This is a genomic window from Corynebacterium hylobatis, assembly GCF_003955685.1.
Classification (GTDB): Bacteria; Actinomycetota; Actinomycetes; order Mycobacteriales; family Mycobacteriaceae; genus Corynebacterium; species Corynebacterium hylobatis.
Window position 1 is genome coordinate 1 of record NZ_RXHJ01000021.1, and the last position, 45865, is coordinate 45865.

A 45865-nucleotide genomic window follows, 5' to 3' on the forward strand; every position below is an offset into this window, starting at 1 on the left:
CGTGGTCTTCTTCACCCCGCCACGCACTCCAAAACCGGAAGAGCCAGTTTCTTGTCGGTCATGTCCTTGATAATTGTCAGCATGATGTTCCCGAGTTCTCGAATTGGAGTTCGATCATGCTCAACATAACATGCGCCCCCGACATGAACTTCTTGGAATCATATCTGCAGTTCAGGCCGAAATTGCGTGCGCAGCTGCGCATGTGCGGCCCGCTTCTCCGGCGACCGCAAAATTGCCCCCGGGGGTATGTTGGCACAAACACTCCGGGCGAACTTGCTAGCCTGTGTTTCGCATATACCCCCCAGGGTATGCAAGACCTCTGAAAGGTGCTCACGTGATCCGCAACCTCGGCGAGAAGTACTCGCCCCTCTATTTCCTCGCCGCCCTCGGCTTCGGCGGCATGTCCGTCTTCTTCTTCATGGCCTTCATGCACATCACCCCGCATCCGGAGACCCCCATGCCGACCTTTGAATCCATCACCGCGGCCTACGCGGATGGTGACGGATTCATGCGGGCAGTCATCGTCATCGGCTACGTCGGCATGATCGCCGCCCTGATCATGCACCTCACCCTGCTGGCGTGGAACTTCCGGGAATTCGGCCTCTTCCGCCGGGCCGATGCCTACCGGACCCTGAAGTCCACCAACGCCGAGGTCACCCTCATGGCCATCCCGCTGACGCTGGGCATGACCATCAACGGTGCCTTCGTCGCCTCCCTGGCGCTGATTCCGGGGCTGTGGGGCATCATCCAGTCCCTCATGCCCTTCGCGCTGCTGGCCTACGGCACCGTCGGCCTCGTCGCCCTGGTCATCATGACCAACTACCTGCGCCGTATCATCGCTGGCGGCTTCAGCTTCGAGGCCAACGGTGGCCTCAACCAGCTCATCGCGGCCTTCGCCTTCTCCATGGTCGCCGTCGGCTTCGCCGCCCCCGCGGCCATGGGCACCGACAGCCTGGTTGTCCTCACCGGTGTCTGGGGTTCCATCCTCTTCGGCATCATCTCGCTTATTCTCTTCGGCATCTTCCTCGTCGCCGGCATCCTGAGCATCATGCGCTACGGACTGGCCCTGCCGAACTCCGCCACCCTGTGGCTCGCGGTCCCGGTCCTCACCCTCTGGGCCATCACCGTCCTGCGTGACCGCCACGGCATGCAGACGCTCATCGACGCCGGCCCCGCCGGCCCGCAGGACCACCCCGGCTCCTCGGTCGGCCTGATGCTGTTCCTGTCCTTCATCATCCTCACCCAGGTCGCCTTCCTGGGTCTCGGCTTCGTCGTCATGCGCGCCAACGGCTTCTTCCGCAAGTTCGTCCTGGGCCGTGAGGTCACCTCCCCCGTCGCCTTCACCCTGGTCTGCCCGGGCGTCGGCCTGGCTGTCCTGTCGATGTTCTTCATCAATGTCGGCCTGATCCAGAACGGGCTCGTCGAGAAGTTCTCCGCCACCTACTACGGGCTGCTGCTCGTCCCGGCCGCCATCGCCGCCGCCACCCTGTGGCTCGCGGTCACACTCTTCCGCAATCAGTTGTCCACCGCCAGCCGCTTCGGGCGGGAACAGGCCGCGGCCGCCCGCGAGGGTGCCTTGGCCGAGGTCTGAGCCCCCGCTTATCGACGCCCCGCAAGTGACGCGTGTCACTGCAGTTCCGGGTAGCCTGGGGTCAGCCACGAACGAACAAGGGAGGACACCATGTCCATCGTCGATGATAAGGCCCGTCAGCTGCTCGAGGAGGCCTGCGCCTCGGAACACGGGCGCGCAGCGAAGATGCTGGTCAATGACGGACCGCTGCGCCAGACCGTCATCGCCATGCGGGAGGGCACGATGCTGCAGGAACATAATTCCCCGCCGGCGGCCTCGATCTTCCTCTTCAGCGGACAGGTGACCGTGAAGGGGCAGGCGGAGGAGACCATCGGCGAGGGGCAGCTGGTGACGCTGACCCACCAGCGCCACTCCGTTTCCGCGATCAAGAACTCCGTCTTTCTGCTGACCACCGTCACCAATGTGGAGGGTCAGGGCTCCCACGACGGGGAGTAGACCTACCCCTGCTCATCCTCCGGTTCGCAGAGGGACACCTGGCTGATGAGTTCCTCCGGTGCCCCCGTGGCCCGGAGTTTTTCCTCGTCGTAGCAGGGGTACTGCGTGAACACATCACGACCGTCATGCGGATGGCTCAGCCACCGCCCGTCCCGGTAGCGGAAGACCAGGACATGGTCGGTCTGGGCCTGCCCTGCCCGCGCCCAGGCGCCGTCGCAGAACAGCACCACGGGGCTGGTGAATTCATCGAGGAAGAAAGCCGGCTCACAGCCGCCGAACCGGTCTGGCATGGTCGGCGGGGTCACCTGGGTTGTGGTGGTGACCAGGGTGGGGGAGTTCGTGTCCGTGGCGGGGGTGGCGGTGGTCGTCGTCGGTGTTGTGATCCCGGGCGTCACTGTCATTGTCTCGGTCACCGTTCCCGCAGCCGAGTCGCCGTCAGCGGCGCAGGCGCCGAGGAACAGGGCGGCTCCGAGGGTGAGCAGGACGGTCAGCGGCCGGGGGTGGTGGAGGATCACGGTGGACTCCCTGGATTGGCGGTGATGTACATCACTCAATCTACTCGTCCGGTCGGCTGGCGGCGGGGGAAGCCGGCGGCGATCAGTCATACTGGGGGCCATGACCACACTGTCAGAGCTGCGTGCCCGGAGGATCATCGCCCAGGGGCTGGTGGGGGCGTCGAGAAGCGCGGTCGAGGCTGCCCGCTGGATGCTGGCGCTGCAGGGGCAGACATATCCGGCCGGGATCCGTGCGCTGGCGCTGCGCGGCCCGGGTGACGACGTCGCCGTTCTCGCCGCCGTCGACCGCCTCGAGGTCGTGCGAGCCTGGCCACAGCGGGGGACGCTGCACTTTCTGGCCGCGGAGGACGCGCGTTGGCTCATGCGCCTGTGCAACCCCCGGGTGGCGCGCGCCCAGGCGGGCAGGCGGCCCGGGCTGGGGTTGACCGAAGAGGATGTGGCGGTCGCCCGCCAAGCCTTCCATGCTGAACTCCTGGCCCGGGGAGCGCAGGATCCGCTGCCGCGGCCGCAGGCCTACGAGGTTTTTGCGGCGGCCGGGATTGATCCGGGGGACAACCGGGGCCCGCACCTGCTGCGCGCCTTCGGCGGTGAGGGCGATGTGGTGCAGGGGCCCAGGATCGGGGCGGTGGAGACCTTCGTGCACGTGGACAACCTCCCGGTGCCCCAGCGTGAACTGGTCGGGGAGGAGGCCCTGGCGGAACTGGGTACCCGCTACCTGCACTCCCACGGTCCGGCCTCCGTGAAGGATCTCGTCTGGTGGGCGGGCCTGACCGTCACGCAGGCGAAGAAGGCGGTGGCGCTGGCCCGGGATGTCGTGCCGCTGACTGTCGACGGCGAGGAGTACTGGATGGGGCAGTGGCAGGGGGACCTCACTGCGCAGGAGCTGCAGGAGGTTCTGGCGGCGACCTTCGAGCTGCCCGCCTTCGACGAGATCCTCCTCGGCTACGGCGATAAATCCCTCATCCTGACCGACGAACTGCGCCCGCAGGTGCTGACCAGGAACGGGCTGAGCTGGCCCTTCCTGATGGCGGAGGGTGTGGTTACAGGGCCGGTGAATCGCAGAGCAGGGTCTGCCCGATGAGCGCCTCAGGCGCACCATCGGCACGCAGGGCCGCCTCGTTGTGGCAGGGGTAGTTGGAGGGCCAGCTGTTTCCGTCGGCCTGGCGTATCTGCCATCCACCGTCCCGGAACTGGAAGAGCAGGATCGCATCGGTCTGCTGTTGGCCGGCCTCGGCCCAGGCGCCGTCGCAGAAGAGCACCACGGGTGCGTCGAAGACATCGAGGAAGGCCGACTCCTCGCAGCTGCCGGCGATGACGGTCGTCGTGGTGTTCGCCGCGGGTACGACGCTGAGGACCGCGGGGTCGGTGCTCGTCGGGGAGGCGGAGTCTGTGCTGGCGGCGCAACCGCTCAGGAGTAGGGCGGCGCTGATGACGATGGCGGTTCGAATGGGGACCATAGGACGCTCCTGGGGTGCCGGTATTGTGGTCCCAATTATAGTTGATGCGTTATGTGATTATCGGTTTATTGTGCAGGGGCGGAGTGGTCCCGGTGGCGGCGCCCCTGGAGACTGTCACAGTTGTGCCCATGTCCGGAAGAATATGAGATTAATGGGATAGCTGATCTGGCAATCGGCAGAAAGACAACGCGCCGGGAAGAGCAGCAGCTGCTCTTCCCGGCGCGTTGTCAGGACGGACTACTTGTTCCAGTTGGCGTAGGTGGTGTCCACCTTCTCCACGAGGGTGAGCACGTCATAGGAGGCGACGAGCTCGTCGTTCTGGTTGAACAGGGCGGCGTCCCAGCAGACCTCGCCGTAGTCGTCGGTGACGCGCGGGGTGATGCGCTTGGCGGTCAACTCGATGCGCACGGAGTCGTCGTAGGTGACCGGGGTGATGAAGCGCAGGTTCTCCAGGCCGTAGTTGGCCAGGACCGGGCCCGGGGCGGGCTCGACGAACAGTCCGGCGGCCCAGGAGACCAGCAGGTAACCGTGGGCGACGCGACGCGGGAAGAAGGGGTTGGCGGTGGCGGCCTCCTCGTCGACGTGGGCGTAGAAGGTGTCGCCGGTTTCCTCCGCGAAGGCGAGGATCTCCTCGAGGGAGACGTGGCGCAGCTCGGAGGCGAACTGATCGCCGATGCGCAGGGTGGCCAGGTCCTTTCGGAAGGGGTGGGTGGCGGTGCCGGCGTCGACGTCCGCGCGGGTGACCTTGTTGACCTTCGCGCCACGGACCCATTCGCCGGTGATGGCGGTGAGGTGCTCCGGGCTGCCCTGGATGGCGGTGCGCTGCATGTAGTGTTTGACGCCGCGGATGCCGCCGAGCTCCTCGCCGCCGCCGGCGCGTCCCGGGCCGCCGTGGACGAGGTGGGGGAGCGGGGAGCCGTGGCCGGTGGAGGTCTTCGCGTCGTCGCGGTCGAGGAAGTGCAGGCGGCCGTGGAACGCACCGATGTTGTGGGCGTAGGTGGCGGCGAGCTCGGGGGAGTGGGTGATCACGGAGGCGACCAGGGAGCCCCTGCCCCGCTCGGCGAGGCGGAGGGCGTCGGCGGTGTCGGTGTAGCCGATGATGGACACGACCGGACCGAATGCCTCGACGTCGTGGACGGCGTCGGTGTCGGCGTCGGCGAAGGTGAGGATGGTGGGGGCGAAGAAGGCGCCGTCCAGCTGGTCCGGGCCGCCGGTGACCAGCTGTCCACCGGCGGCGATGAGCTTCTCGACGGCCGCGGCGACGTCATCACGCTGTTCCTGGGAGACCAGGGGGCCCATGGTGGCGTCCGGGTCGCGCGGGTCACCGGGGACGATCTTCGCGTTGAGGCGCTCGGTCAGGGCGGTGGCGACGGTGTCGATGAGCGGGGTGGGGACGATGGCGCGGCGGATGGCGGTGCACTTCTGTCCGGCCTTGGAGGTCATCTCCACGAACAGGGCCTTGATGTAGGCCTCGAACTCGGGGGAGTCGACGGTGACGTCCTCGCCGAGGATCGCGGCGTTGAGGGAATCAGCCTCCGCGGTGAAACGCACGCCGTTGACCTGGACGTTCTCGTGGGAACGCAGGGTGGCGGCGGTGGCGGCGGAACCGGTGAAGGCGACGTGGTCACGGTGGTCGAGGTGGTCGAGCAGGTCCCGGGCGGAACCGGAGATCAGCTGGATGGAGCCCTCCGGGAGGATGCCGGACTCGACCATGAGGCGCACGCAGGCGGCGGTGACGTAGCCGGTGGGGGTCGCCGGCTTCACCAGGGTGGGCATACCCGCGATGAAGGAGGGGGCGAACTTCTCCAGCATGCCCCAGACGGGGAAGTTGAAGGCGTTGATCTGCACCGCCACGCCCGGCAGGGTGGTGTAGATGTGGGTGCCCAGGAAGCTGTTGTCCCGGGAGAGGACCTCGGTGGGGCCGTCGACGATGATGTGGCCGTTGGGCAGTTCGCGACGTCCCTTGGAGGAGAAGGTGAACAGGGTGGAGATGCCGCCGTCGATGTCGACGCCGTTGTCGCGGCGGTTTGCGCCGGTGCGGTAGGCCAGCTCGTAGAGCTCGTCCTTGTGCTCACCGAGGTAGAGGGCGAGCTCCTTGAGCTTGAGGGAGCGCTCGTGGATGGTCAGGTCGCGGAGGTTGCGCTGGCCGGTGGTGCGGGCGTGGTCGATGGCGCCGGCCAGGTCGAGGCCGTCGGTGGAGACGGTGGCGACGATCTCTCCGGTGGAGGCATCGGCGACCTCGGTGACGCGGGAGGGGTTCTGGGGTGTGACCCAGGTGCCGGAGAGGTAGCTGGGGACGAGGGTGTCGGTGAGAGTGGGCATCGTGGGGGAGCCTTCCTGAGATAATTAGTGACCGAACGAACGGTCAGTATTTCTGGCCAGTATAATCAAAATCACATTTCATGCCACCCCCTGAAGGAGAAACTGTGGAGCCCTGGACGATCGAACTCGGAGAACTGGACCGGAAAATGGGGGTTGAGGTGCTCGAACAGTCCCCGGAACGGGTGGTGGCGACCATGCCGGTCGACGGGAACCGCCAGTCACTGGGACTCCTGCACGGCGGAGCCATGGTGGCCATCGCCGAGGCGGTGGGCTCATGGGCGGCGGTCATCCACGCCTCGACCATGGGGAAGGTCGCCGTCGGCGTGGACATCAACGCCACCCACCACGTCTCCGGGCTATCGGGCCTGGTCACCGCCACCGCCACGGCCATCCGGCTCGGACGGACGCTGACCAGTCACGAGGTGGTGCTCACGGATGAGGAGGGCCGCAGGCTGTGCACGGCGCGGATCACCAACGCGATCGTGGACAAGCGTCAGGCGTAGCTGTAGAAACCCTTGCCGGACTTCCGGCCCAGCTCACCGCGCGCGACCATGTCGCGCATGAGCTGCGGGGGAGCGAAATTCTGCCCGAGGGTGGACTCGAGGTACTCGGCGATGCCCAGGCGCACGTCCAGGCCGACGATGTCGGTCAGTGCCAGCGGACCAACCGGGAATTTGTAGCCCAGCACCATGGCGTTGTCGATGTCCTCCGGGCTGGCCACCCCCTCCTCGACCATGCGGATCGCCTCCAGGGCGATGACCACACCGAGGCGGGAGGAAGCGAAACCAGGGGCGTCCTTGACCACGATCGGGGTCTTGCCCAGACCCTCCACCCAGCCACGGGCCTCCCCGACGAGGGCCTCCGGGGTGGAGTCCGCGACGACGATCTCCACCAGCTTCGAGGCCGGCACCGGGTTGAAGAAGTGCAGGCCGATGACGTCATTGTCCACGGTGACGGCCAGGTCAGAGACCGACAGGGAGGACGTGTTGGTCGCGATGACGGCCGCCGGGGCGTGCTCCGCGATCTTCCGGAAGGAGGAGACCTTCAGCTCCATCGACTCCGGCACAGCCTCCACCACCAACGGCAGGCCGGCGAAGGCGGCGGCGTCGGTGGTGACGGTCAGACGCGCCAGCCATTCCTCGGCCGTGCCCGTCGCGCCGCGTTTGAGGGATCCTGCGACGTCGTTGGCGATGCGCTCACGGGCGGCGGCCACGGCCTCGTCGTTGACGTCGACAACCGTCACCTCCGCTCCGGCGGCGAGGAAGGAGTGGGCGATTCCGGCGCCCATGCGGCCACCGCCGAGGACACCGACTTTCTGGGGGATGTTCATGGTGGGAAGCTCCTTAGTTCTTCTTGCGGTCGAGGAAGGCCTGCATGCGGTCGAACTTGGCGTCCGATTCGAAGAGGATGGCCTGCGCGATGTTGTCGACGGCCGGGTGGGCCGCCGCCGGCATCGCCATGACCTGCTTGCTGATACGCACCGCCAGAGGATCAAGCGCGGCGATGCGGTCGGCGTAAGCATGTGCGGCATCGAGAAGCTCAGCGGGTTCCGCGAGCTCGGTGACCAGGTGCACGTCATGGGCCTCGGTGCCGTTGAGGATGCGGCCGGCCAGGAGGATCTCCTTGGCGATCGCCTCCCCGACCAGCGCCTTGATGCGCCACAGCCCACCGGCGGCGGCGATGATGCCGAGGTTGGCCTCCGGCTGCCCGAATTTCGCGCCGGGGGTGGCGATACGGAAGTCCGCGGCCAGCGCGAGTTCCAGACCACCACCGAGGGCGTAGCCGTCCACCGCGGCGATGACCGGCATCGGCAGCTGGGAGATGCGGTGGAAGATGGTGTTGTTGATACCGCGCAACGCGTCCTCGCGGCGGCGTTCCCGCAGCTGCGCGATGTCCGCGCCCGAGGCGAAGATGCCCTTCCCGCCGGCCTCGCAGCCAGTGATGATGAGGATCTTCGGCTCACGTTCGAGGTGGGCGCACACGGCGTGCAGCTCCTCCACCATCTGGTCGTCGATGGCGTTGCGCACCTCCGGGCGGGTCAGTTCCACCAGCAGGCGGTCCCCGGCATCGGTGACGGTCAGTGCCTGAAAATCAGGGGACATGGCTTCAGACCCTCTCGATCGCGATGGCGGAACCCTGGCCGACACCGATGCACAGGGTGGCGATGCCGCGCTGGCCGCCCTCCTGCTCCAGCCGGTTCAGCAGGGTGATGGTGATGCGGGAACCGGAGGAACCCAGCGGATGCCCCAGGGCGATCGCCCCGCCCCACGCATTGACCTTCGTGGGATCCAGATCCAGCTGGCGGATACACGCCAGCGACTGGGTGGCGAAGGCCTCGTTGAGCTCGACGGCATCAACACCGCCGATGTTCCAGCCCGCCCGCTGCAGCACCTTCTGCGTCGCCGGAACCGGGCCCAGGCCCATGACCTCGGGAGCCAGGCCGGCGTTGGCGTTGGCGACGACCTTCGCCCGGGCCTTCAGCCCGTACTTCTCGACGGCCGCCTCCGACACCACGAGGATCGCCGAGGCACCGTCATTGAGCGAGGAGGAGTTGCCCGCCGTGACCACCTCGCCGCCGGCCACAACCGGCCGCAGCTTCGCCAGCACCTCCGTGGTGGTGCCCGCCCGCGGGCCCTCATCGGTGTCGACGACCGTGACGTTGCCCTTCCGGTCGGTGATCTCCACGGGGACGATCTCCGGGGTGAAGTTGCCGGCCTCGATGGCGGCCGCGGCACGGCGCTGGGACTCGGCGGCGAAGGCGTCGGCGTCGGCACGCGAGACACCGCACACCCGGGCGACCTCCTCCGCGGTCTCCGGCATGGAGAACGTCGTCTTCTCCTGCGCGGCAAAGACCGGGTTGACGAAACGCCAGCCGATGGAGGTGTCGAAGACCTCACCCGGACGGGCGAAGGCCGAGGCCGGCTTCTCCATCACCCACGGCGCCCGCGACATGGACTCAACACCACCGGCCACGACGATATCGGCCTGGCCGGATTCGACCATCGCGGTGGCCAGGGCGATCGCGGACATACCCGAGGCACACAGGCGGTTGACGGTGATACCCGGCACGGTGTCCGCGTAGCCGGCCAGCAGCCACGCCAGCCGGGCGACGTTGCGGTTCTCCTCGCCCGCACCGTTGGCGTTGCCGAGGATCACCTCGTCCACGGCCTCCGGGTCGATGCCGGCATCCTCGATGACCGCCCTGATCGTCAGTGCGGCGAGATCATCGGGTCGGACGGATGAGAGTGCGCCGCCGTAACGGCCGACCGGGGTACGCCGGCCCGATACCAGGTACGCAGTGGTCACTGGCTGCTCCTTAAATCTGTTGGGGGTGTGGGTCAGCTGCCCTGGAAGACAGGGACACGCTTCTCGTTGAATGCGGCGAAGCCCTCCGCGTAGTCCCGGCTCGAGCACAGCTCGCCCTGGGCGATGTTCTCCTCCGTGACGGACTCCCACAGGCCACGGCGGTTATCGCGGATGTCCTGGACCAGGGCCCGGCTGGTGAGGAAGGCACGGGTCGCCCCGAGGGCGGCGCGCCGGGCCTTCTCGCGGCTGAAGTCCAGCAGTTCCCCGGCGGGCAGGGCACGGGAGAACAGTCCCGCCTGCACCGCTTCAGCGCCGCTGATCATGTCGCCGGTGACGATGAGGTCCATCGTCCGGTGGGCGCCCAGCCGCTCGACGAACAGGGAGTGCCCGCCGGAGTCGAGGGTGGCCCCCAGGTTGGCGAAGGGGGAACCGAAGGTGGCGTCCTCGGCGACGTAGACGATGTCGGTGGCGATGGCCAGGCCCAGGCCCACACCCAGGCACACGCCGTGGACGGCGGCGAAGGTGGGGGCGGGGAAGCTGCTCATCTGGCGCAGCACCGGGGTGACCTTGTTTGCCAGGTAGTCGGTGGCGTCATCCTCGGCCGGGTCGAGGCCCTTGATGTTGCGGCCGGCGGAGAAACCCCGCCCCTCGCCGCGCAGCAGGAGGGCGCGCACGCCCCGCTCCGCTGCCTCGGTGTAGGCGTCGGAGAGTTCCTGCAGGTCGGCCTCAGTGAGGGAGTTCATGGCCCGCGGGTTGTTGAGCACAACCTCGGCGACGTTGTCCCCGATGTGGAGATCAATCATGGGTGGTGCTCCTCTCAGGCGTCGTAGTCCACGGTGATGGAGTCACCGGTGGCGCGGGTCTGGCAGGTGAGCACGTAACCGGCGGCGACCTCATCGGCCTCCAGGGCGTAGTTCTCATCCATCTCGTAGTCACCTTCGACGACCTTGGCGCGGCAGGTGCCGCACACGCCGCCGGCGCAGGCGAAGGGGACGTCCGGGCGGGCACGCAGGGCGGCGTTGAGGATGGTCTCCTTCGCGGACTGCGGGGACTCGATGGAACCGGACAGGCCGTCCAGCTGGAAGGAGACGGTGATGTTCCTGCCCGCCGGATCCGCCACGACCGGGCGGCCGGTGTTGCCCTGCTGCGGGCCATCAGAGGGTTTGCCCGTGGAGAAGAGTTCGAAACGGACGTTGTCGCTGTCGACGCCACGTCCGGAGAGCTCGTCGCGCACCAGCTGGACCATCTCGAAGGGGCCGCACAGGAACCACTCGTCGGTGTCGCCGGTGCGGATGACCTTGTCCAGGAGCAGGGCGAGCTTCTCGTCATCGATGCGTCCGGAGAACAGCGGGTTGACGCGCTGCTCCCGGGAGAGGACATGGTGGACGGCGAAGCGGGTGGGGTACTTGTCCTTGAGGTCGCCGATCTCCTCGGCGAACATCACATCCGAGCCGCCCTTGTTGGCGTAGACGATCTCGAAGGTCGCCTTCGGCAGGGAGGCCAGCAGCGTCTGGGCGATGGACATGATCGGGGTGATGCCGGAGCCGGCGGCGATGGCCACCAGGTGGGGGGCGTCGCCACCCTCGGCGAAGCCCTTGTCGATCAGGGCCTGCGCGTCATTGAGGGAGGTGACATTCACCCGGGAGGTGAATGCGCCCTGCGGGTTCATCACGTCGATGACGGTGCCGGGGCTCAGCTCATCGTTGGCCCAGGTGGAGAAGACACCGCCGAGGTCGCGCTTGATGGCCACACGGATGACACCGGGGCGGGGGATGTCGCAGATGGAGTAGGAGCGGCGCACCTCCTGGCCGTTGATGTCGGCACGCAGTGCGACGTACTGGCCCGGGACGTAGTCGTAGTCCGCGCGCAGTTCCTCGGGGACCTCGAAGCTGACCTCGACGGCGTTGTCGGTCAGACGACGGACCTCGGAGACCTGCAGGGAGTTGAACCTGGCCTTTTTCTTGGTGGGGGCAGTCATGGAAGCAGTCATCAGTGCACCTTGAAGTAGTCGAAGGGCTCGAGGCACTCCTCGCAGGAGTACAGCGCCTTGCAGGATGTCGAGCCGAATTGGGCGATGTTTCGGGTCCGGGTCGAGCCGCAGCGCGGGCACGCCACCGGCGGTGGGGGAGCAAGAGTCAGGGGGATGGGACCCGGGCGGGTCGGGGTGGAGGAGTGCGTCGGCGGGGCGATACCGTACTCCCGCAGCTGGTCGCGGCCGAGTTCGGTGATCCAGTCGGTGGTCCACGCCGGCTGCAGCACCAGGTCGACGCGGGAGTCCGCGTAACCGGCGGCGGACAGCGCCTCCTTCACCTCCCGGGTGATGTGGTCCATCGCCGGGCATCCGGAGTAGGTCGGGGTGATCGTCACCACCGCGGTGCCGTCGATGAGGGCGGCGTCGCGAAGAATCCCCAGGTCAGCGATGGAGATGACGGGGATCTCCGGGTCGGGGACGGTGGCCGCGGTGTCCCAGACCGACGCAGCTTCAGCGTCGGCGGGGCGCAGAGGGTGGGTGTTCACTGAGGTGACCTCCTTCGGATGGGGCGGGACAGTTACCAGGTGGCGCCGGGATGCTTGCGGGCGAAGGACTGCATCTCGGCGAGGATGTAACCGCGCTGCTCGGAGAACTGACCCGTGCGCCGGCCGGACATGGCCTGCGGGGAATCCGGGATCTCCAGGCCGGCGGTCTCAAGGACGTGCGCGATGCGCTCATCGAACTCGGCACGCAGGCTGGAGGGCAGGACCGCGACACCTTCGGCGGCGAGGCGGGTGTGGATATCCAGGTCCTCGAACAGCTCATCCAGGTAGGGCCACACGTAGAACAGGCCCTCGCTCATGCGGTGCCTCGACTCCTCGGTGCCCAGGCCCAGGCGCAGGGTCCACTGGTTGGCGTGGTCGACGTGGTACTCGATCTCCTTGACGGCCTTCGCGGCGATCGCCGCTAGCGTGCTGTCAGTGGAATCCAGCAGGGCCGTGTACAGGCCGAGCATGTAGTAGGAGGCCAGCAGCTGGCGGGCGATGGTCTGGCCGAAGTCACCGTTCTCGTACTCCATGAGGCGGGCGGAGGCGAACTCCTCCTCCTCGCGGAAGTAGGCCAGGTCATCCTCGGTCTTTCCCCAGGCGGTACCGGCGTAGGAGTAGAGGAAACGGGTGTGGCCGATCAGGTCGAGGGCGATGTTGGCGAGGGCGATGTCCTCCTCCATCTCCGGGGCGCGGGAGATCCACCAGCTCAGGCGCTGGCCGAGCATGAGGGCGTCATCGCCGAGCATGGCGGCGTAGGTGGCGACGTCCTCGGTGGCCTTCGCATCGGACTGGAGGATGTCCTCGGCGGTGAGGGAATCACCCTGGGTCTGGCGGGTCGCGGAATCGACGGTGGCGAAGCTGCTCACAGGTGCGGCACCCCTTCAGACTTCTCGTAGTAGGTGGCGTGGCGGTAGTTCTTGCCGGAGGCCGACTCGAAGAACCCGCCCTTGGAGTCCGGGTCGGAGGAGGTGAGGGCCTCGCTGGGAACGACCCAGACGGAGGTGCCCTCGTTGCGGCGGGTGTACAGGTCGCGGGCGTTGCGCAGGGCCAGGGTGGCGTCCGGCGCGTGGAGAGAGCCGGCGTGGACATGGGACAGGCCACGGGAGGATCGGACGAAGACCTCCCACATCGGCCAGTGCTGCTGCTGGGACATCGTGTGTTTCTCCTTGGTTTCTGGTGGGTGCCGGTTGATCAGGCGACGAGACGGGAATCGGCGGACTGGTATTTCTCGGCGTAGGCGGCGGCGGCCTCACGGACCCAGGCACCGTCGTTGAAGGCCTGACGGCGACGCTGCATGCGCTGCGTGTTGCACGGGCCCTGCCCCTTGACCACGGCCTTGAACTCGCTCCAGTCCAGCTCGCCGAAGTCGTAGTGGCCGCGCTCCTCGTTCCACTTCAGGTCCGGGTCCTCGAAGTGGAGGCCGAGCGCCTCCGCCTGGGGGACGATCATGTCGACGAAGCGCTGGCGCAGCTCGTCGTTGGAGAAGCGCTTGATGTTCCAGGCCATCGACTGCTGCGAGTTGGGGGAGTCATCGTCCGGCGGGCCGAACATCTGCAGCGCCGGGCCGTAGAAGCGGTTGATCGACTCCTGGGCCATCTGCTTCTGCGCCGGGGTGCCGTTGGCCAGTTCGTAGAGGATCTCCCAGCCCTGGCGCTGGTGGAAGGACTCCTCCTTGCAGATGCGCACCATGGCCCGGCCGTAGGGGGCGTAGGAGGCGCGGCACAGCGGCACCTGGTTGGCGATGGCGGCACCGTCGACGAGCCAGCCGATGGCCCCGATGTCCGCCCAGGTGCGCGCCGGGTAGTTGAAGATCGAGGAGTACTTGGCGCGACCGTCGAGAAGCTGCTCGACGAGTTCATCGCGGCCGGTGCCCAGGGTCTCGGCGGCGGAGTAGAGGTACAGACCGTGGCCCGCCTCATCCTGGACCTTCGCCATGAGGATGGCCTTGCGCTTCAGGGAAGGGGCGCGGGTGATCCAGTTCGCCTCCGGCTGCATGCCGATGATCTCGGAGTGGGCGTGCTGGGAGACCTGGCGGGTCAGCGTCCGGCGGTAGGCGGCCGGCATCCAGTCCGTGGGCTCAATGCGGGAGTCCGCGGCGATGAGGCGGTCGAAGTTCTCCTGCCCGGCCACATCGGCGGGGGAGAGTTGGTCGGTCACTGTGGTCATCGGTGATCCTTCGCTCGGGTGAAGTTCGATAACTGGTTCATCGGCATTTAATAACCGATCGTTCGGTCAGTATATGGGGGAAGTGTGATCCATGTCAATGGCGCGGGTCACGTCCACCGTTTTCTAGATGGAGCGGATTGTCCGGGAGGTGCCGCGGAATTCCGCGATGACCTGGCCGTTCACGGTGAGTGTGACGTCGGTGATGCCGTTGCGTCCCCAGGTCCGGCGCTCCACGGCGTGGCCCTCCACGACATCCCCCTCGCGGGCCGGGGCGATGTAGTGGATGCTCACCTGTGCGGCGACGGCGATGCTCCCGGAGGCGTTGCAGGCGCCGGCGAACAGGGAGTCGGCGAACATGAACAGGTAGCCGCCCTGGGCGGTGCCGTGACCGTTGCACATCTCCGGACGGATGGTGAAGTGGCCGCGGACGCCGTCTTCGCCGATGTCGGTGATGGTCATGCCGATGCCCTGGGAGGCGCGGTCGTTCTCGAACATGGTCCGGACGTGCTCGTGGTCGGTGCTCTCGGCGACGCCGGGGGCGAGGATCTGGGTCATGGGGAGGCTCCTGGGGCTCTGGGGTGAATTACCGTCCGTTCGGTCGGTATTGTGGGGTCAGTGTACGTGATCCCAGTCACCCCGTCACGGGGACGGTTGAGACAATGGGATGATGTGGTGGCCGCCGGCCGCCTTAGTCCTGATGTGCCGTACCCCTGATTCAAGGAGACCGACCATGCCTTCTGGCACCGCCCCCACCACCACGAGTAACCGGGGTCGCCCCGGTTACGCCCGCGAGGATGTCATCCGCATCGCCGTCGAGGAGTTCAATGCGCGCGGCTATGAGGCGACCTCGATGGGTGTCCTCGCCGAACGTCTGGGGCTGAGCAAGTCCGCGATCTACCACCACATCACCTCCAAGGAGGAGATCCTCGTGGAGGCCACCGACAGGGCGCTCGCCGAGCTGAGTGGGGTGGTGGACCACGCCCTTGCGGAGACCGATGAACCGGTCGGGCAGCTGCGGCTGCTCATCGCCGGCACCACCCGGGTGCTGTGCGAGTATCCCGCCTACGTCCGCCTGCTACTGCGCCTGCGGGGCAATACCGAGGTGGAGCTGGGGATCATGGCCCGGCGCCGGGTGATCACCCGTACGCTCATCGATGTCGTCGATCGGGCCCGTGCGGAGGGTTCCCTGCGGACCGACCTTGATTCGGGGGTCGTGGGCCGACTCATCTTCGGCATGATCAACTCGATTGTGGAGTGGTATCAGCCGGACGGAAAGTACTCCCCGGAGGACCTGGCGGCCCTGACGCCGCAGATGATCTTCGACGGAATTGTTCGCGACGGTAGCGCTTCCGGGGGTGCCGGATAGCGGGCGTGGGCTGGGGTGGGGCCCTGGTCCGGGGGTGGGGCCCGGGGTCTGATTGTGGGCTGTGCCAGGAATCTCGCCGGAATGTGTTGCGCACAACACCATCGCCCCTGTAACCTCTGTCACATACTTCCTGACCGATTGGTCGGTTAGTAAATGGTATTCACAAACCTGCCAACCACGGTCCCGGTTCCGCACACCGGTCTGACCGTAGGAAAGGACCGCAACCGTGGCTTCCGCGCTTGACATCGTCTCCACTCTCAACGGCCCGCAGACCGGGATCGAGTACGCCTCCCGTGACGAGATCACCGCGCTCCAGACCGAGCGCATGAAGAACACCCTGCGTCACGCGTACTACAACGTCCCGCACTACAAGAAGGCCTTCGAGGAGAAGGGAGTGCACCCGGACGACTTCCGGGAGCTCAAGGACCTCACCCTCTTCCCGTTCACAGACAAGTCCATCCTCCGTGCGAACTACCCCTTCGGCATGTTCGCCGTGCCGAGGGAGCAGATCTCCCGCATCCACGCCTCCTCCGGCACCACCGGCCAGCCCACCGTCGTCGGTTACACCCGCAACGACATCGAGACCTGGGCGACGCTGGTCGCCCGCTCGCTGCATGCCGGGGGCGTCCGCCCCGGCGACCGCGTCCAGGTGACCTTCGGTTACGGCCTGTTCACCGGCGGCCTGGGACTGCACTACGGCGTGGAGAAGCTCGGCGCGACCGTCATCCCGACCTCCGGTGGCCAGACCGACCGCCAGCTGCAGGTCATGCGGGACTTCCAGCCCGACGCGATCGTGGGCACCCCCTCCTACATGCTCAACGTCCTCGACCGCATGCGCGCCGAGGGCATGGACCCCCGCGACACACCCATGCGCGTCGGCATCTTCGGCGCCGAGCCGTGGACCGAGGGCATGCGCCAGGACCTCGAGCAGGGCTTCGGCCTCGACGCCACCGACATCTACGGCCTCTCCGAGGTCATGGGCCCCGGCGTCGCGCAGGAATGCGTCGAGACCAAGGACGGCCTGACCCTCTGGGAGGACCACTTCTACCCCGAGATCCTCGACCCGGTCACCCTGGAGCCGGTGCCGGACGGCGAGGTCGGCGAACTGGTCATCACCCCGATGACCAAGGAGGCCTTCCCGGTCATCCGCTACCGCACCCACGACCTCACCCGCCTGCTGCCGGGCACCGCCCGCTCCATGCGCCGCCTCGACCGCATCAGCGCCCGCAACGACGACATGATCATCCTCCGCGGCGTGAACTGCTTCCCCTCCCAGTTCGAGGAGCTCATCGTCGAGGACAAGAACCTGCGCCCCCGCTACCAGTGCGTCCTGTCCAAGCGCGGCCGCATGGACCACCTCACCCTCGTGGTCGAGCACGCCCCGGGCCGCACCGCCGACGAGATCGCGCACTCCCAGCTGCTGCTGCGCAAGGCCGTCAAGGACCGCATCGGCGTCTCCGTCGACGTGGACATCCGTGACCAGGTCGACAGCGGTGAAGGCAAGGCAAAGCGGATCGTCGACCTCCGCAACTGATCTTCGTTCCCTCTCTCCACCTCACCTTTCCCCCACAGAAAGTCCACCGAGATGACCAACGACACCCTGGCCACCAGCAGCGCCGTACCCTCGACGGATCCGTCACCGATCACGCCTGAGCACCGCCGGGTCCTGGCCGGTGCCATGGTCGGCACCACCATCGAGTGGTTCGACTTCTTCATCTACGCCCAGGCTGCGGCGCTGATCTTCGCCACCCAGTACTTCAACCCCGCCTCCAGCGAATCACCGACCCTCGCGCAGATCGTGGCGTGGGCCTCCCTGGGTATCTCCTTCCTCTTCCGTCCGCTGGGTGCCGTCATCGCCGGTCATCTGGGTGACCGCCTCGGCCGGAAACCGGTCCTTGTGATCACCCTGCTCGGCATGGGTGGTGCCACCGTGGCCATGGGTCTGCTGCCCAACTACGCGGCCATCGGTCTCGCGGCACCGATCATCCTGGTGCTCCTGCGCATCCTGCAGGGCCTGTCCGCCGGTGGTGAGTGGGGCGGCGCCGCTCTCCTGGCCGTCGAGCACGCCCCCACCAACCGACGTGGCTTCTTCGGAGCCTTCCCGCAGGTCGGTGTCCCCGCCGGCATGCTGCTGGCCACCCTGTTCATGCTCGTGCTCTCCGCGGCACTGACCACCGAACAGTTCAACGCCTGGGGCTGGCGTGTCCCCTTCGTCTCCTCCCTGGTCCTGATCATCGTCGGCTTCTGGATTCGCCGACTCGTCGAAGAGTCCCCGGTCTTCTCGGAGCTCGAAAACCTGAAGAAGAAGTCCTCCGCGCCCCTGTCCCTGCTGTTCAAGAGTTACTGGAAGCTGGTCCTCCTCGCGGCCCTCATCTTCGCCGGCGTCAACGCCGCGGGCTACCTGGCCATCGCCTACTTCGTCTCCTACGGCACCCAGGTCGTCGGGCACGACCGCACCACCGTCCTGGCCATCACCTCGCTCGGTGCCATCGCCTGGATCGTCTCCACCCTGGTCTTCGGCGCGCTGTCAGACACGATCGGCCGTAAGCAGACCTTCGCGGTGGGTTACGTCGGTTCCATCCTGTGGGCCATCCCCACCTGGCTGCTCATCGACTCCGGCGACGCCTTCCTCTTCGCCATCGCCGTCGTGATCCTGGGTGTGCTCCTCGGCGCCACCTATGGTCCGCAGTCCGCGCTCTACGCCGAGATGTTCCCGGCGCAGGTTCGACTGTCGGGTGTCTCCATCGGCTATGCCATCGGTTCCGTCATCGGCGGCGCCTTCGCCCCCATGATCGCGGCCCTGCTTCTCGACGCCACCGGCACCTCCCTGTCCATCGGTATCTACATCGCGGCGATCTCGGTCATCTCCCTGATCGCGGTGCTTAACGTCCCCAAGGGAATCCAGGGCAGGTCCCTGCACTGACCTGCCCCAGATCGAAGCCGCGCCCTCCTCAGGGGCGCGGCTTCGGTTTTTATTTCCGCAGCTCATAGGGTGAAAAGAGTGCGCAGCTGCGCACTACCGACCCACGAAATCCGGGTGCTTCAGCCGGGCCGTTGCCTGCGGGATGGCCTCGGCGATGCGGGAGGCGGACGTCGGGGCGGGGCCGTCCGGGGTCTGGGCGGAGAGCCACGCGGCCATGGCATGGACCTGCAGTCCGTCGCAGGCGCTGAGGAGGGCGATGGGGAAGCCCTCGACCTCCTGATGTTGCGCCCACGTGGCGGCCCTGGCGAGCCAGGCGCCGATGACACCGGCCAGTACATCACCGGATCCGGGGGTCGCGGCCCAGGAGGAGCCGGCGTCGATCGCCCACATTCCCAGGCGGGTACCCGGGAAGGAGAGCACGGTGTACCGCCCCTTGAGCAGTACCCCGCAGTTCAGGGCATCGGACAGGGCACGAACCGCACCGAGCCGGTCGAGGGTGGGATCCGGGATCCCCGTATCCTCCAGGGACTCGGCGAGGCGGCGGAATTCTCCCTCGTGCGGGGTCAGCAGCACGGAACCGGTACGTTTCCGAAGTTTCTCGCGCAACTCCGGGTGGCGGCTGAGGAGGGTGAGGGCATCGGCGTCGATAAGCAGGGGTTCGGGGCGCTCGAGCAGCTCAGCGAGTTCATCGTGGGCGGCATCGTCGGTCCCGCGTCCGGGGCCGACGACCCAGGCCTGGACGCGACCGGTGTCGGCGACAGTGTCGGAGACGACCACCTCGGGCACGGCGCGTACGACCTCCAGCTTCTGGCTGCCCACGTAGCGGACCATCGCACTGGTGGCCCGCACCGCACCCAGCACGGTCAGTACGGCGGCACCAGGGTAGGTCACCGAACCCGCGCACAGGCCGACGACCCCGCCGGAGTATTTGTCATCCGCCGCACCGGGCTCCAGGGGTTCGTTGTTGCTGTAGGCCGACAACGTCTGCAGTGGTGGCGGCCAGTCATAACGGACGGCCGGCACCGCACGGATGACCATGAGATAGGAACCGTCATTGTCGATGACGTGGCGGAGCAGATCCCGGCTCAGGGTGCGTTCACCCAGACCGATCTCCGCGATGATCACCTCACCGCAGGCGGGGCTGACCGCATGCGCATGGCGCAGCGCCCCGAAGGTGACGGTGACATCGGCGGTGACGTGGTGCTCCGGCAGCGCACCGGTGTCAGCCTCCACTCCGGAGGGCACATCCACGGCCAGAACGGGGATGTAATGGTGCTCCCGGACGCGCTCCAACCAGGACCCGAGTTCCGGACCCAGCCCACCTGCACCGCCGATGCCGAGGATGCCGTCGACGACCAGACGGTAGGGACGCAGATCCTCCGGCAGGCCGTCGAGGACGGTGCCGCCGGCGGTCTGGAAAGCAGTGAGCGCGCGCTCATGCACCCGGCCCTCCCGGCCGAGCAGCACCGCCTCCACCGTGTGGTTGGCGGCCAACTCCGCCCCAGCGTAGAGAGCGTCGCCGCCGTTGCCCCCGGCCCCGACCAGCAGCAGAATACGCTGCCCGGTGGCCTGCACCCGCAGGATGGTGGGGGCCGGTACCGCGACCATCGTGGCGGCGGCCACCGCCACGGCGTGCGCGGCCTGGCGCATGAGCTGGTCGGGGGCGGACTGGGCGTCGAGAAGCACCTGCTCACAGGAGCGGATGAGGTCAACCGGATAGGCGTGGCTTCGCAGGCTCATGGTGTCCAGGTTAGTCACTCACCCGGCTGGCAGGAGTCGCACCAGAAGAGGTTGCGGCCCTCCATCACGCGGTGGCTGATCGGGGTGCCGCACAGGTAGCAGGGCAACCCGGCGCGCCGGTAGACGTAGACCTCGCCACCGTGGTCGTCTTTGCGGGGTTCGCGGTCCATCGCCTCCGGGGTGTGCTCCGGGTAGACGGTGTCGATGCGGCCGGTGCGCACACCTTCGGCCATGAGGCCCACCAGGTCCAGCCAGATGCTGTCGAACTGTGCCTTCGTCAGTTTGTTGCCGGGGAGGAAGGGGCAGATCCCCAGGCGGAAGAGGGTTTCGGCGCGGTAGATGTTGCCCACCCCTGCGAAGAGTTTCTGGTCCATGAGCTGGGAGCCGATGCTACGGCGGGAACGGCTGACCCGCGGCCACAGCAGTTCCGGGTCGGCGTCGGTGCGGATGGGGTCCTCACCGGATTTCGCCCGGGTCGCGGCGTACTCCTCCTCGGTGATCAGCCGGCACCACTGCGGTCCGCGCAGATGGGCGGCGGTCGTGCCGTCGGTGATGCGCAACCGGATCTGCCCCTCCGCGGTGGCGGCGTCCTCGAATTTCAGCTGCCCGATCAGACCCAGGTGGATGTAGATGACGTGCTCTGGGTGCGGGGCATCGAAGAAGACGAAGAGATGCTTGCCGACGGCTTCGGCGCGTTCGATGCGGTGGGCGTCGAGAAGCGCGGCCTCCGAGGCGAAACGACCCTGCGGGGAGCTGACCTCGAGGTCGACGCCCCGGAACGTGGCGTTCAGGTCCCGCGCGAGACGATGGATGACATGACCCTCAGGCATGCGTGCCAGTCTATCCGGGGCGGTGGGGTGGGAACCGCGCGGCCTGCGGGCGGGGAACGGATCAGGACTATCCGTCGATCTCCCGCCTTCCTCGGCGTCTGGGTATCCGGGGAAATGTCCGGCCCGTCAGGGACACAGGGCGAAGCCTGCGCCCCCGCGCGGTAGAGTCGGTGCAGTCACCCAGCACCTTTCACTGTCGTCGGAGGACGCACGCATGCCCCAGAGGATCGGTTTCGACCGCGAACGCTACATCGAACTGCAGTCGGAGCACATCCACGCACGACGCTCGGAGATCGGCGGCAAGCTGTACCTGGAGATGGGCGGCAAGCTCTTCGACGACATGCACGCCTCCCGCGTCCTGCCCGGTTTCACCCCCGACAACAAGATCGCGATGCTGGAGCGCATCAAGGACGACGTCGAGATCATCGTCTGCCTCAACGCCAAGGACCTGCAACGCCAGAAGGTCCGCGCGGACCTGGGCATCCCCTATGAGGAGGACACCCTCCGTCTCATCGACGTGTTCCGGGAACGCGGCTTCCTCGTCGAACACGTCGTGATGACCCAGCTGACCGACGACAACCCCATCGCCCACGCCTTCATGGACCGGCTGCAGCGCCTCGGCCTCAACGTCTACCGCCACCGCGTCATCCCCGGGTACCCCACCGACATCCGCCGCATCGTCTCCGAGGAGGGCTTCGGCGTCAACGAGTACGTGGAGACCACCCGCGACCTCGTCGTGGTCACCGCGCCGGGCCCCGGCTCCGGCAAGCTGGCCACCTGCCTGTCGCAGGTCTACCACGAGTACCAGCGCGGCGGGAAGGCCGGTTACGCGAAATTCGAGACCTTCCCCATCTGGAACCTGCCGTTGGAACACCCGGTGAACCTGGCCTACGAGGCCGCCACCGCCGACCTCGACGACATCAACGTCATCGACCCTTTCCACCTGGCGGCCTACGGCCGGCAGGTCACCAGCTACAACCGCGACGTCGAGGTTTTCCCCCTGCTGCGAGCCCTGCTGGAGACCCTCGCGGGGGAGAGCCCCTACCAGTCGCCCACCGATATGGGCGTGAACATGGCCGGCCACTGCATCTCCGACGATGCGATCTGCCGCGACGCCTCCCGACAGGAGATCGTACGCCGCTACTACAAGGCGCTTGTCGACGAACGCCGGGACGATCTCGACGACATCGTCTCCTCCCGCATCGGCATGATCATGTCGAAGGCACGCACGACCACGGAGGACCGCCGCGTGGTGGCACCTGCTCTGGCCGTGGCTGAGAGAACAGCGCAGCCGGGCTGCGCGATGGAGCTTGCCGACGGCACCATCATCACCGGCAAAACCTCCGAGCTCCTGGGCTGTTCCGCGGCGGTGCTGCTCAACGCCCTCAAACACCTGGCCGACATCGACCCGGAGCTGCATCTGCTCTCCCCGGAATCGATCGAGCCGATCCAGTCCCTCAAGACGGAGCACCTGGGCTCGCGCAACCCGCGCCTGCACACCGACGAGGTGCTCATCGCGCTCTCCGTCTCCGCGGCCCGCTCGGAGGAGGCGCGCCGGGCCCTGGCCCAGTTGAAGAACCTGCGGGGCTGCGAGGCCCACACCACCACGATTCTGGGATCTGTGGACGAGGACATCTTCCGCAACCTGGGTGTGCTGGTGACCTCGGAACCGGAGTACTGGCGGAAGTCCCTGTACCGCAAACGCTGATTCTTCTGGCCCGCAGACAACTCTGATGGAAGCTTCCATCATAGATGTTGTAGAGCAGATCAGGTTTCTCCAGGAAATGGGTGGGGATACCTGGAACATCGAAGCCAAATCTGCTGCTCAGGGCTATCCGGACACAGTGGACGAGACCTTGAGCGCCTTCGCCAATATGCCGGAAGGGGGCCTGCTGCTCCTCGGAGTGTCGGAGGGCAATGGCATTGTTGAAGTAACCGGTGTCCGGAAGCCCGCAGAGCTGATGGCCACCCACCTCTCGGATGGGCAGATAAACCCCACGTTCACCGAATTACGCAGGAGCGGGCTCGTGGAGTTCACGGAACCAGAGCGCTCCCCGAACCAGCGTTACCGCCTCGTCGAAAAGCAGGACGGGCACACGGGTTAGACTCACCGGCGTGGCCATCAGCAAGATTCTCCTGTACTACCGTTTCACCCCGATCGCCGACCCGCAGGCGGTGATGCTCTGGCAGCGCGACCTGTGCGAGTCGCTGGGGCTGCGCGGGCGCATCCTCATCTCCGAGCACGGTATCAACGGCACCGTCGGTGGTGACATCGACGCGTGCAAGCGCTACATCCGCAAGACCCGTGACTACCCCGGGTTCAGGGACATGGAATTCAAGTGGTCCGAGGGCGGGGCGGAGGACTTCCCGAAGCTCAGCGTCAAGGTGCGTGATGAGATCGTCGCCTTCAACGCCGCCGGGGAGATCAAGGTCGATGAGGACGGCATCATGGGCGGGGGCGTGCACCTGAATCCGGAGGAGGTCAACGAGCTTGTCGACGCCCGCGGCGACGACGTCGTCTTCTTCGACGGCCGCAACGCCATGGAGGCTCAGATCGGCAAGTTCCGGGACGCCGTGGTCCCCGATGTGGAGACCACCCATGACTTCATCGCCGAACTGGAGTCCGGCAAATACGACTGGATGAAGGACCGCCCCGTGGTCTCCTACTGCACCGGCGGCATCCGCTGCGAGGTCCTCAGCGCGCTGATGGTCAACCGCGGGTTCAAGGAGGTCTACCAGATCGACGGCGGCATCGTCCGCTATGGCGAGAAGTACGGCAACAAGGGCCTGTGGGAGGGTTCGCTCTACGTCTTCGACAAGCGCATGCACGTGGAGTTCGGGGAGGACTACGAGAAGCTGGGGCACTGCATCCACTGCGGGGAGCACACCAACAACTTCATCAACTGCCTCAACGAGGACACCTGCCGGAAGCAGGCGCTGGTCTGTGAGACGTGTGCGGCGCAGCCGGTGACCGCGCACTGCGGTCGCCCGGACTGCGCCGAGGTGGCTGCGGAGATCGCCGCCGGTTAGTTGCTCAGCGCCAGGACCAGGATCTGCCAGGTCTGCAGCATCCACATCATGGCGAAGGGAATGAGCACCCAGAACACGCCCATCCAGGGACGCCAGCGGGTGTAGCTGTTGAGTTTGCGCACCATGATGATCGCACAGCCGATGATGCCGCCGGCGGGGACGATGCTGGTGATGATGGGCCACCAGATCTGCCAGGAACGGGTGCACAGCCAGGTCGCTTCACCGGCTTCACAGAGCGGACCGCCCATCATGCGGGGCACCCACGCCAGGATGTAGGCGAAGACGACGGTGGTGATGATGGTCCCGAACAGCCAGGTGACGGCCTGCCGGGTCGACTTCCGGTTGCGTTCGGCCTGGATGGCGGGGTCGGTGGAGGAGGCGAGTTCCTCGGCGGTCTGGGGCGTCGGCGGGCGCCGGTTGGCGAAGTCCGCGTCAGCGGTGAGGTCGTTCTCCGGGTGGTCGAGGAAGTTGCGCCAGCGTCGTCCGTCGTTCTGCGGGGGATTCTTCTCCGAGTCACTTCCAGTCATGACCTCACCTTAGTCCGGGCGTCAATATCGGGGTGTGGGGTGCAGCAGCACGGGCACGTGGACGTGGCGGAGAAATTCGGTGGCGGTGGAACCGACGAAGACGCGCTCCAGCGGACCCGGCGGGGTGGAGCCGAGGATGAGGAGGTCGCCCTTCTTCCACTTGAGGGCGTCGATCGCCCCCGACCAGCCGACACCGGAGCCGATGTCCGATTCGACGGAGAGATCGGGGTGGAGGTCGCCGATGACGTCGTGGGAGCGGTCGAGGACGGCGAGGGAGTGCTCGCGCCATTCGTCGACAAGCTCGCTGGGGAAGTCGAACTTGTCGTGGAAGGGCTGGTCGACGATGCCGGAGGGGGAGAATGCGAGGATGCGCAGGTCCACACCCCAGCTGTCGGCCAGGTAGGCGGCGAAGTGGAGGGAGGGGTCGTTCTCGTCGACGGCGCTCTCCAGGAAGGCGTAGTTGACGCGGGTGACCCCCCGCTTGGCCAGCCGGACCGCGCGCGGGGCCAGGCCGAGTGGTTTGGGGGAGGAGTGCAGCAGCGCATCCGCGGTGGAACCGGCGAGGAAGCGGCCCTTCGGCGCGGCGGCGTCGGAGCCCAGGATGACCAGATGGGCGTCGTAATCGTCGGCGGCCTCGCTGAGCAGCACGGATTCGGAGGGGCCCTCGAGGACGACGGAGATCTGCTCGTCCCAGTTCCGCTTGTCGACGCCCGCCTCATCCAACGCCTTCTTCACCGCCGACTCGCAGGCCGCGAGTTCCTTCTGGAAGGACTTGCGGTATTTGCCGCCGAGGCGGCTGAGGGAGGCGGTGGGCCAGGGACGGAGGAAGGCGGAGACGACGCGGATCTGGACGTCGGTGGTACGGCTCAGCCAGGCAGCGAATTCGAGTGCTTCGGTGCCTGGGGAATCGGGCCGCCAGGCGACCAGGATACGGGCGGATGCCTCAGAGGCGACGTGAATCGGGGATACCATTCTCTACCGGGGGTCAGAAGGGGTTTACCCCGCCTATTATTGCCGTTCACCCTGCGTTCGTGTCAATCAGGTCCGCCCCGTAGCTGTCGGCGAGCTTGTTGATGATGTCGACGAGATCGCTGGCGCGCTCCAGATCCTCTTCGCTGAGGGTGCCGATCATATCGGCGAGGTACTTGGTGCGCTCCTCCCCGACGCGCTCCAGTTCACTCTCGCCCAGGCGGGTGAGCCGCACGCGCACTCCGCGACGGTCCTGCTCATCGCGGATGCGTTCCACCAGCTCCCGCTGCTCCAGCTGGTGGAGTGCGTTGGAGGCGGTGGGCATGCGGATGCCTTCCGCGCGGGCGATCTGGCTGATCCGGGCCGGGCCGTTGTCCTGGAGCCGGGCCATGATCGACAGCTGCGGGCCGGTCAGATCGGACTGCTCGGAGATGCGGAAGTACATGACGTACAGCTTCGTCATCGCCGGCCTGATCCGGGCGGCGATGTCCTCGGGATGCGTTGATGCCATGTCCACCGATCCTAGACACTTTCGCCCGGAAAACCGACTGTGATCTAGTCGTCGGCGCCGATGATGAAGGCCTCGAGCTGTGCCCGGGCCTCCTCGTCGCCCATCTGGACCGGCGGGGACTTCATCAGGTAGGCCGATGCCGGGAGGACCGGGCCACCGATCTTGCGGTCGAGGGCGATCTTGGCGGCACGGACGGCGTCGATGATGATGCCGGCCGAGTTGGGGGAGTCCCAGACCTCGAGCTTGTACTCGAGGTTCAGCGGGACCTCACCGAAGGCGGTGCCCTCGAGACGGACGTAGGCCCACTTGCGGTCGTCGAGCCACTCGACGTAGTCGGAGGGGCCGATGTGGACGTTGCGGTCCTCGACCTTGCCGGCCAGCGGGCCCTCGTGCAGGTTGGAGGTCACGGCCTGGGTCTTTGAGATCTTCTTGGACTCCAGGCGGTCACGGTCGAGCATGTTCTTGAAGTCCATGTTGCCGCCCACGTTCAGCTGCATGGTGCGCTCGAGGCGGACGCCGCGGTCCTCGAAGAGCTTCGCCATGACGCGGTGGGTGATGGTGGCACCGACCTGGGACTTGATGTCGTCACCGATGATCGGGAGACCGGCGTCGATGAACTTCTGCGCCCACTCCGGGTCGGAGGCGATGAACACCGGCAGGGCATTGACGAAGGCGCAGCCGGCGTCGATGGCAGCCTGGGCGTAGAACTTGTCGGCCTGCTCGGAGCCGACGGGCAGGTAGGAGACGACAACGTCGACCTCAGCATCACGGAGCGCCTGGACAACATCGACGGCTGCCTCAGCGGACTCCTCGACGGTCTCCATGTAGTGCTTGCCCAGCCCGTCGAGGGTCGGGCCACGCTGGACGGTGACACCGGTGGTCGGGACATCGGCGATCTTGATGGTGCAGTTCTGGGAGGCGTCAATGGCCTCGGCCAGGTCCGTGCCGACCTTGGCGGCATCCACGTCGAATGCAGCGACGAACTCGACATCGCTGATGTGATACTTGCCGAACTGGACGTGCATCAGTCCCGGCACCTTCTCCCCGGACGGGGTGTCCCTGTAGTACTCCACACCCTGGACCAGCGAGGCGGCACAGTTGCCGACGCCCACGATCGCTACGCGAACCTTGCTCATTTATCCGTTCACTCCTTGACGCAGGCCTTGTCGAAGTGTGTCGAAGGGGGTGGCCTGCCGGCCCCCGTGCTCAACGGTCCATCGTATGCGGTCTCCCCGGGGGGCAGCGGATCGGGCACGGGCAGGATCGATCAAGAAGCCTGTTCAGGTGCCGCCGGTAGACTGACCCTGTGTCTGCCGGAAACTTCGTCCGCCGTAACGAGATCTCCCACCGCTTCGCCCGCCAGGACCTCCTGCGCCGCTGGCGGGCCGGTGAGGCTTCGCGTGATGAGGTCTGCGATGCCGATTTCCTTCTCGTCACCGCCGCGACCTACCACGGGGAGCCCGCAGGCTACCCGTGCCCGGTATGCGGTTCGGAGGACCTGCGCATTGTCCAGTGGATCCACGGGGAGCAGCTTGGCCGCATGTCCGGCACGGCGCGCAGCGACGAGGAGATCGCCGCGATCGTCGCCACCGGTCGGGAGGTCACCGTGCACACGGTGGAGGTGTGCCCGACCTGCCGTTGGAATCATCTCCTGAAGGCCGTCACCGCCACCGCGGGGTGATGTGACGCGCCCTGACCAGTGGGACGAATGATTCCCCTACATGCCTCCGGCGCAGTAGGGTTCACGGGTGTATCAAACGCCACCAGTGACCACAACGGGGACAACACTTGTCTGAGAAGAACAACAACGCGAAACGCGGATCCACGCGGGGTGAACGCAGCCGGGAGCAGAAGGCCGGGCAGGAGGACAGGCGTCGGCCGGTCCTGCTCGCGGTGCTCGGCGGGCTCCTCGCGCTGATCCTCATCCCACTGGGCGTCTTCCTCGTGGTGTACTCCACGATCGACGTGCCGGAGCCGGAGGAGCTGACCTCCGCACAGGTCTCCTCCATCTACGCCTCGGATTCCTCCACGGAACTGGCCCGTGTCGTCCCGCCGGAGGGCAACCGCCGGCAGGTGCCGCTGGAGCAGGTGCCGGAGCCGCTGCAGAACGCCGTCCTCGCCGCGGAGGACCGTGAGTTCTGGACCAACCAGGGCTTCTCCTTCACCGGTTTCGGCCGTGCCGTCGTCGGCCAGATCACCGGCAACACCTCTGCCGGCGGTGGTTCGACGATCACCCAGCAGTACGTGAAGAACGCCCTGGTCGGTGATGACCACTCCTATGTGCGCAAGGCCCGTGAGCTCGTCTACTCCGTGAAGATGACCAACCAGTGGTCCAAGGAGGACATTCTCGCCGCCTACCTCAACACCGTCTACCTGGGCCGCAACGCCTACGGCGTGGAGGCCGCCTCGCACGCCTACTTCGCCAAACCCGTCACCGAGCTGAACACGCAGGAGGCGGCGATGCTGGCCGCCACCATCCAGCTGCCCAGCCAGTTGGATCCGTGGGCCAACCCGCAGGGGGCGGAGGGCCGCTGGAACTACGTCCTCGACGGCATGGTCGAGATGGGTGTCCTGATTCCGGAGGAGCGCGCCGGGATGGTCTACCCCGAGACCCGGGACCCGGCCGAGTACTCCGCCTACACCGAAGCGACCGGCACCAACGGCATGATCAAGAACCACGTGATCAATGAGCTGCAGAGCATCGGCATCACTGAGCAGGAGGTGACCACCCGCGGCCTGCGGATCACCACCACGATCGACCCGCAGGCCCAGGAGGCCACCATCCAGGCGGTGCGCACCAACCTCGCCCAGCTGCAGGATGATGCCCGCGCCGGTGTCGTCTCCGTCGAACCGGGGACCGGCGCCGTCCGCGCCTACTTCGGTGGTGAGGACGCCGCCGGCTGGGACTACGGCAACGCCGCCCTGCAGACCGGCTCCACCTTCAAGATCTTCGGCCTGGCGGCCGCCCTCCAGCAGGGCATCCCGCTGAGCGCCGTGTACGACTCGTCCCCGGTGACGCTGCCCGGCAACATCGTGGTGAACAACTGGGACGGCGGCAGCGCCGGTTACACCACCCTCTCGGAGGCGCTGAAGCACTCCTACAACACCAGCTTCATCCGCCTGCAGGACGACCTGACCAACACCACCCAGGACACCGCCGACATGGCCCATGCCCTGGGCGTGGCGGAGTCCCTGCCGGGGGTCCCGGAGACCCTCACCGAGAACGGTGCCCAGCCCTACGAGGGCATCATCCTGGGCCAGTACCAGACCCGTCCCATTGACATGGCGACCGCGCTGGCGACCCTGGCCAACGGTGGTGTGTGGCACCAGACCCACTTCGTCGAGCGGGTGGAGACCGGCGACGGCGAGCTGCTCTACCAGCACGAGACCGGTGACGGCGAGCGTCGCGTAGCCGAGGTCGTCGCCGACAACCTCCTGTACGCGATGCAGCCGATCGCCGCCTACTCCAACGGCAGCTCCCTGGCCGGTGGACGCCCCTCCGCCTCCAAGACCGGTACCGCCCAGCTCGGCGACACCGGCCGGAACAAGGACGCCTGGATGGTCGGCACCACCCCGCAGCTGGCCACCGCCGTGTGGGTCGGTACCGCGGACAACACCACCGCCATCTACAACGAGTGGGGTGGCAACATGTTCGGCTCCGGTTCCCCCTCGCGGATCTGGAAGGCCGCGATGGACGGCGCGCACCAGGGCAAGGATGTCGAGCAGTTCGCCTCCCCGGGTCCGATCAACTTCGGCACCGGTATCCCGGCGGGCGGAAACGGTATGCGCTACGCCCCGGCCCCGGTCCAGCCGGTGGCTCCTGCCCCGGCCCCGGCCACGGAGATCGCCGAGGAGCCGCCGGTGGAGGACACGACCGTGGACTCCCCGCAGCCCGCCGCGCCGGAGCCGGCACCGCTGCCGCAGCTGCCGACCCCCAACGAGAACGGTGAACTCGAGATCCTGCCGGGCCTGGTCATCGACCTGCCTGATTAACCGGAGGGCCAGCGGATGCGGATCAACCACCCCACCGAGCGGATCTCCCCGGCTCTCACCGAGCCGGTGGCCGCCGGTTTCATCTCCTTCCTCGGCGGTCCCGTCGGCCGTTTCGCCGCGGTGGGCCGCCAGCCCTGGTGGACCCCCGTGCGGGTGCTGGTCTCGGTGGCGCTGGTCTTCCTGTCCTTCGGTTTCCTGGCCAAGGCCCGCTGCCTCGGGGGCGGCCGGGCAGCGGACGGCACCGTCGTCCTCGACTGGTCGGGCAACCGCCAGTACGTCGCCGCCTGCTACAACGACATCACCCCCCTCTTCGCGGGCCGCGGCCTCGACGAGGGGGGTTTCCCCTACGCCTATTCCTGGGTGGAGGGGGATCTCACCCGCTACCTGGAGTATCCGGTCCTGGCCGGGATGTTCCAGTGGCTGATGGGTGCGCTGGCCCGCCTGAGTTACCCGCTCATCGAGGCAACCCCGCTGCTCATTCCCGCGGCGTCGTGGTACTTCGCGCTCACAGCCCTGGCGATGTCGGCGATGTGGGTGCTCACCATCCGGCTGGTGGCGGCCCTGGCGGGCAACCGGGTGTGGGACACGGTGCTCGTGGCGGCCTCGCCGCTGCTCATCGTCCACGCCTTCACCAACTGGGACATCCCTTCCGTGATGTTCGTGGTGGGTGCCCTCTACGCCGTCAGCCGGGGGCGGCCGGTCCTGGCGGGTGTGCTCATCGGCCTGGGCACGGCCTTCAAGCTGTGGCCGCTGTTCCTGCTGGGCGCGTATCTGGTGCTGGCGGTCCGTGACCGCCGGCCGGGGCCTTTTCTGCGGATGCTGGGGGCGGCTGCGGGTTCCTGGCTGGCGGTGAACCTGCCGGTGATGGCGCTCTACCCGGAGGCGTGGAACGAATTCCTCCGGCTCAACAGTGAGCGCGGTGCGGAGTGGACCACGGTCTACGCGGTCATCGCCCGTAACCTGTTCCTCCCGGCCCTGCCGAACGCGGTGCTCAACACCCTGTCCTTCGCGCTGTTCGCCGCCGCCTGCCTGGCCATCGGGGTGCTGGGTCTGTGCGCTTCCCGGCGCCCCCGTGTCGCCGAGCTCGTCTTCCTCATCGTCCTGGCCTTCCTGCTCTTCAACAAGGTGTGGTCACCGCAGTACTCGCTGTGGCTGGTCGTGCCCGCCGTGCTGGCCCTGCCGCGCTGGCGGCTGCTGCTGGGGTGGATGACCGTCGACATGCTGGTCTGGCCGATGCTCATGTGGCACATGCTCGGCGCGGAGAACAACGGGATTCCCTCCGAACTGCTCGACACGGTCCTCATCGCCCGGTTCGTCCTGCTGGTGGTGATGGCCACCCTGGTGGTCCGGCAGATACTGGGTCGGGGGACCGACCGGGTGCGGGCCGCGCACCAGGGGCAGGACCCCCTGTCGTTGGCTGCTTCCACCGGTCATCGGCGATGATGTAGGGCATGACCACCACGACCCTGCTGGGCATCATCTCCATCGCGATCGGTTTCCTGTGCATAGGTGCGGCCTTCTGGGCCTTCATGCGGAAGAAGCCCACCGCCTGGCCGGTCGCGCTCGGCGTCGCCGCCTTCGTCTTCGTCACCGTCATCCCGACCTTCCTGGCGGTTTTCTTCGCTACGGTGCCTGGTGATGTCCCGCGTTGATGGGCGGGGTTATGCCAGATGGGGCGTCGAAAAGCAATTAACGGATTCAGGGGCGCATGAGGTAGGCTGCGGAGGTTGCTTGACGCAACAGACCCTCCTGTCACGCCCACAAGGGGTGTGGCCGAACCAATTACTAGACCATAGGAGGTGATGAGGTCGTGCGTCACTACGAAATCATGATCATTCTGGATCCGTCCCAGGATGAGCGCACCGTTGCCCCGTCCCTGGATAAGTACCTTGAGATTGTCCGTAAGGACAATGGCAAGGTCGAGAAGGTTGATGTGTGGGGCAAGCGTCGTCTTGCGTACCCGATCAACAAGAAGGAAGAGGGCGTCTACGCCGTCATCAACCTGGAGTGCGAGTCCGCGACCGTGCTCGAGGTTGACCGCGTTCTCAACCTGAACGACTCTGTCCTGCGCACCAAGGTCCTGCGCACCGACGCTTAAGAACGGATACTGGGAGACGAGCGTATGCCCGTCACCCGGCAGGCACGTCATCAGGCATCAACCGCGCGAAGCAGGAAGGCTGAACAACCATGGCAATTGGAGATACCCCGATCACCGTCGTCGGCAACGTCGTCGCTGATCCCGAACTCCGCTTCACCCCCTCGGGTGCAGCGGTGGCCAACTTCCGTATCGCCTCCACTCCCCGGGTCCGCAACCGCGAGACCAACCAGTGGGAGGACGGCGAGGCTCTGTTCCTCACCTGCAACGTGTGGCGCCAGGCGGCCGAGAATGTCGCCGAGTCCATCTCCAAGGGCATGCGCGTGATCGTCAACGGATATCTGAAGCAGCGAAGCTATCAGACGAAGGAAGGCGAGAACCGCACGGTCTACGAGGTTGAGGTCGAAGAGGTCGGCCCGTCCCTGAAGTTCGCTTCTGCCCAGGTCAACCGCAACCCCCGTGAAGGTGGCGGTTTCGGCGGCGGTGGCGGCAACTTCGGTGGCGGTCAGCCCCAGCAGTCTCAGCAGTCGCAGCACCAGCCCCAGCAGGGTGGTTTCGGCGGGCAGCAGGGCTACCAGGCCCCGCCGCAGCAGTCTCAGCCGCAGCAGCAGCCTCACCCCCAGCAGGGCGGGTTCGGTGGCCAGCAGGCCCAGCAGCCCGGCCAGATGCCGGCCAACGACCCGTGGGGCTCCGCCCCGCCGGCCGGTGGTTTCGGCGGTGCGGCCGATGACGAGCCTCCGTTCTGATTGAGCAGATCAACCCATCTCAACTGACTTTCCCGACGGCCCGCGCGTGCCCACCGGCACGCCGCGTCAGCCAGGGATACACAACGAAAGGCAGGGATCATGAAGCTGATCCTCACCGCTGCCGTTGACAACCTCGGAGTCGCAGGCGACATCATCGAGGTCAAGGACGGTTACGGACGTAACTACCTGCTTCCCCGCGGTCTGGCCATTGTGGCCACCCGTGGTGCTGAGAAGCAGATCGAGGGCATCCAGCGTGCCCAGGAGGCTCGCGCCATCCGCGACCTCGACCACGCCCGCGAGGTTCGCCAGCAGCTCGAGGAGCTGTCCGGCGTGACCGTGCAGGTCCGCACCTCTGACTCCGGCAAGCTCTTCGGTTCCGTGAAGGCCGAGGACATTGCTGACGCAGTGAAGAAGGCCGGCGGCCCGACCCTGGACAAGCGCACCATTGAGCTGTCCAAGGGTCTGGTGAAGAAGACCGGTAACTACCAGGTTATCGTTCAGCTCCACTCCGAGGTCACCGGCAAGATCAACTTCGAGGTCGTCGCCGCGTAGCCCGCGCCAGACGACGGTCAGTTTCCCGCGTGAACGGGATTTCCTGACCCAATGACAACAGCAGACTGACAGCCCTACGGATTCGTGATCCGCAGGGCCGTCAGTCGTTTTTTCTGCTTCTCCACGTTCTGCCGGCCCCGGCTGTGGACAACTGTGGAGAACCGGAGCGAGTTCATCCTCCGGTAACCGGGCGTTTTCGGGACAGCGCCCCATCGTTCAGGGGTCGGTGCCTGTTTCCTGCATCGCAGAACAGTGCGAAAGATACTTGTCCACGGTTGCGGTGGAGTTGTCCACAGGTGTGGGTCAGGTCCCTGAGCTGGCAGAATAGGCCAGTTATAGGGGTGCTCCCTCAGAGTTGTCCACAAGCTATCCACAGCTTTATGGGGTGCCGGGGGATAAAACACGGCGTTTACCTGGGTTTGTCCACATCCCCCTGTGGATAACTCGGGTGAGGAATCTCATTCCGGTGCTGCAAAGCTGCCCTTTCCACAGCCCTCCAACTGCGGATTCTCCATCCCTGCCCCGGGGGTTAGACTGCGGGAGGAAACATCGGCCACGCCCCACGGTGTGGCCGTGAGAAAGGACGGGTACGCACAGATGAGTTCAGGAATCGGCGACACCAGCTTCGATGACAACTACGTGCCGCCGGCCGAACCGGACTTCCCGGAGGATGGCGGGGGACTGCCCGTGCCGGCCTTCAAGGACGCGGCACCGCGCCGGTACCGGGACCGGAACAAGCGGGATTCGACACCCTCCTTCGGGGAGTACCGCCAGCCGCCGCATGACCGGGAAGCGGAGCAGGGTGTGCTCGGTGCGATGCTGCTCAGCCCCAACACCGTGGTGGAGATCATCGGTGAGCTGAGCCCGGAGGACTTCTACCATCCGGCGCACCAGCTGATCTACACGGCGATGATCGACCTGTTCGGTGAGAGCAAGGACATTGACCCGGTCATCGTCGCCGGCCGCCTGGACCGTCATAATGATCTCGAGCGGGTCGGCGGGGCACCGTACCTGCACACGCTCATCTCCTCGGTGCCCACCGCCGCCAACGCCCGCTACTACGCGGAGATCGTGGTGGAGAAGGCGATCCTGCGTCGGCTCGTCGACGCCGGAACCCGCGTGGTGCAGCTCGGTTATGAGGGTAATGAGGGTGCGGAGGTCGAGACGGTTCTCGACATGGCGCAGCAGGAGGTCTTCGCCATCGCGCAGAAGACCGAGACCGAGGATTACGCGGTCCTGGGGGACATCCTCACGCCCACTCTCGAGGAGCTCGACCAGATCGCCAACACCGGTGGCCTGGCGCAGGGTGTTCCCACCGGTTTCGTGGACCTGGACAACCTGACCAACGGCCTGCACGGCGGTCAGATGATCATCGTCGCGGCCCGCCCCGGTGTGGGTAAATCGACCATCGCGCTGGACTTCATGCGTTCCTGCTCGATCAAACATGGTAAGGCCTCCGTCATCTTCTCTCTGGAGATGAGCAAATCGGAGATCGTCATGCGTCTGCTCTCTGCGGAGACGAGCATCAAGCTCTCCGACATGCGTTCCGGCCGGATGACCGATGAGGCCTGGACGACGCTGGCCAACCGTTCCGGGCAGATCTCTGAGGCCCCGTTGTACATCGACGACTCCCCGAACCTGACCATGATGGAGATCCGCTCCAAGGCGCGCCGCCTCAAGCAGAAGCACGATCTGCAGCTGATTGTGCTGGACTACCTGCAGCTGATGAGCTCGGGGAAGAGGGTGGAGTCGCGTCAGCAGGAGGTCTCGGAGTTCTCCCGTCAGCTCAAGCTGCTGGCCAAGGAGCTGGATGTGCCGGTCATCGCGATCTCGCAGCTCAACCGTGGGCCGGAGGCGCGCACGGACAAGAAGCCCCAGCTCGCCGACCTGCGTGAATCCGGTTCCCTGGAGCAGGACGCCGACATGGTCATGCTGCTCTACCGTCCGGATTCCCAGGACCGGGAGGATGTGCGTGCCGGTGAGGCCGACATCATCCTGGCCAAGCACCGTGGTGGGCCCATCGACACGGTCACTGTGGCGCACCAGCTGCACTTCTCCCGTTTCGTGGACATGGCGCGCGGTTAGCTCGCTTCTCGACGCCCCCGCTGACCTCACTCTTTCTGGTCAGTGGGGTTTCTTTTTCAAAATTAACGATACATCACTATTGACATAGCGATGTATCGAAACTACGGTGAGTCCTACATTCCGATATATCGAAAGGAAAGAGAATGTACGAGATCACCATCAATGAATTCCACGGCGACCACGGCAACGACTGCGGCCACCGCCGGGGTCGTGGGCGTGGACACCGCCACCACGGCCGCAACCATCACGGACACGGCCATGGTCACGGCTCCCAGCGGCGGGGCCGCGGCCGAGGCGGACGGGCCGGCCGCGGGGACCTGCGTCAGGTCATACTCGTCCTGCTGGCTGAGCAGCCGATGCACGGCTATCAGCTCATCTCCGAGGTCGGCGAGCGCACCGACGGGGCCTGGACTCCGTCACCGGGAGGTATCTACCCGAATCTCAGCCTCCTGGAGGACGAGGGGCTGATCACCATGTCCGTCGAGGAAGGCCGCAAGCTGGCCACCCTCACCGAGGCCGGCCGCGCGGAAGTCGCGTCGAACCACGCCGAATGGGCACGGATCCTCGACGACTACCGCGAGCACTCCGATGAGGACCCCCGTGGCCGACTCGGTGTGGCGCTGAAGGAACTGCGCGGGGCGGTGCGCAGGGCGGGCGACGACAAGCATGAGGCCGTCGCCGAGATCATCGCCCGGGCCGCCGAGAAGATCCGCGGCCTCTGACCCACAGCACGGGCGCGACCGACGCGGCGGCGATGCCCGCGCCGGCGAGGAACGCCTCCGGATATCCGAGGGCGGGGCCCAGGTGGGACAGCAGGAAGGGCGCGAAGAACCCGAGGTAGGTCAGGGAGTAGAAGACAGCGGTGGCCGCGCCCAGCTCCCTGGCCGGGGCGATCCGCTGGACCTCCTGCAGCCCGGAGACCATCAGCACTCCGTAGGCGGCACCCAGCAGGATGGCCGCCGGGAAAACCAGCCCGGGGGAGCGGGTCACCGCGACTCCGGCGGCCGCGCACATTCCGGCCACGACCAGCAGCAGTCCGGGGACCGCGGGTGGGAACCGGCGGGCGTCGAGACGCGTGGCCACAGGCTGGATGAGGACCCCGGTGCCCAGGGTCACGGCGGCGATCAGGCCGGTGAATGCCACCGGCCAGGTGAGACTGTCGTTGACCAGGGCCGTGAGGGTGGCGAAGGCGGTGCTCACGGTGCCGAAGCCCCACGGCGCCCAGATCGCGGTCCCCCAGAGGAAACGCCCGGACAGCACGCTTCGGGAGAACCGGCTGCGGCGGAGACCGTCCGTCCGGGCCGCGCCACCCGGGGTCCGCCACACCAGCGGCGTGATGAGCGCCAGCAGGGCCAGGTGCACCAGGTAGGGCAGCAGGTCCGGCCGGGGCAGGAATTCCGCGATGGCGCCGGCCGCGAGTGGGCCGCCGGCGAATCCCAGGGAGAGTGCCACGGTTGCCCGACGTGGCCCGAGGTGGGCCGGGCCGGTGGACAGCTCCTGGAGCCAGGCGGCCCCGGCGGCCATGACCAGTCCCATGGCGATGCCGGCGATGAGCCGTCCGCTCCACAGTGCCGTGAAGGAACCGGTGGCGCCGGAGGCGAGCACCACAGAGCCGAGTGCGGAGAGGAGCAGGGCAGGCCGGATCAGCGCCCTACGTCCCCGGATATCGGAGACCGGTCCGCCGATGAGTAGGGCGGGCAGCAGACCTGCGACATAGATGGCCAGGAGGAAGGTCACCTGGGACTGACCCAGTCCGGCATGGAGCCGGTAGGAGGGCAGCAGGGGTGCGAAGAGGTTGGCGCCGAAGGCGATGATGAACATCCCCAGGGCCACACGGAGCCAGTCGCGGGACCCGGCAGCTGTCATGGGTGGTCTCCTCGGTTCTCTCCGGCTTCCGGACGGGAAACTAGGGGTGATGGCCCGCACAGTCTAGGCGGGAATGTGGTGCAGGTGGCAGATGGTTAGCAGAAATCCGGTGGTTTGGGAATCGCCCCCGGGTCGACCCCGGGATTCTCCCTTGCTTAGGGACTCCCCCGAAATGGGGTGACAGGAGGGTGTTGCGTGGATCGACTCTCCTTAGCGGCGTGATCCAGGCCACAGTATGTGCCGGGACTGACCTGCCATTTCATGCCTTTTAGGCGAGCCTATATAAGGCGCACTTTAGTTAGGCATGGCTTTCCAATGGTGTCTGACCTGCGAAAACTTCCTAAAATCAGGGACATCAACTTCGAAGCATCACCAACGGACAAAGGAGGGAAATCATGACCTGTCGAGAGTTCAACCCGAGCACCACCGACTTCAGCACCACCATCCGTGTCGAGCGTACGGAGCGCGCCACCATCCTGGCCGTCCCCCGCAGCCTCGATGACTTCACCACCGAGCGCAGGCCCGGCCTGTTCGGCCGCCTTGCCGGGATGCTCTCCTTCGCCTGAGGCGGCCCGCAGGGCACTCAGGCGTCGAGCACCTTGCCGCGCTGCTCGGGGAGGGTGAGTGTGGCGACCGCCGCGATGAGGAAAGCGGTGGAGAACAGGCCGAACAGGGCGATGGAACCGCCGAAGGCCAGCAGCGGGGGGACGATCAGGGGGGCGATGATCGAGGCGATCCGGCCGAAACCGGCCGCCGCGCCCGTACCTGCACCACGGACGTGGGAGGGGTAGAGCTCCGGGCCGATCGCGTACAGGGCGCCCCAGGCGCCCAGGTTGAAGAAGGACAGCAGGCAGCCGGCGGCGATGATCGTCACCTCGGTGGTGGCCGTGCCGAAGAAGAGCGCCGAGGCCGCCGAGCCGAGCAGAAAGGCCGCCAGCGTGCTGCGCCGCCCCCAGACCTCGATGAGCCAGGCAGCCACCGCATAGCCGGGCAGCTGGGCCAGCGTGATGATCAGCGTGAACTGGAAGGAACGCACCAGGGTGAAGCCGTCCGCCACCAGCAGCGACGGAATCCAGATGAAGGCGCCGTAATAGGACAGGTTCACGCAGAACCACACGATCCACAGCGCGGCGGTGCGCCGGCGCAGCGTCTTCTCCCAGATGGAGGTCGCCTCCGCGAAGTCCTCGCGGGGAAGGTCGCGGAGACGCTGGACCTCGGCGGTGTCGATACGCTCGAGTTCAGCACGGTCCACCTGAGCCTCGAATGAGGTCACCACCTGTTCCGCCTCCCCGTGCCGGCCCTTGTCCTCGAGGAAGCGGACGGATTCCGGCAGGCCTTTGCGGACGTAGATGGCGTAGAGCGTCGGCACCATGCCGATGGCCAGCGCCCAGCGCCAACCGTTGTCGTCGGCGGTGACCACGAAGGCACCGATCAGGGCGGCGGCGATCCAGCCGAGTGCCCAGAAGGCCTCCAGGATGACCACCATGCGGCCGCGGATGCGGCGCGGGGCGAACTCGGAGACCAGGGTGGAGGCCACCGGCAGCTCAGCCCCCAGGCCGAGGCCGACGACAAAACGCAGCGCAATGAGCATGCCCAGCCCGGTGGCCAGCGCGGAGGCGCCCGTGGCCAGGCCGTAGACGAGGAGGGTGAGGGCGAAGACCTGGCGGCGGCCGATCCGGTCAGCCAGCAGGCCGCCGAAAGTTGCGCCCAGGGCCATGCCGACGAAACCGATGGAGCCCAGCCAGGAGGTCTGGGTGGGGTTGAGTCCCCAGTGGACGGCGAGCGCCGCCATGATGAACGAGATGAGACCGACGTCCATCGCGTCGAGGGCCCAGCCGATGCCGGAGCCGAGGAGCAGGCGCCGGTGCTTCCCGGTGACCGGCAGCCTGTCGAGACGTTGATTCCTGCTCAGTTGTTGGTCCATGGACTGATCCTAAGCCCCTGGACCGGCGCTCACTGGTGTGCGGAGCGGAAGCCGCGAAGTCGCAGTGAGTTCGTGACCACGAAGACCGAGGAGAAGGCCATGGCCACGCCCGCCAGCATCGGGTTGAGCAGGCCGACGGCAGCAACCGGGATGAGCAGCACGTTGTAGGCGAAGGCCCAGAACAGGTTGCCCTTGATCGTGCCCAGCGTGCGGCGCGACAGCCGGATGGCGTCGACGGCGGAACGCAGATCGTTGTTCATCAGCGTGATGTCGGAGGCCTCGATGGCCACATCGGTGCCCGCGCCCATCGCCAGGCCGAGGTCCGCCCGGGCCAGGGCGGCCGCATCATTGACGCCGTCGCCGACCATCGCGACGATCCGGCCCTCTTCCTGGAGCTTCTCGACGACCGCGACCTTGTCGTCCGGCATCACCTCCGCGATGACATCACCCGGCGCGATCCCGACCTCCGCGGCGACCGCCCGCGCGGCACCGGCGTTGTCACCGGTGAGCAGCATCGGCTTCAGGCCCAGCTCCCGCAGTTGCGCGACAGCTTCCGCGGAAGTGGCCTTGACGGTGTCGCGCACCGTGAGCACACCGGCCACCCGGCCGTCGACGGAGACGACCACCGGAGTGCCGCCCTGCTCCTGGGCGCGGTCGAAGACCTCCTGCAGCTGGCCCGGCAGCTGACCATCCGGACGGCCGACAATGATGGTGCGCCCGTCCACGGTGCCGGTCACCCCTTGCCCGGCCAGGTTCCGGAAGTCGCTGACCTCCGGGACGGTGAGCTCCTGCTCCGCCTTTCGCACCACGGCGCGGGCGATGGGGTGTTCGGAGGCTGCCTCCACCGCGGCGGCCGCGGCGAGCACCTCCCCGGCATCGAAACCTGCTGCAGCGTCGACGGTGCTCACCGACATGACACCCTCGGTGACGGTGCCGGTCTTGTCCATGACGATGGTGTCCGCGCGCCGGGTCGATTCGAGGACCTCGGGGCCCTTGATCAGCAGGCCCAGCTGGGCACCCCGGCCGGTGCCCACCAGCAGGGCGGTGGGGGTGGCCAGGCCCAGGGCACAGGGGCAGGCGATGATGAGCACGGCGACGGCCGCGGTGAAGGCAGGCGCCAGGCCGGCGCCGAGAGCCAGTTGCACCGCGAGGGTGAGCAGCGAGATGACGATGACCACCGGGACGAAGATCTGCGAGATCCGGTCCACCAGCCGCTGCACCGGGGCCTTCTTCGCCTGCGCGTCGGTGACCAGGCGGGCCATCTGGGCCAGGGTGGTGTCCGCACCGACGCGGGTGACCTCCACCAGCAGGCGGCCGGAGGCGTTGATCGTCGCGCCCGTCACGCGGGAGCCGGGGGTGACCTCCACCGGCACGGATTCGCCGGTGAGCATGGACTCGTCCACGGCCGAGGAGCCCTCGGTCACGCGGCCGTCGGTGGCGATCTTCTCGCCGGGGCGCACGATGAACACGTCGCCGACCTGCAGCTGGCTGACGGGTAGGCGGATCTCGTGGCCGTCGCGAAGCACGGCGGCGTCCTTTGCACCCATGTCGAGGAGGCGGCGCAGCGCCTCAGAGGACTGCCCCTTCGCCTTGACCTCGAACCACCGGCCGAGCAGCAGGAATGTGATCACCACGGCGGTGGTCTCGAGGTAGATCTCGTCCATGGTCGTGTCGGAGGGGAACAGGTGCATCTGCATGGTCATGCCCGGATGCCCCGCATTGCCCAGGAACAGCGCCCACAGGCTCCACAGATAGGCCGCGGAGGTGCCCAGCGTGATGAGGGTGTCCATGGTGAAGGAACCCTGGCGCAGGTTCAGCCACGTCGCCTTGTGGAAGGGGGCACCGCCCCAGAAGAACACCGGGGTGGTCATCGTCAGCACGGCCCACTGCCAGTTGGTGAACTGGAGAGCCGGGATCATGCTCAACAGCACGATGGGAACGGTGAGTAGGGCGGAGACGGTGAGGCGGTGTTTCAGGTCGGCCGCTTCCCGGCGACGCGCCGCCTCATGCGGGTCCTCGCTTGTCGACGCCCCCTCCGTCCCCGACGTTTCCTTCTCCGCCGCGAGGGCGAAGGCGTCGTACCCGGCGTCCCGCACGACCTCGATGAGGTCGGTGGTGCCGACCCGGGCCGGGTCATAGGAGATGCTCGCCGATTCGGTGGCGAAGTTGACGGTGGCCTCGACGCCGTCCACCTTGTTGAGCTTGCGTTCGACGCGCCCCGAACACGCCGTGCAGGTCATGCCCGTCACTCCGAGGTCGACCTTGAGCAGGTCGACGGCTGGCTGTGTCTGTGTCATGGCTGGGATCAATCCTTCCTTCACCCCCGATGATATACCCCATAGGGGTATCCGGCAAGGGTGCGGGAACGGCAAGGGTCCGGCACCCCGCAGGGTGCCGGACCCGGGCCCGGGCGGCTACTTCAGTTTATAGCCGGCCTCCTCCACCGCCTCGGCGATCTGCTCATCGGTAAATCCGGCCCCGGAGACGCTGACGTCGCCGCTCTCCGAGGATGCCTGTACGTCGGTGACGCCCAGGATCTCCCCGATCTCCTCTCGCACGGACTTCTCGCAGTGTGCGCAGGTCATACCCTCGACCTGGTAGTTCTTGGTGATGTCGGCCATGTGGCTGATTCCTTTCCGGTTGCGTTGCCTCCAAGGGCCCATTTTATACCCCTAGGGGGTATGTGGCAAGGCTTTTAGTCCTCCAACCGCAGAACAAAGCCCGCGCTCTCCACCGCATGCGCGATATCCGCATCGGTGAAACCCTCGCCTGTGACGGACACGGTGCCGGTCGCGACGTCGACCTCCACGCCCTGGGTGCCCGGGAGATCGGTGATCTCCGTCTCCACCGAGGTGCCGTTCTCCTCGGAGGTCATGCCTTCGACGACGTAATGCTTGATCATGGTGTCCTTTCGCCCGGCATCGGGACCCTCCGTTTCTTCCCGGGGGAATGAAGGGCAGCCAGGTACAGTTGTGCAGAAGGAAGCCGCATAAGTGCGCGGTTCTGTATAAGACCATACAAAACAATGAATCAGGAGATCCCCTTGGCAACCATCGATGTCACCGAGGCAACCTTCGAAGATACCGTCACCGGCGAGGGCATCGTCCTTGTCGACGCATGGGCGTCCTGGTGCGGTCCCTGCCGTGCTTTCGCCCCCACTTACGAGGCGTCCTCCGAGAAGCACCCCGACGCCACCTTCGCGAAGCTGGATACCGAGGCGAACCAGTCTCTGGCCTCCGCGCTGCAGATCCAGTCCATCCCGACCCTGATGATCTTCCGCGACGGCATCATGGTCTACCGCGACGCCGGAGCCCTGCCCCCGGCAGCGCTGGAGGACCTCATCGGCCAGGTCAAGGGCCTCGATATGGAGGATGTCCGCCGCCAGGTCGCCGAGGCCAACGCCGCCCGCGACGCCGAGGGCAACTAGGACCCTCCTAGGACCCTCCACTCCCCGAGCCCGGCCCGGCCCCGACCCAGGAGCCCCGGCCGGGCTTTTCTCATGGGCGGATGGCTGCGCGAAGGGTCGGCGGACGGGCGGATATCGCCGTAGGCTTGGGGCAAGACACCATTTCGCCAGAAAGCGAGACCCACGACATGGCTAACCCGTTCAGCAAGGGCTGGAAGTACCTGATGGCGTCCTTCGACTCCAAGATCGACGAGAACGCGGACCCGAAGGTGCAGATCCAGCAGGCCACCGCCGCAGCCAAGGAGCAGCACCAGCAGATCACCCAGCAGGCGGCCGCCGTGATCGGCAACCAGAAACAGCTGGAGATGAAGCTCGACCGGCTCCTGAAGTCCCAACAGGAGCAGCAGGACCGGGCCCGTACCGCCATTCAGGCCGCCGACAAAGCGGCGGCCGAGGGGGATGCGGACGGGGCCCGGGAACTGAACAACACCGCCGAGATCTTCGCGTCCCAGCTCGTCGCGGTGGAACAGCAGCTCGAGGAGACGAAACAGCTCCACGCGCAGGCCACACAGAACGCGGAACAGGCCCAGCGTCAGCAGAAGGAGTCCGAGCTGCGTCTCCAGGAGCAGCTCGGCCAGATCGATCAGCTGCGGGCCCAGGCCGACCAGGCGGCCATGCAGGAGACCTCGACCAAGGCGATGGACTCCATGCAGGAGCTGCGCCCCGATGACAGCGTCCCGACCCTCGACGCGGTACGGGAGAAGATTGAGCGTCGCTACGCGGACGCCCTCGGCGCGCAGGAGCTGACGCAGAGCTCCGTGCATGACCGGATCTCCGAGATCGCCGCCGCCGGCACCGACATGAAGGCCTCGGCCCGCCTGGCCGAGATCCGGGCAGGCATGTCCGCCGACAGTCCGGCGGACAAGCAGCTGACCGAGGGGGTCGGCGGTCCGGAACCGGAAATCGTCGAGACGGATCCTGAAGAAACGGAGCCTGTGGAGGCGGAGGAGGGCAGGGAAAACGCCGCCGGGGAGACCGGCGGCGTCAAGAAGTAGAACCTGCTACTGGTGGTTCTCGCGGCGGAAACTTATCAGTACGCCGCGGATCCCCGAATGGAAGCCATCCCGGAGATTGACCCGCTGGGCCTCGCTGAGCGTGTACTCGTGGAGGGTCTCGCACGCGAACTGCAGGAGCGGGCGGTCGATCTCCGGAGGAAGACCCCCGCCGGAGAGCAGATGGGCCTGGTCCCGTTGCTCTACGGTGGCGGCATTCTCGTACCACCAGCTCGCGTACTGCTGACCCACATCAAAAGGGGTCTGGAAACCCGCGGAGGACCAGACCTCCTCCGGTAGCGGCACATACCGCGACCGCAGCTTGCGGCGGGGAGCCATCATCGAGGGCTTCGGCACGCCGGGCTTCGGTCCCGGCTTGGGGGCTTCCGGTTCTGCACCGGACTCCGGCTCGGCGGGCTGTGCCGGTGTCTCTGGAGTGACCGGCTCGCCGGGAGTCAGCGGGTGCTCGGCCTCCGGCTCCACCTGGGTGGAGGCCTCGATCGCGGCCTCCACCGCCGACTCCACAGAGGCCTCGGTGGGGGAGGGGGCCTGGGCCGTCGGGGTGGCCGGGGCTGCGGGGACCTCCGTCTCCTCCCCGGGCGACTCCGGGGCCGTCTCCTTCGGCCGCGGCGGGGGAGTGCCCGCGAGGTTGCGAGGAGTGGGTACAGCGGTCATGCCGAGGTCCTCGATGGGTTCGGCATCCGAGAGCGGACGGTCCCGGACCACGGGAGGCAGCGGGCCCTCAAGAACCTGCAGCTGCATGGCCTCGGCGAAGTCCTCGCGGGGATCAAGGATGGTGGTCGAATCGCAGGAGTGTCGCAGGGCAGAGGACATGGAGTCCCAGCCGAAGCCGTAGAGATGGACACGCAGGCCGTGGTTGGTGGCCTCCTGGACGCCGGGGATCATGTCCGCGTCGCCGGAGACCAGCACGATGTCGGACACCTGCTGACGGCAGGAGGCCACGACCATGTCCGCGACCAGGCGGGTGTCGACGGCCTTCTGCGTCCGGCGCTCACCCCATTCGATGAGCTGGCCGGCACGCAGCTGCACACCATCGCAGGTGCGCAGGGCCCGCTGATAACGGTGCGGGCCGGAATCGGGGATGCCGTCGTACCAGAGTTGGCGGTGGATCGGCTGGTGGAGCTGATTCTGGATCATGGTGCCGAGGACATTGACCACCTCGGGCAGATCAATCTCTAACTGGGCACGCGCACCGGTCTCCCATGAGTTGTAGAAGCTTGCGAGCAGATAAGAGGTATCGACGAAGACAAGTGTGCGTTCAAGCATGGCTCCTAATTTCTGTGTTTTGTCGGTTGCTAAATAAAGGTTTGTCCTTTACCAGCATGCCCTAACCAAGGGGGCTGCGTCGATGACAGGCAGAGGATTCCCGGCAAGTCTGAAGCCGCCCCGTGGGGAGGGCGGAAAGTAGGTGCGGGTGGGTTAGGTTAGTCATATGACTAACCAACCAGGGTGTAGGGAAGTCCGGAGATGAACGAGACGGCAGCGCCGCTGTTCCAGCAGATTGCCGCGCTCGTGGAGGACACCGTCGTGGGCGGGGATCTTGCGGCCGGTGACCGGGCGCCCTCCACCAACGAGCTTGCGGCTTTCCATGACATCAACCCGGCGACCGCCCGCCGGGGACTCAGCCTTCTCGTGGAGAGGGGGGTGTTGGTGAAGCGGCGGGGGATAGGCATGTTCGTGACCACGCACGCCCGGAGACTCATCCTTGACCGCCGCCGGAAGGGTTTCGCCGCCGCCTATCTTGTCCCCCTCATTGACGAGGCCGTGAAGCTCGACCTTTCCCGCCAGAAGGTCCGCGAGCTTGTCGACGCCGTGGCGGAAAGCCGTGGGCTTTACATCTGACTGCTTTGTACGCGATCTGCAAACATGTTCTGACCTGGGGATTTGTGTGTGTGGTGGGGGGTGTGTAACTTTATG

48 protein-coding genes are annotated in these 45865 nt (G+C 66.7%); 23 read left to right on the forward strand and 25 right to left on the reverse strand.

What is annotated here, in order from left to right:
* Positions 1-334 precede the first annotated feature (334 nt).
* Together EAH68_RS13130 and EAH68_RS13135 are read left to right on the forward strand one after the other, a co-directional pair.
* Entirely contained in the window at positions 335-1591 is a 1257-nt protein-coding gene (locus tag EAH68_RS13130) for a TsoY family (seleno)protein (protein ID WP_126121798.1), read from the forward strand.
* Positions 1592-1681: 90 nt separating this feature from the next.
* Positions 1682-2026, forward strand: coding sequence for a cupin domain-containing protein (locus tag EAH68_RS13135; RefSeq protein ID WP_126121799.1), 345 nt, complete (start codon positions 1682-1684; stop codon positions 2024-2026).
* Positions 2027-2028: 2 nt separating this feature from the next.
* Here the strand turns inward: EAH68_RS13135 and EAH68_RS13140 are convergent, their stop codons facing one another.
* Positions 2029-2541, reverse strand: a complete 513-nt coding sequence (locus EAH68_RS13140; RefSeq protein WP_126121800.1) for a hypothetical protein — start codon at positions 2539-2541, stop codon at positions 2029-2031.
* A 100-nt stretch (positions 2542-2641) separates the two neighbouring features.
* On the opposite strand from EAH68_RS13140, the gene EAH68_RS13145 reads away from it, so the two are divergent.
* Positions 2642-3622 (forward strand): winged helix DNA-binding domain-containing protein, encoded by a 981-nt coding sequence (locus EAH68_RS13145; protein ID WP_126121801.1) that lies wholly within the window; start codon positions 2642-2644, stop codon positions 3620-3622.
* Here the strand turns inward: EAH68_RS13145 and EAH68_RS13150 are convergent.
* Together EAH68_RS13150 and paaZ are read right to left on the reverse strand one after the other, a co-directional pair.
* Positions 3582-3998 carry a hypothetical protein gene (locus EAH68_RS13150; RefSeq protein ID WP_126121802.1) on the reverse strand — a complete coding sequence of 139 codons (417 nt, stop codon included), beginning with the start codon at positions 3996-3998 and terminating at the stop codon, positions 3582-3584. The two genes, EAH68_RS13145 and EAH68_RS13150, sit on opposite strands and share 41 nt — an antisense overlap.
* Before the next feature lie 237 nt (positions 3999-4235).
* Positions 4236-6320, reverse strand: a complete 2085-nt coding sequence (gene paaZ / locus EAH68_RS13155) for a phenylacetic acid degradation bifunctional protein PaaZ (protein WP_126121803.1) — start codon at positions 6318-6320, stop codon at positions 4236-4238.
* An 80-nt stretch (positions 6321-6400) separates the two neighbouring features.
* On the opposite strand from paaZ, the gene EAH68_RS13160 reads away from it, so the two are divergent.
* On the forward strand, positions 6401-6823 hold the full coding sequence (locus EAH68_RS13160; protein ID WP_126121804.1) for a PaaI family thioesterase: 423 nt from the start codon (positions 6401-6403) through the stop codon (positions 6821-6823).
* Here EAH68_RS13160 and EAH68_RS13165 read toward each other — a convergent pair.
* The 10 genes from EAH68_RS13165 to paaI form a co-directional block, all read right to left on the reverse strand.
* Entirely contained in the window at positions 6814-7650 is an 837-nt protein-coding gene (locus EAH68_RS13165) for a 3-hydroxyacyl-CoA dehydrogenase family protein (protein ID WP_126121805.1), read from the reverse strand. The two genes, EAH68_RS13160 and EAH68_RS13165, sit on opposite strands and share 10 nt — an antisense overlap.
* Before the next feature lie 13 nt (positions 7651-7663).
* Positions 7664-8422 (reverse strand): enoyl-CoA hydratase/isomerase family protein, encoded by a 759-nt coding sequence (locus tag EAH68_RS13170; protein ID WP_126121806.1) that lies wholly within the window; start codon positions 8420-8422, stop codon positions 7664-7666.
* Positions 8423-8426: 4 nt separating this feature from the next.
* Positions 8427-9626 (reverse strand): thiolase family protein, encoded by a 1200-nt coding sequence (locus EAH68_RS13175; protein ID WP_126121807.1) that lies wholly within the window; start codon positions 9624-9626, stop codon positions 8427-8429.
* A 32-nt stretch (positions 9627-9658) separates the two neighbouring features.
* On the reverse strand, positions 9659-10429 hold the full coding sequence (locus EAH68_RS13180) for an enoyl-CoA hydratase/isomerase family protein (RefSeq protein ID WP_126121808.1): 771 nt from the start codon (positions 10427-10429) through the stop codon (positions 9659-9661).
* Positions 10430-10443: 14 nt separating this feature from the next.
* Positions 10444-11604, reverse strand: a complete 1161-nt coding sequence (paaE, locus tag EAH68_RS13185) for a 1,2-phenylacetyl-CoA epoxidase subunit PaaE (protein ID WP_126121843.1) — start codon at positions 11602-11604, stop codon at positions 10444-10446.
* A gap of 11 nt (positions 11605-11615) precedes the next feature.
* Positions 11616-12143 carry a 1,2-phenylacetyl-CoA epoxidase subunit PaaD gene (gene paaD, locus EAH68_RS13190; protein ID WP_126121809.1) on the reverse strand — a complete coding sequence of 176 codons (528 nt, stop codon included), beginning with the start codon at positions 12141-12143 and terminating at the stop codon, positions 11616-11618.
* 32 nt (positions 12144-12175) lie between these two features.
* Positions 12176-13012, reverse strand: a complete 837-nt coding sequence (gene paaC / locus EAH68_RS13195; protein WP_126121810.1) for a 1,2-phenylacetyl-CoA epoxidase subunit PaaC — start codon at positions 13010-13012, stop codon at positions 12176-12178.
* Positions 13009-13299 carry a 1,2-phenylacetyl-CoA epoxidase subunit PaaB gene (gene paaB, locus EAH68_RS13200; RefSeq protein ID WP_126121811.1) on the reverse strand — a complete coding sequence of 97 codons (291 nt, stop codon included), beginning with the start codon at positions 13297-13299 and terminating at the stop codon, positions 13009-13011. The genes paaC and paaB overlap by 4 nt, the downstream gene beginning before the upstream one ends.
* 38 nt (positions 13300-13337) lie before the next feature.
* Positions 13338-14312, reverse strand: coding sequence for a 1,2-phenylacetyl-CoA epoxidase subunit PaaA (gene paaA / locus EAH68_RS13205; protein ID WP_126121812.1), 975 nt, complete (start codon positions 14310-14312; stop codon positions 13338-13340).
* Positions 14313-14435: 123 nt separating this feature from the next.
* Positions 14436-14867, reverse strand: a complete 432-nt coding sequence (paaI, locus tag EAH68_RS13210; protein ID WP_126121813.1) for a hydroxyphenylacetyl-CoA thioesterase PaaI — start codon at positions 14865-14867, stop codon at positions 14436-14438.
* A 175-nt stretch (positions 14868-15042) separates the two neighbouring features.
* Between paaI and EAH68_RS13215 the strand changes: the two genes are divergently transcribed.
* The 3 genes from EAH68_RS13215 to EAH68_RS13225 all read left to right on the forward strand — a co-directional run bounded on the left by EAH68_RS13215 (position 15043) and on the right by EAH68_RS13225 (position 18601).
* Positions 15043-15678: a TetR/AcrR family transcriptional regulator gene (locus tag EAH68_RS13215; protein ID WP_126121814.1), complete on the forward strand. Its 636-nt coding sequence runs from the start codon at positions 15043-15045 to the stop codon at positions 15676-15678.
* Positions 15679-15904: 226 nt separating this feature from the next.
* Entirely contained in the window at positions 15905-17212 is a 1308-nt protein-coding gene (locus EAH68_RS13220; protein ID WP_126121815.1) for an AMP-binding protein, read from the forward strand.
* Positions 17213-17263: 51 nt separating this feature from the next.
* Positions 17264-18601, forward strand: a complete 1338-nt coding sequence (locus EAH68_RS13225; RefSeq protein ID WP_126121816.1) for an MFS transporter — start codon at positions 17264-17266, stop codon at positions 18599-18601.
* A 93-nt stretch (positions 18602-18694) separates the two neighbouring features.
* Here the strand turns inward: EAH68_RS13225 and EAH68_RS13230 are convergent, their stop codons facing one another.
* Together EAH68_RS13230 and EAH68_RS13235 are read right to left on the reverse strand one after the other, a co-directional pair.
* Positions 18695-20341 carry a bifunctional ADP-dependent NAD(P)H-hydrate dehydratase/NAD(P)H-hydrate epimerase gene (locus EAH68_RS13230; protein ID WP_126121817.1) on the reverse strand — a complete coding sequence of 549 codons (1647 nt, stop codon included), beginning with the start codon at positions 20339-20341 and terminating at the stop codon, positions 18695-18697.
* 14 nt (positions 20342-20355) lie between these two features.
* Entirely contained in the window at positions 20356-21171 is an 816-nt protein-coding gene (locus EAH68_RS13235; RefSeq protein WP_126121818.1) for an Fpg/Nei family DNA glycosylase, read from the reverse strand.
* 214 nt (positions 21172-21385) lie between these two features.
* On the opposite strand from EAH68_RS13235, the gene EAH68_RS13240 reads away from it, so the two are divergent.
* From EAH68_RS13240 to trhO, 3 genes are read left to right on the forward strand one after another with little or no spacing between them, the layout of a single operon-like run.
* On the forward strand, positions 21386-22879 hold the full coding sequence (locus tag EAH68_RS13240; RefSeq protein WP_126121819.1) for a DUF1846 domain-containing protein: 1494 nt from the start codon (positions 21386-21388) through the stop codon (positions 22877-22879).
* Between the two features lie 25 nt (positions 22880-22904).
* Positions 22905-23276, forward strand: a complete 372-nt coding sequence (locus EAH68_RS13245; RefSeq protein WP_126121820.1) for an AlbA family DNA-binding domain-containing protein — start codon at positions 22905-22907, stop codon at positions 23274-23276.
* 10 nt (positions 23277-23286) lie between these two features.
* A complete protein-coding gene (gene trhO, locus EAH68_RS13250) occupies positions 23287-24201 on the forward strand; it encodes an oxygen-dependent tRNA uridine(34) hydroxylase TrhO (protein ID WP_126121821.1) in 915 nt (304 codons plus the stop codon).
* On the opposite strand, the gene EAH68_RS13255 is transcribed toward trhO, so the two are convergent.
* From EAH68_RS13255 to EAH68_RS13270, 4 genes are read right to left on the reverse strand one after another with little or no spacing between them, the layout of a single operon-like run.
* Positions 24198-24728: a hypothetical protein gene (locus EAH68_RS13255; protein WP_126121822.1), complete on the reverse strand. Its 531-nt coding sequence runs from the start codon at positions 24726-24728 to the stop codon at positions 24198-24200. The genes trhO and EAH68_RS13255 overlap by 4 nt on opposite strands.
* A 21-nt stretch (positions 24729-24749) precedes the next feature.
* Positions 24750-25700, reverse strand: coding sequence for a universal stress protein (locus EAH68_RS13260; RefSeq protein ID WP_126121823.1), 951 nt, complete (start codon positions 25698-25700; stop codon positions 24750-24752).
* Positions 25701-25746: 46 nt separating this feature from the next.
* Positions 25747-26208 carry a MarR family winged helix-turn-helix transcriptional regulator gene (locus EAH68_RS13265; protein WP_126121824.1) on the reverse strand — a complete coding sequence of 154 codons (462 nt, stop codon included), beginning with the start codon at positions 26206-26208 and terminating at the stop codon, positions 25747-25749.
* 44 nt (positions 26209-26252) lie between these two features.
* Positions 26253-27344: an inositol-3-phosphate synthase gene (locus EAH68_RS13270; RefSeq protein WP_126121825.1), complete on the reverse strand. Its 1092-nt coding sequence runs from the start codon at positions 27342-27344 to the stop codon at positions 26253-26255.
* 170 nt (positions 27345-27514) lie between these two features.
* On the opposite strand from EAH68_RS13270, the gene EAH68_RS13275 reads away from it, so the two are divergent.
* The 9 genes from EAH68_RS13275 (at position 27515) to EAH68_RS13315 (ending at position 36401) form a co-directional block, all read left to right on the forward strand.
* Positions 27515-27889 carry a DUF5318 family protein gene (locus EAH68_RS13275; RefSeq protein WP_126121826.1) on the forward strand — a complete coding sequence of 125 codons (375 nt, stop codon included), beginning with the start codon at positions 27515-27517 and terminating at the stop codon, positions 27887-27889.
* A 107-nt stretch (positions 27890-27996) separates the two neighbouring features.
* Positions 27997-30201 (forward strand): transglycosylase domain-containing protein, encoded by a 2205-nt coding sequence (locus tag EAH68_RS13280; protein ID WP_126121827.1) that lies wholly within the window; start codon positions 27997-27999, stop codon positions 30199-30201.
* A gap of 15 nt (positions 30202-30216) precedes the next feature.
* Positions 30217-31644, forward strand: a complete 1428-nt coding sequence (locus tag EAH68_RS13285) for a glycosyltransferase family 87 protein (RefSeq protein WP_126121828.1) — start codon at positions 30217-30219, stop codon at positions 31642-31644.
* A gap of 8 nt (positions 31645-31652) precedes the next feature.
* Positions 31653-31853: a hypothetical protein gene (locus EAH68_RS13290; RefSeq protein WP_126121829.1), complete on the forward strand. Its 201-nt coding sequence runs from the start codon at positions 31653-31655 to the stop codon at positions 31851-31853.
* 158 nt (positions 31854-32011) lie between these two features.
* Positions 32012-32299, forward strand: a complete 288-nt coding sequence (gene rpsF / locus EAH68_RS13295) for a 30S ribosomal protein S6 (protein ID WP_126121830.1) — start codon at positions 32012-32014, stop codon at positions 32297-32299.
* Positions 32300-32388: 89 nt separating this feature from the next.
* Complete coding sequence (locus tag EAH68_RS13300; RefSeq protein ID WP_126121831.1) at positions 32389-33042, forward strand: single-stranded DNA-binding protein; 654 nt, start codon at positions 32389-32391, stop codon at positions 33040-33042.
* 99 nt (positions 33043-33141) lie between these two features.
* A complete protein-coding gene (gene rplI, locus EAH68_RS13305) occupies positions 33142-33594 on the forward strand; it encodes a 50S ribosomal protein L9 (RefSeq protein ID WP_126121832.1) in 453 nt (150 codons plus the stop codon).
* A 597-nt stretch (positions 33595-34191) separates the two neighbouring features.
* The gene (gene dnaB / locus EAH68_RS13310; protein WP_126121833.1) at positions 34192-35679 is read left to right on the forward strand and encodes a replicative DNA helicase; all 1488 of its coding nucleotides are present in this window, start codon (positions 34192-34194) and stop codon (positions 35677-35679) included.
* A 143-nt stretch (positions 35680-35822) separates the two neighbouring features.
* Positions 35823-36401 (forward strand): PadR family transcriptional regulator, encoded by a 579-nt coding sequence (locus tag EAH68_RS13315; protein WP_126121834.1) that lies wholly within the window; start codon positions 35823-35825, stop codon positions 36399-36401.
* Here EAH68_RS13315 and EAH68_RS13320 read toward each other — a convergent pair.
* Positions 36364-37545, reverse strand: a complete 1182-nt coding sequence (locus EAH68_RS13320) for an MFS transporter (RefSeq protein ID WP_241228465.1) — start codon at positions 37543-37545, stop codon at positions 36364-36366. The two genes, EAH68_RS13315 and EAH68_RS13320, sit on opposite strands and share 38 nt — an antisense overlap.
* A gap of 395 nt (positions 37546-37940) precedes the next feature.
* Here EAH68_RS13320 and EAH68_RS14795 point away from each other — a divergent pair, with 395 nt between their 5' ends.
* Positions 37941-38111, forward strand: a complete 171-nt coding sequence (locus tag EAH68_RS14795) for a hypothetical protein (RefSeq protein WP_164546504.1) — start codon at positions 37941-37943, stop codon at positions 38109-38111.
* Positions 38112-38128: 17 nt separating this feature from the next.
* Here EAH68_RS14795 and EAH68_RS13325 read toward each other — a convergent pair whose 3' ends face one another.
* The 4 genes from EAH68_RS13325 to EAH68_RS13340 form a co-directional block, all read right to left on the reverse strand.
* Positions 38129-39469 carry an MFS transporter gene (locus tag EAH68_RS13325; protein ID WP_126121835.1) on the reverse strand — a complete coding sequence of 447 codons (1341 nt, stop codon included), beginning with the start codon at positions 39467-39469 and terminating at the stop codon, positions 38129-38131.
* Positions 39470-39498: 29 nt separating this feature from the next.
* Positions 39499-41766 (reverse strand): heavy metal translocating P-type ATPase, encoded by a 2268-nt coding sequence (locus EAH68_RS13330; protein WP_126121836.1) that lies wholly within the window; start codon positions 41764-41766, stop codon positions 39499-39501.
* 117 nt (positions 41767-41883) lie between these two features.
* Positions 41884-42090, reverse strand: coding sequence for a heavy-metal-associated domain-containing protein (locus EAH68_RS13335; RefSeq protein WP_126121837.1), 207 nt, complete (start codon positions 42088-42090; stop codon positions 41884-41886).
* Positions 42091-42164: 74 nt separating this feature from the next.
* Positions 42165-42371, reverse strand: coding sequence for a heavy-metal-associated domain-containing protein (locus EAH68_RS13340; RefSeq protein WP_126121838.1), 207 nt, complete (start codon positions 42369-42371; stop codon positions 42165-42167).
* Positions 42372-42512: 141 nt separating this feature from the next.
* Here EAH68_RS13340 and EAH68_RS13345 point away from each other — a divergent pair, with 141 nt between their 5' ends.
* The gene (locus EAH68_RS13345; RefSeq protein ID WP_126121839.1) at positions 42513-42896 is read left to right on the forward strand and encodes a thioredoxin family protein; all 384 of its coding nucleotides are present in this window, start codon (positions 42513-42515) and stop codon (positions 42894-42896) included.
* Positions 42897-43063: 167 nt separating this feature from the next.
* Entirely contained in the window at positions 43064-43930 is an 867-nt protein-coding gene (locus EAH68_RS13350) for a PspA/IM30 family protein (protein ID WP_126121840.1), read from the forward strand.
* A 6-nt stretch (positions 43931-43936) separates the two neighbouring features.
* On the opposite strand, the gene EAH68_RS13355 is transcribed toward EAH68_RS13350, so the two are convergent.
* Positions 43937-45214, reverse strand: a complete 1278-nt coding sequence (locus EAH68_RS13355; RefSeq protein WP_126121841.1) for an NYN domain-containing protein — start codon at positions 45212-45214, stop codon at positions 43937-43939.
* Between the two features lie 201 nt (positions 45215-45415).
* On the opposite strand from EAH68_RS13355, the gene EAH68_RS13360 reads away from it, so the two are divergent.
* Entirely contained in the window at positions 45416-45790 is a 375-nt protein-coding gene (locus tag EAH68_RS13360) for a GntR family transcriptional regulator (RefSeq protein ID WP_126121842.1), read from the forward strand.
* Positions 45791-45865: the final 75 nt, after the last annotated feature.

Excerpts from the sequence above, each read along its gene's own strand:
- EAH68_RS13270 (WP_126121825.1), bottom strand. The coding sequence starts at position 27,344 with ATGAGCAAGGTTCGCGTAGCGATCGTGGGCGTCGGCAACTGTGCCGCC.
- EAH68_RS13285 (WP_126121828.1), top strand. The coding sequence starts at position 30,217 with ATGCGGATCAACCACCCCACCGAGCGGATCTCCCCGGCTCTCACCGAG.
- EAH68_RS13340 (WP_126121838.1), bottom strand. The coding sequence starts at position 42,371 with ATGATCAAGCATTACGTCGTCGAAGGCATGACCTCCGAGGAGAACGGC.
- EAH68_RS13355 (WP_126121841.1), bottom strand. The coding sequence starts at position 45,214 with ATGCTTGAACGCACACTTGTCTTCGTCGATACCTCTTATCTGCTCGCA.
- EAH68_RS13160 (WP_126121804.1), top strand. The coding sequence starts at position 6,401 with ATGCCACCCCCTGAAGGAGAAACTGTGGAGCCCTGGACGATCGAACTC.
- EAH68_RS13230 (WP_126121817.1), bottom strand. The coding sequence starts at position 20,341 with ATGAGCCTGCGAAGCCACGCCTATCCGGTTGACCTCATCCGCTCCTGT.
- EAH68_RS13180 (WP_126121808.1), bottom strand. The coding sequence starts at position 10,429 with ATGATTGATCTCCACATCGGGGACAACGTCGCCGAGGTTGTGCTCAAC.
- EAH68_RS13165 (WP_126121805.1), bottom strand. The coding sequence starts at position 7,650 with ATGAACATCCCCCAGAAAGTCGGTGTCCTCGGCGGTGGCCGCATGGGC.
- EAH68_RS13225 (WP_126121816.1), top strand. The coding sequence starts at position 17,264 with ATGACCAACGACACCCTGGCCACCAGCAGCGCCGTACCCTCGACGGAT.
- paaA (WP_126121812.1), bottom strand. The coding sequence starts at position 14,312 with ATGACCACAGTGACCGACCAACTCTCCCCCGCCGATGTGGCCGGGCAG.
- EAH68_RS13360 (WP_126121842.1), top strand. The coding sequence starts at position 45,416 with ATGAACGAGACGGCAGCGCCGCTGTTCCAGCAGATTGCCGCGCTCGTG.
- EAH68_RS13350 (WP_126121840.1), top strand. The coding sequence starts at position 43,064 with ATGGCTAACCCGTTCAGCAAGGGCTGGAAGTACCTGATGGCGTCCTTC.
- EAH68_RS13235 (WP_126121818.1), bottom strand. The coding sequence starts at position 21,171 with ATGCCTGAGGGTCATGTCATCCATCGTCTCGCGCGGGACCTGAACGCC.
- EAH68_RS13265 (WP_126121824.1), bottom strand. The coding sequence starts at position 26,208 with ATGGCATCAACGCATCCCGAGGACATCGCCGCCCGGATCAGGCCGGCG.
- EAH68_RS13135 (WP_126121799.1), top strand. The coding sequence starts at position 1,682 with ATGTCCATCGTCGATGATAAGGCCCGTCAGCTGCTCGAGGAGGCCTGC.
- EAH68_RS13170 (WP_126121806.1), bottom strand. The coding sequence starts at position 8,422 with ATGTCCCCTGATTTTCAGGCACTGACCGTCACCGATGCCGGGGACCGC.
- paaE (WP_126121843.1), bottom strand. The coding sequence starts at position 11,604 with ATGACTGCCCCCACCAAGAAAAAGGCCAGGTTCAACTCCCTGCAGGTC.
- EAH68_RS14795 (WP_164546504.1), top strand. The coding sequence starts at position 37,941 with ATGACCTGTCGAGAGTTCAACCCGAGCACCACCGACTTCAGCACCACC.
- rplI (WP_126121832.1), top strand. The coding sequence starts at position 33,142 with ATGAAGCTGATCCTCACCGCTGCCGTTGACAACCTCGGAGTCGCAGGC.
- EAH68_RS13215 (WP_126121814.1), top strand. The coding sequence starts at position 15,043 with ATGCCTTCTGGCACCGCCCCCACCACCACGAGTAACCGGGGTCGCCCC.
- dnaB (WP_126121833.1), top strand. The coding sequence starts at position 34,192 with ATGAGTTCAGGAATCGGCGACACCAGCTTCGATGACAACTACGTGCCG.
- EAH68_RS13300 (WP_126121831.1), top strand. The coding sequence starts at position 32,389 with ATGGCAATTGGAGATACCCCGATCACCGTCGTCGGCAACGTCGTCGCT.
- paaI (WP_126121813.1), bottom strand. The coding sequence starts at position 14,867 with ATGACCCAGATCCTCGCCCCCGGCGTCGCCGAGAGCACCGACCACGAG.
- EAH68_RS13240 (WP_126121819.1), top strand. The coding sequence starts at position 21,386 with ATGCCCCAGAGGATCGGTTTCGACCGCGAACGCTACATCGAACTGCAG.
- EAH68_RS13320 (WP_241228465.1), bottom strand. The coding sequence starts at position 37,545 with ATGACAGCTGCCGGGTCCCGCGACTGGCTCCGTGTGGCCCTGGGGATG.
- EAH68_RS13325 (WP_126121835.1), bottom strand. The coding sequence starts at position 39,469 with ATGGACCAACAACTGAGCAGGAATCAACGTCTCGACAGGCTGCCGGTC.
- paaB (WP_126121811.1), bottom strand. The coding sequence starts at position 13,299 with ATGTCCCAGCAGCAGCACTGGCCGATGTGGGAGGTCTTCGTCCGATCC.
- EAH68_RS13260 (WP_126121823.1), bottom strand. The coding sequence starts at position 25,700 with ATGGTATCCCCGATTCACGTCGCCTCTGAGGCATCCGCCCGTATCCTG.
- EAH68_RS13330 (WP_126121836.1), bottom strand. The coding sequence starts at position 41,766 with ATGACACAGACACAGCCAGCCGTCGACCTGCTCAAGGTCGACCTCGGA.
- EAH68_RS13255 (WP_126121822.1), bottom strand. The coding sequence starts at position 24,728 with ATGACTGGAAGTGACTCGGAGAAGAATCCCCCGCAGAACGACGGACGA.
- EAH68_RS13315 (WP_126121834.1), top strand. The coding sequence starts at position 35,823 with ATGTACGAGATCACCATCAATGAATTCCACGGCGACCACGGCAACGAC.
- paaZ (WP_126121803.1), bottom strand. The coding sequence starts at position 6,320 with ATGCCCACTCTCACCGACACCCTCGTCCCCAGCTACCTCTCCGGCACC.
- EAH68_RS13245 (WP_126121820.1), top strand. The coding sequence starts at position 22,905 with ATGGAAGCTTCCATCATAGATGTTGTAGAGCAGATCAGGTTTCTCCAG.
- EAH68_RS13150 (WP_126121802.1), bottom strand. The coding sequence starts at position 3,998 with ATGGTCCCCATTCGAACCGCCATCGTCATCAGCGCCGCCCTACTCCTG.
- EAH68_RS13290 (WP_126121829.1), top strand. The coding sequence starts at position 31,653 with ATGACCACCACGACCCTGCTGGGCATCATCTCCATCGCGATCGGTTTC.
- EAH68_RS13145 (WP_126121801.1), top strand. The coding sequence starts at position 2,642 with ATGACCACACTGTCAGAGCTGCGTGCCCGGAGGATCATCGCCCAGGGG.
- EAH68_RS13335 (WP_126121837.1), bottom strand. The coding sequence starts at position 42,090 with ATGGCCGACATCACCAAGAACTACCAGGTCGAGGGTATGACCTGCGCA.